Source organism: Candidatus Solirubrobacter pratensis (assembly GCF_000425945.1).
GTDB lineage: Bacteria > Actinomycetota > Thermoleophilia > Solirubrobacterales > Solirubrobacteraceae > Solirubrobacter > Solirubrobacter pratensis.
Genome location: NZ_AUEK01000006.1, coordinates 226660 through 283623 on the forward strand (window position 1 = coordinate 226660; position 56964 = coordinate 283623).

General features: G+C 73.7%; 54 protein-coding genes (2 of these 54 cut by a window edge). 27 read left to right on the forward strand and 27 right to left on the reverse strand.

Features of this window, described 5'->3' with window-relative positions:
- Positions 1-166, forward strand: the end of a protein-coding gene (locus tag H958_RS42770; protein ID WP_051323836.1) for an ImmA/IrrE family metallo-endopeptidase. 503 nt of this gene lie to the left of the window's left edge; the window shows 166 of its 669 coding nt (coding positions 504-669); its start codon lies beyond the left edge, outside the window; its stop codon occupies positions 164-166.
- A gap of 51 nt (positions 167-217) precedes the next feature.
- On the opposite strand, the gene H958_RS0104860 is transcribed toward H958_RS42770, so the two are convergent.
- The 4 genes from H958_RS0104860 to H958_RS42775 all read right to left on the reverse strand — a co-directional run bounded on the left by H958_RS0104860 (position 218) and on the right by H958_RS42775 (position 3207).
- Positions 218-802 (reverse strand): hypothetical protein, encoded by a 585-nt coding sequence (locus tag H958_RS0104860; protein WP_028057832.1) that lies wholly within the window; start codon positions 800-802, stop codon positions 218-220.
- Between the two features lie 42 nt (positions 803-844).
- Positions 845-1441: an RNA polymerase sigma factor gene (locus tag H958_RS0104865; protein ID WP_028057833.1), complete on the reverse strand. Its 597-nt coding sequence runs from the start codon at positions 1439-1441 to the stop codon at positions 845-847.
- Entirely contained in the window at positions 1398-1916 is a 519-nt protein-coding gene (locus H958_RS0104870; RefSeq protein ID WP_028057834.1) for a hypothetical protein, read from the reverse strand. Before H958_RS0104870 ends, H958_RS0104865 begins: the two co-directional genes overlap by 44 nt.
- A gap of 169 nt (positions 1917-2085) precedes the next feature.
- On the reverse strand, positions 2086-3207 hold the full coding sequence (locus H958_RS42775; RefSeq protein WP_051323837.1) for a coiled-coil domain-containing protein: 1122 nt from the start codon (positions 3205-3207) through the stop codon (positions 2086-2088).
- Positions 3208-3284: 77 nt separating this feature from the next.
- Between H958_RS42775 and H958_RS35090 the strand changes: the two genes are divergently transcribed.
- From H958_RS35090 to H958_RS0104910, 7 genes are all read left to right on the forward strand, one after another.
- The gene (locus H958_RS35090) at positions 3285-6008 is read left to right on the forward strand and encodes a BTAD domain-containing putative transcriptional regulator (protein WP_051323838.1); all 2724 of its coding nucleotides are present in this window, start codon (positions 3285-3287) and stop codon (positions 6006-6008) included.
- Positions 6009-6229: 221 nt separating this feature from the next.
- Positions 6230-8440, forward strand: a complete 2211-nt coding sequence (locus H958_RS42780; RefSeq protein WP_028057835.1) for an LVIVD repeat-containing protein — start codon at positions 6230-6232, stop codon at positions 8438-8440.
- A 4-nt stretch (positions 8441-8444) separates the two neighbouring features.
- A complete protein-coding gene (locus tag H958_RS0104890) occupies positions 8445-9590 on the forward strand; it encodes an ABC transporter substrate-binding protein (RefSeq protein ID WP_028057836.1) in 1146 nt (381 codons plus the stop codon).
- Complete coding sequence (locus tag H958_RS0104895) at positions 9590-10294, forward strand: putative periplasmic lipoprotein (RefSeq protein WP_028057837.1); 705 nt, start codon at positions 9590-9592, stop codon at positions 10292-10294. The genes H958_RS0104890 and H958_RS0104895 overlap by 1 nt, the downstream gene beginning before the upstream one ends.
- Positions 10291-11907 (forward strand): copper resistance CopC/CopD family protein, encoded by a 1617-nt coding sequence (locus tag H958_RS0104900; protein WP_028057838.1) that lies wholly within the window; start codon positions 10291-10293, stop codon positions 11905-11907. Before H958_RS0104895 ends, H958_RS0104900 begins: the two co-directional genes overlap by 4 nt.
- A complete protein-coding gene (locus H958_RS47350) occupies positions 11904-12464 on the forward strand; it encodes a DUF1775 domain-containing protein (RefSeq protein WP_051323839.1) in 561 nt (186 codons plus the stop codon). Before H958_RS0104900 ends, H958_RS47350 begins: the two co-directional genes overlap by 4 nt.
- 193 nt (positions 12465-12657) lie before the next feature.
- On the forward strand, positions 12658-14235 hold the full coding sequence (locus H958_RS0104910; protein WP_028057839.1) for an alkaline phosphatase D family protein: 1578 nt from the start codon (positions 12658-12660) through the stop codon (positions 14233-14235).
- A 55-nt stretch (positions 14236-14290) separates the two neighbouring features.
- Here the strand turns inward: H958_RS0104910 and H958_RS0104915 are convergent, their stop codons facing one another.
- Positions 14291-15397: a glycerophosphodiester phosphodiesterase gene (locus H958_RS0104915; RefSeq protein ID WP_028057840.1), complete on the reverse strand. Its 1107-nt coding sequence runs from the start codon at positions 15395-15397 to the stop codon at positions 14291-14293.
- A gap of 74 nt (positions 15398-15471) precedes the next feature.
- Positions 15472-15681, reverse strand: coding sequence for a TOBE domain-containing protein (locus H958_RS0104920; RefSeq protein ID WP_028057841.1), 210 nt, complete (start codon positions 15679-15681; stop codon positions 15472-15474).
- Positions 15682-15888: 207 nt separating this feature from the next.
- Between H958_RS0104920 and H958_RS0104925 the strand changes: the two genes are divergently transcribed.
- Positions 15889-17088: an FAD-dependent oxidoreductase gene (locus H958_RS0104925; RefSeq protein ID WP_028057842.1), complete on the forward strand. Its 1200-nt coding sequence runs from the start codon at positions 15889-15891 to the stop codon at positions 17086-17088.
- A 17-nt stretch (positions 17089-17105) separates the two neighbouring features.
- Here the strand turns inward: H958_RS0104925 and H958_RS0104930 are convergent, their stop codons facing one another.
- The 4 genes from H958_RS0104930 to H958_RS35105 form a co-directional block, all read right to left on the reverse strand.
- Complete coding sequence (locus H958_RS0104930) at positions 17106-17336, reverse strand: hypothetical protein (protein WP_028057843.1); 231 nt, start codon at positions 17334-17336, stop codon at positions 17106-17108.
- The gene (locus H958_RS0104935; RefSeq protein ID WP_156027691.1) at positions 17333-18064 is read right to left on the reverse strand and encodes a hypothetical protein; all 732 of its coding nucleotides are present in this window, start codon (positions 18062-18064) and stop codon (positions 17333-17335) included. The genes H958_RS0104930 and H958_RS0104935 overlap by 4 nt, the downstream gene beginning before the upstream one ends.
- A 182-nt stretch (positions 18065-18246) precedes the next feature.
- Complete coding sequence (locus H958_RS0104940; RefSeq protein WP_196807212.1) at positions 18247-19659, reverse strand: NAD-dependent succinate-semialdehyde dehydrogenase; 1413 nt, start codon at positions 19657-19659, stop codon at positions 18247-18249.
- Positions 19660-19841: 182 nt separating this feature from the next.
- Complete coding sequence (locus tag H958_RS35105) at positions 19842-22616, reverse strand: WD40/YVTN/BNR-like repeat-containing protein (protein WP_196807213.1); 2775 nt, start codon at positions 22614-22616, stop codon at positions 19842-19844.
- A gap of 205 nt (positions 22617-22821) precedes the next feature.
- Between H958_RS35105 and H958_RS0104950 the strand changes: the two genes are divergently transcribed.
- Positions 22822-23433: an HNH endonuclease family protein gene (locus H958_RS0104950; RefSeq protein WP_028057846.1), complete on the forward strand. Its 612-nt coding sequence runs from the start codon at positions 22822-22824 to the stop codon at positions 23431-23433.
- 46 nt (positions 23434-23479) lie between these two features.
- Here the strand turns inward: H958_RS0104950 and H958_RS0104955 are convergent, their stop codons facing one another.
- Both H958_RS0104955 and H958_RS0104960 read right to left on the reverse strand, forming a co-directional pair.
- Positions 23480-23782, reverse strand: coding sequence for a hypothetical protein (locus H958_RS0104955; protein ID WP_028057847.1), 303 nt, complete (start codon positions 23780-23782; stop codon positions 23480-23482).
- Between the two features lie 114 nt (positions 23783-23896).
- Positions 23897-24784 (reverse strand): AraC family transcriptional regulator, encoded by an 888-nt coding sequence (locus H958_RS0104960; protein WP_028057848.1) that lies wholly within the window; start codon positions 24782-24784, stop codon positions 23897-23899.
- Between the two features lie 112 nt (positions 24785-24896).
- Between H958_RS0104960 and H958_RS0104965 the strand changes: the two genes are divergently transcribed.
- From H958_RS0104965 to H958_RS0104975, 3 genes are all read left to right on the forward strand, one after another.
- Entirely contained in the window at positions 24897-25979 is a 1083-nt protein-coding gene (locus H958_RS0104965; protein WP_028057849.1) for an aldo/keto reductase, read from the forward strand.
- A gap of 77 nt (positions 25980-26056) precedes the next feature.
- Entirely contained in the window at positions 26057-26374 is a 318-nt protein-coding gene (locus H958_RS35110; RefSeq protein WP_051323842.1) for an STAS domain-containing protein, read from the forward strand.
- A 118-nt stretch (positions 26375-26492) separates the two neighbouring features.
- A complete protein-coding gene (locus H958_RS0104975; protein WP_028057850.1) occupies positions 26493-28325 on the forward strand; it encodes a glycoside hydrolase family 2 TIM barrel-domain containing protein in 1833 nt (610 codons plus the stop codon).
- On the opposite strand, the gene H958_RS0104980 is transcribed toward H958_RS0104975, so the two are convergent.
- From H958_RS0104980 to H958_RS0104995, 4 genes are read right to left on the reverse strand one after another with little or no spacing between them, the layout of a single operon-like run.
- Positions 28322-30376 carry a xanthine dehydrogenase family protein molybdopterin-binding subunit gene (locus H958_RS0104980; protein WP_028057851.1) on the reverse strand — a complete coding sequence of 685 codons (2055 nt, stop codon included), beginning with the start codon at positions 30374-30376 and terminating at the stop codon, positions 28322-28324. The two genes, H958_RS0104975 and H958_RS0104980, sit on opposite strands and share 4 nt — an antisense overlap.
- Complete coding sequence (locus H958_RS0104985) at positions 30373-31338, reverse strand: FAD binding domain-containing protein (RefSeq protein ID WP_028057852.1); 966 nt, start codon at positions 31336-31338, stop codon at positions 30373-30375. Before H958_RS0104985 ends, H958_RS0104980 begins: the two co-directional genes overlap by 4 nt.
- Complete coding sequence (locus H958_RS0104990) at positions 31335-31847, reverse strand: 2Fe-2S iron-sulfur cluster-binding protein (protein ID WP_028057853.1); 513 nt, start codon at positions 31845-31847, stop codon at positions 31335-31337. The genes H958_RS0104985 and H958_RS0104990 overlap by 4 nt, the downstream gene beginning before the upstream one ends.
- 17 nt (positions 31848-31864) lie before the next feature.
- Positions 31865-32380, reverse strand: coding sequence for a ferritin-like domain-containing protein (locus H958_RS0104995; RefSeq protein ID WP_081685611.1), 516 nt, complete (start codon positions 32378-32380; stop codon positions 31865-31867).
- Between the two features lie 125 nt (positions 32381-32505).
- On the opposite strand from H958_RS0104995, the gene H958_RS35115 reads away from it, so the two are divergent.
- Positions 32506-34098, forward strand: a complete 1593-nt coding sequence (locus H958_RS35115) for a PAS domain S-box protein (protein WP_051323843.1) — start codon at positions 32506-32508, stop codon at positions 34096-34098.
- 7 nt (positions 34099-34105) lie between these two features.
- On the opposite strand, the gene H958_RS0105005 is transcribed toward H958_RS35115, so the two are convergent.
- The 8 genes from H958_RS0105005 to H958_RS0105040 all read right to left on the reverse strand — a co-directional run bounded on the left by H958_RS0105005 (position 34106) and on the right by H958_RS0105040 (position 44424).
- Positions 34106-34696, reverse strand: coding sequence for a chemotaxis protein CheB (locus H958_RS0105005; protein ID WP_028057855.1), 591 nt, complete (start codon positions 34694-34696; stop codon positions 34106-34108).
- Between the two features lie 97 nt (positions 34697-34793).
- Positions 34794-35816 (reverse strand): DUF892 family protein, encoded by a 1023-nt coding sequence (locus H958_RS0105010; RefSeq protein ID WP_196807214.1) that lies wholly within the window; start codon positions 35814-35816, stop codon positions 34794-34796.
- A gap of 86 nt (positions 35817-35902) precedes the next feature.
- Positions 35903-36412: a hypothetical protein gene (locus H958_RS35120; protein WP_037409282.1), complete on the reverse strand. Its 510-nt coding sequence runs from the start codon at positions 36410-36412 to the stop codon at positions 35903-35905.
- Positions 36409-37410 (reverse strand): DUF4232 domain-containing protein, encoded by a 1002-nt coding sequence (locus tag H958_RS0105020; protein ID WP_028057857.1) that lies wholly within the window; start codon positions 37408-37410, stop codon positions 36409-36411. The genes H958_RS35120 and H958_RS0105020 overlap by 4 nt, the downstream gene beginning before the upstream one ends.
- A 113-nt stretch (positions 37411-37523) precedes the next feature.
- Positions 37524-40295 (reverse strand): PKD domain-containing protein, encoded by a 2772-nt coding sequence (locus H958_RS0105025; protein ID WP_028057858.1) that lies wholly within the window; start codon positions 40293-40295, stop codon positions 37524-37526.
- Positions 40292-42445, reverse strand: a complete 2154-nt coding sequence (locus H958_RS47355) for a PKD domain-containing protein (RefSeq protein ID WP_028057859.1) — start codon at positions 42443-42445, stop codon at positions 40292-40294. Before H958_RS47355 ends, H958_RS0105025 begins: the two co-directional genes overlap by 4 nt.
- Positions 42446-42529: 84 nt before the next feature.
- Complete coding sequence (locus tag H958_RS42785; RefSeq protein WP_028057860.1) at positions 42530-43771, reverse strand: HAMP domain-containing sensor histidine kinase; 1242 nt, start codon at positions 43769-43771, stop codon at positions 42530-42532.
- Complete coding sequence (locus H958_RS0105040) at positions 43771-44424, reverse strand: response regulator transcription factor (protein ID WP_028057861.1); 654 nt, start codon at positions 44422-44424, stop codon at positions 43771-43773. Before H958_RS0105040 ends, H958_RS42785 begins: the two co-directional genes overlap by 1 nt.
- Before the next feature lie 126 nt (positions 44425-44550).
- Between H958_RS0105040 and H958_RS0105045 the strand changes: the two genes are divergently transcribed.
- Complete coding sequence (locus H958_RS0105045; protein ID WP_028057862.1) at positions 44551-44871, forward strand: GYD domain-containing protein; 321 nt, start codon at positions 44551-44553, stop codon at positions 44869-44871.
- A gap of 129 nt (positions 44872-45000) precedes the next feature.
- Here the strand turns inward: H958_RS0105045 and H958_RS0105050 are convergent, their stop codons facing one another.
- The gene (locus tag H958_RS0105050; RefSeq protein WP_028057863.1) at positions 45001-45198 is read right to left on the reverse strand and encodes a hypothetical protein; all 198 of its coding nucleotides are present in this window, start codon (positions 45196-45198) and stop codon (positions 45001-45003) included.
- A gap of 158 nt (positions 45199-45356) precedes the next feature.
- Here H958_RS0105050 and H958_RS0105055 point away from each other — a divergent pair, with 158 nt between their 5' ends.
- The 7 genes from H958_RS0105055 to H958_RS0105085 are packed head-to-tail and all read left to right on the forward strand — an operon-like array spanning position 45357 to position 50138.
- Positions 45357-46343 (forward strand): Kelch repeat-containing protein, encoded by a 987-nt coding sequence (locus tag H958_RS0105055; protein ID WP_156027692.1) that lies wholly within the window; start codon positions 45357-45359, stop codon positions 46341-46343.
- On the forward strand, positions 46343-47503 hold the full coding sequence (locus H958_RS0105060; RefSeq protein ID WP_051323935.1) for a YncE family protein: 1161 nt from the start codon (positions 46343-46345) through the stop codon (positions 47501-47503). Before H958_RS0105055 ends, H958_RS0105060 begins: the two co-directional genes overlap by 1 nt.
- A gap of 43 nt (positions 47504-47546) precedes the next feature.
- Complete coding sequence (locus tag H958_RS35130) at positions 47547-48152, forward strand: DedA family protein (RefSeq protein ID WP_037409285.1); 606 nt, start codon at positions 47547-47549, stop codon at positions 48150-48152.
- Positions 48153-49022, forward strand: a complete 870-nt coding sequence (locus H958_RS0105070; protein ID WP_028057866.1) for an undecaprenyl-diphosphate phosphatase — start codon at positions 48153-48155, stop codon at positions 49020-49022.
- A complete protein-coding gene (locus tag H958_RS0105075; protein ID WP_028057867.1) occupies positions 49019-49252 on the forward strand; it encodes a hypothetical protein in 234 nt (77 codons plus the stop codon). The genes H958_RS0105070 and H958_RS0105075 overlap by 4 nt, the downstream gene beginning before the upstream one ends.
- Positions 49249-49968, forward strand: coding sequence for a hypothetical protein (locus H958_RS0105080; RefSeq protein ID WP_037409287.1), 720 nt, complete (start codon positions 49249-49251; stop codon positions 49966-49968). The genes H958_RS0105075 and H958_RS0105080 overlap by 4 nt, the downstream gene beginning before the upstream one ends.
- Positions 49956-50138, forward strand: a complete 183-nt coding sequence (locus H958_RS0105085; RefSeq protein ID WP_028057869.1) for a hypothetical protein — start codon at positions 49956-49958, stop codon at positions 50136-50138. Before H958_RS0105080 ends, H958_RS0105085 begins: the two co-directional genes overlap by 13 nt.
- A gap of 125 nt (positions 50139-50263) precedes the next feature.
- Here the strand turns inward: H958_RS0105085 and H958_RS0105090 are convergent, their stop codons facing one another.
- Positions 50264-51094, reverse strand: coding sequence for a COG4705 family protein (locus H958_RS0105090; RefSeq protein WP_028057870.1), 831 nt, complete (start codon positions 51092-51094; stop codon positions 50264-50266).
- A gap of 315 nt (positions 51095-51409) precedes the next feature.
- Positions 51410-52351, reverse strand: a complete 942-nt coding sequence (locus tag H958_RS0105095) for a lysylphosphatidylglycerol synthase domain-containing protein (protein ID WP_028057871.1) — start codon at positions 52349-52351, stop codon at positions 51410-51412.
- A gap of 217 nt (positions 52352-52568) precedes the next feature.
- Between H958_RS0105095 and H958_RS0105105 the strand changes: the two genes are divergently transcribed.
- The 5 genes from H958_RS0105105 to H958_RS47360 form a co-directional block, all read left to right on the forward strand.
- A complete protein-coding gene (locus tag H958_RS0105105; RefSeq protein WP_028057872.1) occupies positions 52569-53474 on the forward strand; it encodes an ATP-binding cassette domain-containing protein in 906 nt (301 codons plus the stop codon).
- On the forward strand, positions 53471-54247 hold the full coding sequence (locus tag H958_RS35135; RefSeq protein ID WP_037409289.1) for an ABC transporter permease subunit: 777 nt from the start codon (positions 53471-53473) through the stop codon (positions 54245-54247). The genes H958_RS0105105 and H958_RS35135 overlap by 4 nt, the downstream gene beginning before the upstream one ends.
- On the forward strand, positions 54244-55371 hold the full coding sequence (locus tag H958_RS35140) for a sensor histidine kinase (protein WP_051323844.1): 1128 nt from the start codon (positions 54244-54246) through the stop codon (positions 55369-55371). Before H958_RS35135 ends, H958_RS35140 begins: the two co-directional genes overlap by 4 nt.
- On the forward strand, positions 55368-56039 hold the full coding sequence (locus H958_RS0105120; protein ID WP_028057873.1) for a response regulator: 672 nt from the start codon (positions 55368-55370) through the stop codon (positions 56037-56039). The genes H958_RS35140 and H958_RS0105120 overlap by 4 nt, the downstream gene beginning before the upstream one ends.
- A gap of 162 nt (positions 56040-56201) precedes the next feature.
- Positions 56202-56964, forward strand: partial view of a COG4705 family protein gene (locus tag H958_RS47360; protein WP_196807217.1) — the 5' portion only. 479 nt of this gene lie beyond the right edge of the window; 763 of the gene's 1242 nt are visible here — the first part of the coding sequence; it begins with the start codon at positions 56202-56204; its stop codon lies beyond the right edge, outside the window.

A 56964-nucleotide genomic window follows, 5' to 3' on the forward strand; every position in this document is an offset into this window, starting at 1 on the left:
CGAGCGGCTGCGCGGCGAGCTCGAGGAAGGGCTCGCGGCCCTGTTCGAGCGCGAGCCGTACGCCGACACGCTCGCGGAGATCACCGCACTCCCACGGCTCTCGCCGGCACTCGAAGGGTCGCGGCTGGCCGCGATGCCGGAGGCGCTCCGCGCGCTCGGCCGGTGACACGCCCGCGCGCCCTGGCCGCGCGGCGCCGCGGCGGATCTCCGGGCGCGGCTATCCCTCCGGACCTCCGAGGAACAGCCGGTCGAGGGCGTCCATCGGGGGCGGCGCAGGCTCGAGGGCGGCGCGGGAGAGCGCTTCGAGCTCGGCCGCGAGGGCTTCCCCCTCGCCGCGGAAGAGCATCGCCGGCGCCGGTGGCGCCGGGCGCAGCTCCGCGCCGAGCGCGGTGGACAGGACGTCGAGGAGGCGGCGGGAGAGGCGCGACTCGTCGAGCTCGCCGTGCTCCAGGCGCTCGAGGTATGCAGCGGCGCGGGACTCCTCGCCGGCGAGCCCGAACGCGGCGACGACGCGGGCCGCGAGCTCCTCGAGCCGCAGCCCGGCGCGGCGGCGCAGCGCGAGCAGAGGCCCCGCCGGGGCGTGCGCGGCGGCGAGCGCGGCCCGCAGGCGCGGGTCCGCGCGGATGGCCCTGCGCGCCGGCTCGGGATAGGCGGGCGTGGGCGCGACGGTGAGCCACGCGTCCAGCCGCGCGGCGAGCTGCTCCCGCTCCGGCTCCGGCACGCGCTCCAGATACGCCTCGACCTCAGGCCTCCGGCCGGCGTTCCACGCGTCGACGTACTCGCTGAGAACGTGGTCGATCATCCGTCACGCAGCTCCTGCGGCCACCGGCGTCGTGCGCTTTCATCAGGCGTCATACAGCTCCTTCAGCTTGGCGAGGTCCTTGAGGCCGCGCGAGCGCAGCTGGTAGAGGTTCGGGAGGCTGACGGCGAGCTCGGCGGCGATCTCCTCCGCGGGCACGCCGTCCAGCGAGCGCTCGACGACGAGCCGCTGGCGCGCGTTGCGCATCTGCGGCAGGCTCCACTCGACGAACCCGCGCGCGTCGGCGCGCTCGGCTTCGCGACGGTGCTCTTGCCCCGCCACCGCGCTCCAGCGGTACTCCGCGGCCGCCTCCAGCGCGGTCTCGCGCTCCGAGCGGCGCGCCGCCTCCCGCTGGACGTCGGCGACCGCGAAGCCCGCACAGGTGCGGACGGCGTTGATCCACTCGCCCACGCTCGTGCCCGCGAACGTCGAGATCATGTTGCGCCACACGCGCACGATCGCCCGCTGGACCGCCTCGTCGCGCTCGTGAGCCGACAGCTTCCCGCGCGCCTGCAGGGCGACCAGCCCGGCGATCCGGTCGAAATCGGCCTCGATCAGCGCCTCCCATTCGCGCCGCGCGCCCGCGACGTCTCCCACGTCACGGCGCGCGACGAACCGCTTCAGCCTCTCCTCGTCGTCCACGATCACCGAGTCGTTCGGGGACGCCACGATCTGACATGGTGCTCCATTGCGGTAGGTCGCAGCCGCACAGCGGGCAGATCGCCGGGAAGCGGCCCGCGCGGCGGACGCCGAGCCAGAACCGCGGGTCGGCGTCGGTGAGCCGCGCGCGGCAGCCGGTGCACGCCGTGGTCGCGGCGCCGCCGGCGCACGGCTCCAGCTCCACGACCTCACCCGGGAGCCACGCGCGCCGGTAGCCGACCGTGGCCGCCCAGCGCACGAGCGCTTCCCGGTGCGCCGGCCGGTCGCCGGCGAGGAACTCGGCGATCAGCTCGTCGGCGAGGTCCTCTTCCCTGACGACCGTCAGGTCCACGAGGGCGATGCCCGCCCGGCCGCGGGCGTGCAGCAGCGTCTGCAGCGGGCCCGAGCGGGCGAGGTGCGGGCCCCAGTCGACGACGCGAACCTGAGCGGAGCGGATGGTGGCGCGGAAGTCGGGCACTCGCGGAGGAGGTCGCGCTGGCTCGGCGATATCTGACACCCTCCTCGAACACGACAGGAGTGAGCGATTGCGCGCGTCTGTGGAAGCAGCCTCAGGATCGATCCTCGCCACACCGGGCGACCGCGAGGTCCTGCCCTACGTACCCAAGCCGGCGTGAGACCGGGCGGCGCTAGAGGCCCGGGGGATGCCGGGCGACGAAGCCCGCGGTGCTTCGTGACGCGCTCGTCCACCGGGTCCCGCCGCCCGACAGCGCGCTCGTGTCGAAGCGGCGCCCGTCGACGAACATGAAGGCGTGGCCGGCGTTGGCGTAGACGGTGATCCGGCGGCCCGGCCCGGGGTCTCCCCAGCTCATGAACCCGGTCGAGTCGAGCGGAGAGGAGAGCAGGCCGCCCGCCGCGAGCGCGTAGGAGATCGAGCCCGAGCAGTCATAGCCGCCGGACGCGCCGCCATGCCCGCCGCCCCAGACATACGGCGTCGTGGCGATCTGGTTGGCGGCGGCGACCACGCGGCCGACGACGTCGCCCCCTCCGCCACCGCCGGACGACGGCCGCGGCGCCTGCGTCGTGACGCTCGCCGCGTTGCGCGCCGCCCGCGCCGCCGCGGCCTGCGCGCGCTCCAGCCGCGCGATCCGCCCGCGCACCGACACCAGCTTCGACGCGACGCCGTCGCGCGTGCGCAGCTGCGCCTCCTCGCGCCGCAGCAGCGCGCTCTTGACCACGTACGCGTCGTCGCGGTCGGCGATCGCCGCCTTGGCGAGCACCGAGTAGCGGTTGCGCAGCCCGCGCAGGTCCTTCGACTGCTTCTGCGTGGCCGCGCGCGCGTCGCGCGTGATGTCGAGGATGCTCGCGTTGCGCCGCGCCACGCGCTTGAGGAAGTCGAGCCGCTCGATCAGGTCCGAGAACCCGTTCGCGTTCATCACGACCGTCACGAAGCTCGGTTGCCCGCCCTTGTACGAGGAGAGCAGGTTCTCGGCGAGCAGCTTCTCGGCCCGCGCCTCCTTGCGCTCCAGCGTCGTGAGATGCACCCGCGCCTTGACGAGCCGCGTCTGCGTGTCGTCCAGCTGCGCCTGGCGCTTGGACGCCCGCGCCTGCAGCTCCGCCAGCCGCGCCTGCGCCTGCGCGATCCCGTCGCGCGTCGCGGCGATCTTGCGCTGCTGCGCGGCGACCGCCGCCCGCAGGCGTGCCGCCTCGGCGCGCTGCCCCGAGAGGGTCTGCGCGTGCGTGGGAGCCGCACCCGCCCCGCCGGCGAGCAGCGCGGCGAACGCGAGCGGAACGAGGCGACGGTGGACCACGACGGCGGCCGACCCTAGTAGCTTGGGCGCGGTTCCCCTCCCGCTGCAGAGAATCCTGCAAATCCGCGCATAGTGACGTGAGCGAGATCGAGTTCGGCATCCTCGGCCCGCTACGGGTGACCGGCCCCGGCGGGCCGGTCGCGGTGAAGGCGGCCAAGCCGCGGGCGCTGCTCGCGATGCTGCTGCTCTCGCACCGCGAGGACGCCGTCTCCGCCGGCCGGCTCGTGGACGTCCTGTGGGACCACGATCCGCCGGCGACGGCGACCAAGGTCATCCAGGTCTACGTGTCCCAGCTCCGGCGCACGCTCGGCGACCTCAGCCCGATCGTCACGCGCCCCGCCGGCTACGCCGTCAGCTTCGAGCCCGGGCAGCTGGACCTCGACCGCTTCGAGACGCTGGTCGCGCGTGCGCGCGAAAGCGAGAGCCCGGAGGAGTCCGTCGAGCTGCTGCAGCGCGCGCTCGCGCTCTTCCGCGGCGCGCCGCTCGCGGACGCGCCGCTGCACGGCCCGGCCGCCGTCGAGGCCGCCCGGCTCACGAGCCTGAGGCTGACGGCGCTCGAGGAGCGGATCGCGATCGAGCTCTCGCTCGGCCGCCACGCGGGGGCGATCTCCGAGCTCGAGGCGCTCGCCCAGGACCATCCCTACCGCGAGCGCCTGCACGGCCAGCTGATGCTCGCGCTCTACCGCGCAGGCCGGCAGGCCGACGCGCTCGCGGCCTACCGGCGCGTCCGCGGCGCGCTCGTCGAGGACCTGGGGCTCGATCCGGGACGCGAGCTGCGCGGCCTCGAGGCGGCGATCCTCGCGCACGACCCGCGGCTCGAGCTCGCGCCCGCGGCACAAAGGCCCCGCAGGCGCGTGCTGCCCGTCCCCGCGACGCCCCTGCTCGGTCGCGAGGACGACCTCGCGACGGCCGAGGCGCTGCTCGCCCAACCGCACGTCCGCCTGCTGACGCTGACCGGCCCGGGCGGGATCGGCAAGTCGCGCCTCGCGCTCGAGCTCGCGCACCGCCACCCCGGCGCGCGCTTCGCCGCACTCGCCGCCGTCCGCGATCCGGCCGGCGTGATCCCGGCCCTGGCGCAGGAGCTCGGCGCGCTGGAGACCGAGGACGAGCCGCCGTTCGACGCCGTCGCCTCCCTGCTCGCCCGCGATCCCTCGCTGCTGGTCGTCGACAACTTCGAGCAGGTGCTCGACGCCGCGCCGGAGATCTCGCGCCTGCTCGCCGCGGCGCCGCGCCTGCAGCTCGTCGTCACCAGCCGGGCGCCGCTGCGCGTCACCCGCGAGCACGAGCTCGCGATCGCGCCGCTCGAGCCGCGCGACGCCGTCGAGTTGTTCGTCCGCCGCGCGCGAGCGCTCGGTCGGCGCGCGACGTTGGAGGACCGCGACGCCGTCGAGCGCATCTGCGAGCGGCTCGACCGCCTCCCGCTCGCGATCGAGCTCGCCGCCGCGCGCTCCAAGGTGCTCACGCCGGCGCAGATCCTCGAGCGGCTCGGCCACCGGCTCGAGCTCCTCACCAGCGCCCCACGCGACGCGCCCGAGCGCCAGCGCACCCTGCGCGCCGCGATCGGCTGGAGCTACGACCTGCTCGACGACGCCGCGAAGGACCTGTTCCCGCACCTGGGCGTGTTCGCCGGCGGCTGGACGCTCGAAGCCGCCGAGGCCGCCTGCGGCCCGCGCGCGCTCGACGGCCTCGCCGCGCTCGCCGACCAGAGCCTGCTGACCCGTGACGGCGACCGCTTCGGCATGCTCGAGACCGTGCGCGAGTACGCGCTCGAGCGCCTACAGGAGCACGGCGGGCTCGACGACGCGCGCCGCCGTCACGCCCGGGCCTACGCCGGCCTCGTGGCCGGCGCCACGCTCGGCCTCCACGGCCCGGACTCGCACGCCTGGCTCCTCCGCCTCGACGCCGAGCGCGACAACGTCCGCGCGGCGATCGAATTCGCCGTCGGCGACCGCGACGCGACGACCGCGCTCACGCTCGTCGCCTCCGTCTGGCGCCACTGGCTCGAGCGCGGGAACCTGACCGGCGGCCGCCGGCTCGCGGCCGCCGCGCTCGCGCTCGACGGCGGCCCGCGCGACGCGCGCCTCCAGGCGCTCAACGGCGCCGGCGTCCTCGCGGGCGAGCAGGGCGACTTCGAGGCGGCCCGCGGCCTGCTCGAGCAGGCCATCGCGCTCGGCACGCCGGCCGAGGCGGCACGTGCGCGCGGGAACCTCGGCGTGCTCGCGCTGTTCGCCGGCGACCACGCCGCCGCGGTCGCCCATTACGAGCAGGCGCTCGAGGCGATGCGCCGGCAGGGAGACGACTGGGGGCTGGCCCTGATGCTCGAGAACCTCGCGATCGCGCACAACGCGCTCGGCGAGCGCGACCGGGCGCTCGCGCTGCTGCGGGAAGGCCTGCCGATCGTCCGCAGGCTCGAGGACCGGCTGCACCTCGCCTCGACGCTGCGCACCCTCGCGCGCATGCTGCTCGACGCGGCCGACGACGGCGAGGCGCGCGAGCTGCTGCGCGAGAGCCTGGCGATCGTCCGCGACATGGACAACCGGCGCGGGATCGCCGAGAACCTGGAGACGCTCGCGGGCGTCGCCGAGCCGCGCGTCGGCGCGCAGCTGCTGGGCGCCGCGGAGGCCGCCCGCGCGCCGATCGGCGCGATCCGCCATCCCGATGAGGAGGGCTGGGTCGAGCGCACGAGCGCACGGCTGCGCGCCGCCCTCGGCGACGCCGCGTTCGAGTCCGCGCGCGCACACGGCCGCGAGCGCGACCTCGCGGAGGCGGTCGCCGCCGCGATTGACGCGACAGCTCGCTGACGCCTGGCCGAAGGTAGTTGACGTGCGCGGCCGGTTCTGGCATGTTCACCAGCCGGAGCGCTCCCTGAGCAGCTCCTGGGTCGGGCTGGTGTCGAGGGGTCCAAGGAGGGGAAGGGAACATGCGAGTTCGCTCTCGCGTGGCGGTCGTCGCTGCCGCCGCGATATTCGGGGTTCCGTTGTGCGCAACAGGAGCCACCTTCGCTGCGCTGCCGAGCGGCCCGGTGACCGCGCAGACGGTCGCCGCCGCCCAAGCCGACGCCACGGCCGCCGCGACCGCGTCCACCAACGCCGCGCGCGACGCCGCGACGGCGCAGGTCGCGCTCGACACCGCCAAGCAGAAGGCGACCGACACGGCCAACGCGGCCACCGCCGCGGCCACGGCATACCAGGCGAATCCGACGCCGGAGAACCAGGCGGCGCTGACCGCCGCGCAGGCCGCCGCCGCGCAGGCCGCCGCCGACCAGGCGACGGCCCAGACGGCGTTCAACGACAAGTCCGCCGCCGCCGCGACCGCCGCGGCCGCCGCCACCGCCGCGGCCGACAACGCGGACAAGGAGTCCAAGTCGTTCGCGAGCCTGAACAAGGGCACGTCGACCGAGGGGACGACGTCGATCCCCGACACGGATCCCTTCCCCGACAACGCGCTTCACAGCGACAACGTCCAGGTCGTCGGCCACGTGCGCGGCGGCTTCGGCGCCACCGCGAACGCCAAGACCTGCCCGGCGTTCAACCCGACCAAGTGCCCGGGCTTCTCGTCGCTGAACTTCGTCCACTTCGAGAACCTCGGCTACGACGTGCTGGTCGCCAACGGCACCGCGGGCCTCTCGATCTGGTCGCTCAAGGATCCCGCCCATCCGAAGTGGATCTCCCAGGTCTCCGCGACCGATCTCGCCACGGCCTCCGGCCAGTCGCTGATCCGCTTCTGGGAAGGCGAGAACATGACGACCGACAGCCGTCGCAAGCTGGTGTTCATGTCTCGCGACGAGGGCAACAAGGGCCAGTTCATCATCGACATCAAGGACCCCTGGAACCCGAAGGTCCTCAACTACTCGCTGAACCGCCAGGGCCACACCTCGACGTGCATCAGCGACTGCCGCTTCCTGTGGTCGGTCGGCGGCGTCCAGGCGAGCTCCGGGCCGACCGCCCCGCCCTCGCCCGTGTCGATCACGGACATCCGTGACCCGTTGCACCCGTTCGTGTACCCGCTGTTCGGCGCCGACCTGCGCCGCACCGGCACCACCAGCGGCTCGACCCACTCCGTCGACGTCGACTTCGACGGCGTCGTCTGGGTCTCCGGCACCGGCGGCGTCCGCGGCTTCTACACCGAAGGCGTGCACAAGGACCCGGCGACCGGCCAGGACCGGGTCGCGACGCCGTACGCGCCGATCCCCTACGCGGGCGGCTCGATCACCGGCAACGACGCCACCACGCGGCCCGACTCCGCGTATGCGTTCATGCACAACGCCTACCGCTTCCCGAACCCGATCGGCGGCAAGCCGGGCGGCGACGTGATGCTGGTCACGAACGAGTCCAACGACACCAACTGCGCCACCGCGGGCCAGTTCCTGATCGCCTCGCTCACGGGCAGCCATGACGCGACCGACAACGTGAGCTCGTCCACCCGGCTGGAGCGCCTGGCCGCCTACCGCACGGCCGGCAAGCCGGGCGAGTTCCACGGGACCGTCCCCGGCGTCGACAAGGATGGCAAGCCGATCGACGTCACCGTCGGCGACTGCTCGGCACACTGGTTCACCGTCAAGGGCGACCTCGTCGCGCTCGGCAACTACGAGCAGGGCACGCGCATCCTGGACATCTCCGACCCGCGCAACCCGCAGCAGGTCGGCTGGTACCGCGTCCCGGCCCGCACCGCCGACCCGAGCGGCAAGCCGGACATGACCTCCAGCGACACGGCGGGCGCGTACTGGCACGACAGCCTGCTCTACGTCGCCGACTACCAGCGCGGGATCGACATCCTGAAGTACACCGGCGCCCCGAAGGGCGAGCCGACGTCGAAGACCTGCTGGAACTCGTGCGCCGACAACCAGACGATCGAGACCTGGAAGACGAGCGCGAACGGCAGCGCCGGCGGCTCGGTGCCGGCGACGCTGTCGCTGACGCTGGGCGGCACCGCGACGTTCGGCAACTTCACGCCGGGCGTCGGCAAGGACTACTCCGCGACGACGAGCGCGAACGTGATCAGCACGGCCGGCGACGCCGCGCTGAGCTACTCCGACCCGGGTCACCTGACCAACGGCGCGTTCGCGCTGCCGTCGCCCCTGACCGTGTCGCTGTCCAAGTCCGCGTGGACCGCGCCGGTCTCCAACGACGCGGTCGGCGTCACGTTCAACCAGCACATCGACGCCAACGATGCGCTGCGCACCGGGTCTTACAACAAGACCCTGACGTTCACGCTGTCCACCACCAACCCGTAGGCCATTGCAGGGCAGGACGACGAGACTGCTGCTGGGCGCGCTCGTCGTCCTGCTCGCCGGCTGCGGCGGTGAGAAGAAGCCGGCGGCGCCGGCGAACCCGTGGACTCGCGGAGACATCTCCTTCGGCGTTCTCGCCCCGCTGCAGGACGCGCGCGGGAAGGACCTCGTGGACGGGGCGACGCTCGCCGCCGAGGACCTCAACATCCGCGGCGGCGTGCTCGGCAAGCGCGTCAGAGTGCGGAGTCTGGACGACGGCTGCAATGCCGCGTCAAGCCGCGCGAGCGCGGAGCAACTTGCGAATCAGCCGCTCGGCGGCGTGCTCGGCGGGATCTGCGCGAGCGCGGCGAGCGCGGCGGCGCGAGCCCTGAGCCTCCCCTTTCTCGTGACCTCGGCGAACTCGCCGCGGATCGTCAGCGCCAAGCGCACGCCGACCGCCTACCTGACCAACGGCACGCCGTACCAGGCGGCGCTCGCCGCGGTGCACTTCCTCGTCCTGCAGCAGGCGCGGACGCTCGCGACGGTCAGCGCGAGCGACAAGGCGTCCAAGACGCTCGCCGGCCAAGTGCTCGGCCTCGCCTCGCCGGCGCCCAAGGCGGTGAGCGAGCAGACGCTCGATCCGGCCTCCGCCGACTACGCGCAGATCGCCCGCACGGCGGTCGCGGCGAAGCCCGACACCGTCTACTTCGCAGGCCCGGCGGAGGCGTCCGGCAAGCTTGCCGCCGCCCTGCACGAGGCCGGCTTCGACGGCGACTTCGTCGCGTCGGCCGAGTCCGAGAGCCCGGGCTTCCTGGCCGCCGCGGGCGAGGCCGCCGAGGGCGCGTTCGTGATCGCGCCCGCCAGCCCGCAGAACCTGCCGGAGGCGGCCGCCTGGACGAAGCGCTTCACCACGCGCTTCAAGCAGCCGCCCGGCCGCGACGCGATGCTCGCCTATGACGCGCTGCGGGCGCTCGCCCAGGCGGTGACGCAGACGGGCAAGGTCGACCCGAAGCTCAACAGCGCGCAGCTGCCGAAGCTCGCGGAGTCCTACGGCGGCTTCCTCGGCGGGCTGCAGTTCGCGGCCGACCACACGGTCCTGTACGACAGCAACATCGCGCTGAAGGTCAGCGGCGGCTCGTTCAAGCTCGCCAACGCGCTGCGCTCGGCGGGCTGATGCGGAGGCTGGTCGTCGCGCTGGGCTGTCTCGCCGTGCTCGCCGGCTGCGGCTCCTCCGGCAACGACACCTACAGCGTCGCCGACGTCAAGGCCGCCTACTACAAGGGTCCCGACGGCGGCCCCGGGCTGACCGGCGCCTGGGTCGACCCGGACGACCACTCGCACACGAACTACGTCCCGGACGACAGCCTCGAGGTATGCCCGCTGGCGCAGCGCGCGAACTACGACTCGGCGCGCGTCGACCACGTGATCGAGCCGAAGGCCGCGCAGCCGGTGCCGCAGTTCACGGTCGGGCCGACCTCGCCTGAGGACACGCGCACGCCGAGCGTCACGCAGGGCGCCCTCGTGTTCGGCACCGGCGACATCGCGGCCAGCGGCATGGACCGCGTCACCGCCGCGATGGCCAAGTGCCCCGCGAGCTACGAGGTGCGCGGCGGGCCGTCGCCGATCCTCGGCACCTACCGCGTGACCATCCGGGCGATCGAGTCGTCGGGCTGGAAGGGCGTCTCGCAGCAGATCGCGCACACCTATCCGCCCGGACAGGACGACGTCTACTACGAGGACCTCACGCACGTCGTCGTCCAGCGCGCCAACGTCATCCTCTCCCTCGACGTGACGCACCGGAAGATCATCGGCGAGCGCGCCGACTCCGCGGCCAAGGCCGACGCGGTTCTCGCGACGGTGCTCAAGCGCCTCGGATGACGAGCCGGATCGCGCGCTGGACGCTGGCGGCGCTGGTCGCCGCGGCGATCTTGCCGGCGGCCGCCGCCGCGCACGCGACGATCGTCGCGTCGACGCCGGGCGACACCGCGGTGGTGAAGGCGGCGCCGCCGCAGGTGACGCTGAAGTGGAGCGAGTCGGTCGACCTCGGCGCCCACGCGGTGCGGCTGCTCGACGGTTCGGGCAAGGAGCTCCCCACGCCCGCGCCCCGGCACGGGCCGGGCGGCCCGGCGACCGCCGTGCTGACACTCCCGCGCGGGCTGGGCAACGGGACCTACGTCGTGGCGTGGCGGGTCGTGTCCGCCGACTCGCACCCGGTGTCCGGCGCGGTCTCGTTCAGCATCGGCGCTCCGAGCGCGGTGCTCTTCTCCGCCGGCGGCACCTCCAGCGCGGCGGTCAGGGGCATCGACGCGGTCGGGCGCGGCGCCGCGTTCGTCGGGCTCGCGATCACGATCGGAGGCTCTCTCGTGCTGCTGGTGCTGTGGCCGGAGGGCCCGGCGAGCCGGCGCGCGCGGCGGCTGCTGTGGGGCGGGATCGGCGCGCTGCTGGCCGGGAGCGTCGCCGTGCTGCTGCTGCAGGGGCCGTACGCGTCCGGCGGCGCGCTGTCGGGCGCCTTCAGCCCGTCGCTGATCTCGTTCAGCCTCTCGACCCGGTTCGGGCACGCGCTCGTGATCCGCATCCTGCTCGCGCTCGTGTTCGCCGGCCTCGTCGCGCGGGCGCTCCAGCGCGGCGGCGCCCGCGAGCCCGCGATCGCCGTGCCGGCCGCCGCGTGCGGGCTCGGGCTGATCGCCACCTGGACGCTGACCGACCACTCGCGCACCGGCGTGCAGACCTGGCTCGGCGTGCCGGTCGCCAGCGCGCACCTGCTGGCGATGGCGCTCTGGTTCGGCGGGCTCGTGCTGCTGCTGGGCTGCGTGCTCGGCCGGCCGCACGCCACGCTCGCGCCGGTCGTCCCGCGCTTCTCGCGGCTGGCGCTCGCCTGCTTCGCCGTGCTCGGCGCCAGCGGGCTCTACCTGTCGTGGCGGCAGGTCGGCGCGTTGGGTGCGCTGCCCTCGACGGACTTCGGCAAGCTGCTGCTGCTCAAGGCGGGGATCGTGCTCGCGATCGTCGGGCTCGCGGCGCTGTCGCGGCGCGCGCTGCGCCGGGGCGGCGACGACCTGGCACGGCTGCTGCGCCGCTCGGTGGCCGGCGAGGCGTTCCTCGGCGTGGCGGTGCTCGGGGTGACGGCGACGCTGGTGAACACCGCGCCGGCGCGCGTGAGCTATGTCGACCCGGTCGACACGACCGTCGCCGGCCCCGCGGGCGCGCGCCTGCAGGTGAAGCTCTCGCCGGCCAAGGCGGGCCGCAACGTGCTGGACGTCTACCTCCTGCAGCGCGACGGCTCGCTCATGGTCGTGCCCGAGCTCACCGCGCGCCTTCTTCCGCCGGACGCCGGCACCGGCCCGCTGAACGCCGGGCTCGCCGCCGCCGAGCCGGGCCACTACGTCGCCGACGACCTCAGCGTGCCGTTCGCGGGCCGCTGGACGCTGCGGCTGCAGATCCGCACGTCGGAGATCGACGAGGACGACGTCGACGTGCCGGTGCGGATCCGGTGAAGCGCGCGCTCGCCACCCTCGCGGCGTTCGCGCTGCTCGCGGCGCCGGCGTCCGCCCACGTCACGGTGCTGCCGGCGACGGCGCGTCCCGGCGAGTCGCGCACGCTGACGTTCCGCGTCCTCAACGAGCGCGACGGCGCGACGACGGTCGCGGTCGACCTCTTCCTCCCGCGCGGCGTCACCGGCAAGCCGGCCGACCGTCCCGGATGGACGATGCTCGACGGCGGCGCCGAGGTCCACTGGTCCGCGAAGGACGCGAGCGCCGCGATCGGCGGCGAGAGCTCGAAGGACTTCGAGCTCGCCGTCGGCCCGCTGCCGAAGGCCCAGCGCGTCGTGTTCAAGGTGCTCCAGCACTACTCCGACGGCGAGGTCGTGCGCTGGATCCAGGACCCGCAGCCGGGCGCGGAACGGCCCGCGCCGGTGCTCCAGCTCACCGCGACGGGCCGCCCCGCGGCGGCGGGCGGCTCCTCCTCGGCCGCGGGCTTCGCGATCCTCGCCGCGGTCGTGGTCGCGGCGGCCGGAGGAGCGCTGGGGCTGCTCCGGCGGCGCCGGCGCTGAGCAGCTATCGATCCCCTGTCGAAATCGTCCGCTCCGGGGCATCGCGACGCTGTGGGAGGACTCGATCGCCGAGCACGCTTGCACCGCGCCGGTGGCTCGTTGTCGTACTGACCCTTCACGGCTCCGCAACCCCGCGCCCCCGCGCCCCCGCTTGGCTTCGGGCCCTTGTGTCGAAGCGGGATGGAGGTAACGCGTGGGGGTCACCGGGAACTGGGATCGCCGGATCAGCCGGCGGACGTTGCTGCGCACGGGCGGATCGCTGGCGGCGGGAGCCGCGTTCAGCGGGCCGCTGGTGTCGCGGGCGCTGGCGGCGCCGCCGTTCGCAGGGGATCCGTTCTCGCTCGGCATCGCGTCGGGCGATCCGCTCCCGGACGGGATCGTGCTGTGGACGCGGCTGGCACCCGACCCGACGCGCGGCGACGGCGGCATGAAGTCCGAGGCGTATGGGGTGCGGTTCGAGCTCGCGCGCGACGAGGGCTTCAACCGCATCGTGCGCCGCGGCGCCGTCGAGGCGGTGCCGGAGGAGGCGCACAGCGTGCACGTCGAGCTCGACCGGTTGGAGCCGTCGACGGAGTACTTCTACCGCTTCAAGTGGGGTACCGCGATCAGTCCGGTGGGCCGTACGCGGAGCGCGCCGCCGGAGGGCGCCGGGGTCGACGCGCTGCGCTTCGCGTTCGTGTCGTGCCAGAACTATCCAGCGGGCTACTTCACGCCATATGCCGACATCGCGACCCAGGACCTCGACCTGGTCGTGCACCTCGGCGACTACATCTACGAGGGCCCGGCCTCGGACCTGCGCGCGCATGCGCCGCTGCGCGAGATCTTCTCGCTCGACGACTACCGAGTCCGCCACGCGCAGTACAAGACCGACCTCGACCTCCAGGCCGCGCACGCCGCGCTGCCGTGGATGCTGACCTGGGACGACCACGAGGTCGCCAACAACTACGCGAGCTTCGAGTCCGATCCGGACTCCCCGCTGCCCGACTTCACCGCGCGCCGCGCCGCCGCCTACCAGGCCTACTGGGAGCACATGCCACTCAGCCGCGCGCACAAGCCGAAGGGGCCGTACGTCGACCTCTATCGCCGCATGGCCTGGGGCAGCCTCGCGACGTTCAACATGCTCGACGGGCGCCAGTATCGCTCCGACCAGCCCGCGGCGTCGTCCCCGAAGGACGCGAGCGGCTACACCGTGAGCGCGCTGGACCCGAGCCGGACGATGCTCGGCGCCACCCAGCTCGCATGGCTCGAGCAGCAGCTGCGCACGACCAGCGCGGGCTGGAACGTGCTCGCCAACCAGGTCGCCTTCGCGCCCTACGACCGCGATCCGAGCCTGGCCAAACGCGACTTCGGCGCCGGCGACAATTGGGACGGCTACGTCGCCGACCGCCAGCGGATCCTCGACACCATCGTCGACGCGCGCACCCGCAACGCGATCGTCATCACCGGCGACTCGCACGCCAACTGGGTCCGCGACATCCCGCCGAACTCCACCGACTTCGACGCGGCGCCGGTCGGCACGGAGTTCATGGGAACCTCGATCAGCACCGGCGGTGACCCGGCCAAGCCCGCGACCACCTACAACGACGACCCGAACAACCCGCAGCTGCTGTTCCACAACAACAACCGCGGCTACGTCCGCTGCACCGTGACGCCGCAGCAGTGGACGAGCGACTACCGCATCGTGCCGAGCGTCCGGCGGCGCGGCGTCGCCGCCTCCACGCTCGCCAGCTTCGTCGTCCAGGACGGCGTGGCCGGCGCCCAGCGCGCATAGCGCCGAGCGGGGCGCCCGGGATCGCCCGGGCGCCCCTACGAGCGGCGGCGCAGCCCTACTCGTCGTCGCGCACGGCCTTCGCGATGTCGGCGTTGTCGGTGAAGACGCCGTCGATGCCGAGATCGAAGAACTGCTTGATCTCGGCGAACAGGTTGCCGGCGTCGGCGGGGTTGGCCGAGGAGCGCAGCTCGAGCGGGAGGAAGCTGTTCTCGACGCGGAACGTGTACGCGACCACGTCGAGCCCGGCGCGATGCGCGTCGCCGATGAACGACGTCGGCGCCAGCGACGCGCCGGCGGCGTCGCGCGGGACGATGTAGTCCTTCGACGGGCTGGCGATGTCCGCGTACTTCGCGATCTCACGCAGGCCGGCGGGCGTCGCCATCTGGCCGTAGGTCAACGAGCCGCCGGAGGCCAGCACGTCGCCGGGCTTGAGCGTCTTGGCGTCGAGCAGCTGGACGAGCGGGTTCGGGATCTGCTTGTCCAGCCACTTGAGGTTCGAGACCTCGAACGACTGCACCGTGACCTTGGCGCTGCGGTCGTCGAGCCGGTTGCGGCGCAGCTGCTGGACGAACAGCTCCTCGAGCGGGAGGCCGATCGACCGGTGGTAGGTCGAGTGCTTGAGCTCGGGGATGATGCCGATCTTGCGCCCCAGCTCGCGCGAGAGCTGGTCGCGCAGGTCGATCACCTCCTGGAAGGTCGGGACCGTGTAGCGGCCGTTGTAGATCGTGTTGCGCCGGCGCAGGTCGGGCAGGCGCTCGACCGCGCGCAGGGTCTTGAGCTCGGCCAGCGTGAAGTCCTCGACGAACCAGTCGTCGGCGAACGTGACGCCGTCGATCACCTTCGTCTTGCGGCGCGAGGCGAACTCCGGGTGCTTGGCGACGTCGGTGGTGCCGCCGATCGCCGGCTCGTGACGGACGACGAGGACGTGGTCCTTCGTCATGACCAGGTCCGGCTCGATGTAGTCCGCGCCCATGCGCGCGGCGAGGCGGTAGGAGGCGAGCGTGTGCTCGGGCCGGTAGCCCGACGCTCCGCGGTGGCCGTAGATGGTCGGCTTCGCGGTCTCGCCGTGGCGGTGGCGCGCGGCGCTCGCCGCGGCGGGCAGGGAGACCAGCAGGGCGAGCGCGGCCACGAGGGCCGCGCCGCCTCGGACAGGGGTGCTCATGGGTCTACCCAACCGCGCCGGGCGCCCGCGAGCGTGAGCAGGCGGTGAACGTGGCGCGAGCGCGCTGTGTGCTTCTAGTCGGCCACTCCCAGGATCACGTCGGACGCCTTTACGATCGCCGTCACCTCGCGGCCCTCGGCGATGCCGAGCTCGCGGGCCGCCTCCACCGTGATCGACGCGACGAGGCGCAGGCCGTTGCAGTCGAGCTCGACGACGGCGGTGGCCGGGCCTTCGGTGACGGCGGTGACCTTCGCGGGAAGCTGGTTGCGCGCGCTGATCTTCATACGGCGCAGCCTACGGCGCGCCGCGATCTCCGCGCCCGCGGCGTCTCGGGGCCGGTGTGCGGAGATGGCGGCGGAGCGACGGCCCGGATCGACCGCGCTCGCCCCAGCGCCGCAAGGGACAGGCTCGCGCCTGTCCCCTGCGCCTGAAAGCTCTACGCCGCCCAGGGGTCCTTGACCGGCGCCCCCAGCGGCGCCACGGTGGAATGGATGGAGCGAACGCAATGCATTGTCGTGGGCGGCGGACCGGCCGGGATGATGCTCGGCCTCGTGCTCGCACGCGCCGGCGTCGAGGTGACGGTGCTCGAGAAGCACGACGACTTCCTGCGCGACTTCCGCGGCGACACGGTGCACGCGTCGACGCTGACGCTGCTCGACGAGCTCGGCCTCGGCGACCGCTTCGCGGCGGTACCGCACCAGCGGCTCGAGCGCCTACGGCTGCCGCTGCGCCGGAACGCCCCGCTCGACGTCGACCTGCGCCTGCTGCGCGGGCCGCACAAGCACATCGCCATGGTGCCGCAGTGGGACCTGCTGGACATGCTTGCGGACGTCGCGCTGGAGGAGCCGAGCTTCTCGCTGCGGATGGGTGCCGAGGTCTTCGCCCTGCTGCGCGAGGGCGGCCGCGTCGCCGGCGTGCGCTACGGCGACGACGGCGGCGACCACGAGCTGCGTGCCCCGCTGACCGTCGCCTGCGACGGCCGCGGCTCCCACGTGCGAGCCGCGAGCGGGCTGCGCGTGCGCGAGTTCGGCGTTCCGCTGGACGTGTGGTGGTTCCGGCTCCCGCGCCGCGAGGGCGACCCCGACGGCGTCAGCGGCCGCGTGGGCGGCGGGGCGACGTTGATCATGATCGACCGCGGCAGCTACTTCCAGCTCGGCTACCAGATCCGCAAGGGCGCCGACGCCGAGCTGCGCGCCGCCGGCATCGAGACGCTGCGCGAGCGCGTCGCCGCCCTCGCGCCCGAGCTCGCCGACCGCGTGGGCGAGCTGGGCGGCTGGGAGGACGTCAGCCTGCTCACCGTGCGGCTGAACCGCATGCCGCGCTGGTTCAGCGGCGGCCTGCTGTGCATCGGCGACGCGGCGCACGCGATGTCGCCGGTCGGCGGCGTCGGCATCAACCTCGCGGTTCAGGACGCCGTCGCCGCGGGGCGGGTGCTCGCCACGCCGCTGCGCCGCGGCGACGTGCGTGCGCGCGACCTCGCGCGGGTTCAGGCGCGCCGCTGGGCGCCGACCGCGTTCACCCAGTCGCTGCAGCGCTTGATCCATCGTGCCGTCATCCGCCCCGGTCTCGAGCAGCGGCCCACCCACGACGTGCGCCTCCCGCGCCGCGCCGTCGCGCGCCTGTTCGCGCTCGGGCTGCTGCCCGAGCACGCGCCGCGGTTCGCGCGCCGCGCCCACGGCTCAGGGGCGTGAGGCGAGGCGCCGGCCGCTTAGGCGAAGGGGCGGTCCTTGCGTGCGTGGCGCTCGACGCCCGCGCTGAGCATCATCACGATGCCGACGACGACCGGGATCGCGCCGAGCACCGCGATCGCGACGCCGATGCCGAGCGCGGTGCCGCTCAACAGCAGCGCGAGGACGATGCCGATCACCACCAGCGGCGCGCCGATCGCGATCCACCGCGCGCCGCCGCCTGCGAGCTTTCGTTCTTGCCGCGGAGTCATACAGGGGGCATTCCCACGCCGGGCCCTGCGCTCACGGCCGCGCCGGCTGCGCGCGCGATGGCGAACCGGACGTCGGTCGTGATCAGGGCGATCCGCACGCCCGAGCCCGCCGCCGGCGTGAGCAGCCGGCCGGGCGGCAGCAGGCCCGCGCGCAGCGCGTAGGGGATCACGAGCGCCTCGCCGAGCGCGTCATGCGGCTGCGCCCTGCCGCCGAGCAGCTCGACGAACCCCGCCAGCGCCGCCGCGCGCTCGACGACCGCGCCGGACGCCAAGAACGGCGACTCCTCGGCGAGCCGGTGCTCGCCGTCCTGCTCGTACACGCACACGATCACGCTCCCGGTCTCATGCTGCGGGACGTGCTCGGCCCATGCGTCGCTCGGGTCATACGGCGCGAAGCCGACCTCGCTGAGCCCGAGCCGGAGCCCTTCCGTGCGCACCAGCCGCGACAGCTCGGCAGGCGCGAGCGTATGGACGGCCGCGTTCCGGCGCGCGCCCGCGTGCGAGCACCCGCGCGTCTGTCCCGGCGCGGTCGGCAGGTGATATGGCCAGCCGCGGTGCCACACGTCGGCCTCACCGTGGACCTCGTAGGCGGCGTACAGCGGCAGTCGCTCGGCCGAAGGGAGGTCCTGTGGCGTCCCGGCGCCCTGATCCCGTCGCGACACGGGATCGCGCACCGTCCAGCCGAGCCGGCCGGCGCCCCGCAGCCCGCCGAGGAGCGGCTGCGTCACCTTCCGGGCCGTCGCATGGAGTCCGTGGGGCACCATGGAGTGATGATGCGCCGGGGCGCAACCGCTGTCGTCGCCCATAGGGCGGCTCTTGCGGCTACTGCGGGAGGCGTATGGCGGGGTGAGTGAGCGCCGGGCCGGCGCAGCGCTGCAGGACCTGGCCCGCGGCTCGTGGCGGACGGTGCCTAGGACCCGACCCAGTAGGTCCGCAGGTTCGTGAACTCGCGGATGCCCTCCTCGGACAGCTCGCGCCCGTAGCCGCTGCGGCGGGTGCCGCCGAACGGCAGTCGCGGATCGGACGCCACGACGCCGTTGACGAACAGCGCGCCGGAGCGCAGCCGCCGCCCGGCCTCCAGGCCGCGCCGCGGGTCGCCCGTCCAGACGCTCGCCGCGAGTCCGTACGGCGTGTCGTTGGCGAGCTCGATCGCCTCGTCCTCGTCGGCCGCGCGCACGAGCGCGGCGACGGGGCCGAACGTCTCCTCGGCGAACGCCGTCATCCCGGGACGCACGTCGCCGAGCACGGTCGGCGCGAAGTAGTGCCCCGGCCGGTCGAGCCGCCGCCCGCCGGTCAGCAGGCGCGCGCCCTCGCCGACGGTCGCCTCGATCTGGCGCTCGAGGTTCTCGAGCAGGTCCTCGCGCGCGAGCGGCCCGACCTGCGTGGCGGCGTCGAGCGGGTCGCCGACCGTCAGCGCCTCCACGGCCTCGACGACCAGCCGCTCGAGCTCGTCGTACACGGCCGCCGGGGCGATCACGCGCTTCGGCGCGATGCAGACCTGACCGGCGTTCATGTAGCGCGACTTCGCGATCGCCGCCGCGACGGTCGGGAGGTCCGCGTCCTCGAGTACGACGAGCGGGTCCGAGCCGCCCAGCTCGAGCACCGACTTCTTCAGCGCCCGGCCCGCGGCCGCGGCGACCGCCATTCCGGCGCGCTCGCTGCCGGTGAGCGTGACCGCGGCGATCCGCGGGTCCGCGATCAGCCGCTCCGTGACCTCCCCCACGCGCGCGGGCGCGACCAGGATGCTGCGGAAGAGCCCCTCGGGGAACCCGGCCTGCGCGAACAGCGCCTCGACCGCGAGCGCGCAGCCGGAGACGTTCGGCGCGTGCTTGAGCAGCGCGCCGTTGCCTGCCGCGAGCGCAGGCGCGGCGAACCGCAGCGCCTGCCAGAACGGGAAGTTCCACGGCATGATCGCGAGCACGACGCCGAGCGGCTCGTACGCGGCCCAGCTGCGCTGCGCGGTGCTCTCGATCACCCGCTCGGCGAGGAACCGGACCGCGTTCTCCGCGTAGTAGCCGCAGCCGGTCGCGCACTTCTCGATCTCCGCGCGCGCCTCGCCGATCGGCTTGCCCATCTCGCGCACCATCAGCTCGGCGTACTCGTCGCGTCGCTCGCGCAGGATCCGGGCCGCCTCGCGCAGCGGCGCGCTGCGCGTCTCGACGGGCAGCTCGCTCCAGCGCCGCTGCGCCGCGTGCGCCTGCTCGAGCGCCAGCTCGATCTGCTCGTCGGTGTGCGGCTCGTAGCGCGCGATCTCCTCGAGCCGCGCCGGGTCGATGACGCGGATCTCGCCCGCCGCCGTGGGAACGTCCTGAATGCCGGTCACCGCGTCGAGGATAACGTTTGCCACGCGCCCTCAGCGGGCGGCGATCAGGCGCAGGGAGCCGACGCGCGACCAGGGCCATCGGCGCGTCGAAGGCGGCGATGCACCCGCGGGCGGGAGAGCCCCCGGCCATCCATGGCCAGGGGCTTCCCAGGGGTCTACGTGGGGTTGGGTCCCCGTCGCCGTTACGGCGTCGTTGTGCTCAGCGTGAAGGTGAGCGTCCTGCTGTAGCTGCCGGTCCGCAGCGCGTCGTTGGCGCCGATGTGCTGGTGGAACGTGATCGCGGCCGTCGCGTTGGACACCGGCCCGCTCCAGCTCGCCGGGGCGAGGTCGACCTGCAGCGGGTCGGGCAGCGCGAACGCCCCGTTGGCCAGGTGGCCCGGATCGGAGACGCTCAGCGTCGCGTCCGCCGCGGTGCTGATCACGTTCGCGCTCGTCGACGCGGTGTACTGCCGGTCGACGCCGGGCGTGAACGCGCCGAACGAGGCCGGCGCGCCGAGCGTGAGCGAGAGCGTCGCCGGCACGCTGCCGCCCACGCCGCCGCCGCCGGCGCCGGTGTCGACGCTGGTGGAGAGCGGCAGGCGCAGGATGCTGCGGCCGAACGTCGCGGCGTAGAGCCACTTGTGGTCGCCGGACAGCTGGACGTCGAGCACCGGGGTGTTCGGCAGGCCGCCGTCGAGGCTGTACCAGTTCGCGGCGCCGTCCTTGCGCTCGAACACGCCGTAGTCGGTCGCCGCGTAGAGGTTCCCGCTCGGCTGGTCGTAGGTGATCATCTCCACCGGCGCGTTCGGCAGGTTCGAGCTGACGTTCTTCCACGTCACGCCGCCGTCGCTGGTCTCATAGACGCTGGCGGAGTCGTCGCCCTCGCGGTAGCCGGAGAAGGCGGCGAAGACGTGGTTGGCGTTCGTCGGGTCGACCGTGACGAAGTTCACCCAGCGCGTCGGGAGGCCCTGCAGCTGCGTCCAGTGCGCGCCGAGGTCGGTCGTCTTCCACAGCTTGCCGGTGTCGGTGCCCGCGTAGATCGTGTTCGGGTCGGTCTTGGCCGGCCCGATCGTCGTCACGGTCGCGTACTGGTTGGAGTACTCGCCGCCGAGGTCGTTCTCGTCCGGCGGCACCGGGCCCGGGAGGCTGTTGGCGTCGTCGGCCGGGCTGATCGTGGTCCACGTGCGGCCCTGATCGGTCGAGCGCAGGACCGAGGTGCCGCCGACATACATCGTCTTGGTGTTGCTCGGATCGAACACGATCTGCGCGTCGGTCGTGAAGCGCATGCCGGCCGGCTTCTTGCCGAAGTTCCACTTCGTGACCGTGCCGTCGGGGTTGTCGGTGTTGCCCGAGCAGCTCGCGTTCTGCGAGCAGGAGTAGTACGTGTTGGAGTCGGTCGGGTCGATCAGGACCCAGTGACCGTCGCCGCCGCCGTAGGAGTTGAACTGCGACAGGTCGGTCGGCTTCGGGTTCGCCGAGGTCCAGTCGCGCACCGAGCCGTTGTCCTGCAGGCCCGTGACGATCCGGTTCGGGTTGTCCTGCGCGACGGCCATGTGGTAGCTCTGGTTCCACGGCTCATACTTCGCGTGGTTCCACGTGCCGGACGCGCCGTTGGCGTCGGAGCGGTAGATGCCGCCGTCGTCGCCGTTGTAGACGCGGTTCGGGACGCGCAGGTCCCAGCCCATCGCGTGATGGTCGGAGTGCGGTCCCGACGAGTTGTGCCACGTCGCGCCGCCGTCGTTGGACTCGCGCAGGCTGACGTCGGCGTTGAAGAGGTGGTTCTCGTCCTTCGGATCGACGTAGATCCGACCGAACCACCACTGGTAGCCGCCGTTGGCGTAGGCGCGGCCCATCGTCTGGAAGCTGTCGCCGTAGTCGTTGGAGACGTAGGAGCCCTTGTCCGGGCCGTACGGCGCGCCGGTCACGACGTAGACGCGCTTCGGGTCGTTCGGGGCGATCGCGATGCCGATGCGGCCGAGGCTCGCGTCGGCCTTCAGGCCGGTCTGGGCGGTGTCGTAGGTGGGGAGCGGCGTCGTGATGTTCTCGAGCCGCTTCCACGTCGCGCCGCCGTCGTCGGAGCGGAACAGGCCCGAGCCGATGCCGCCGTAGACGCGCGCGCCGTTGTTGCGCTTGTGATCCCACAGGGCGGCGTAGACGCGCTGCGGGTTCGACGGGTCGATCGCGACGTCCACCGCGCCGGTCGTGGCGTTCGGCGGGGCGAGGACCTGGGTCCACGTCTTGCCGCCGTCGCTGGTCTTGTACAGGCCGCGCTGGCCGGCGCTGCGCGAGACGGCGCCCGTCGCGGCCGCGTAGACCACGTCGGGGTTGGTCGGGTCGACGACGATGCGGCCGATCGAGGCGCTCTGCTCGAGGCCGATGTGGCTCCAGTGGGCGCCGCCGTCGGTCGACTTGTACATGCCGTCGCCGAAGTAGGTGAGGCCGCCGCCGGGCGGGTTCGCCTCGCCGGTGCCGGTGTACAGCGTGCCGTCGGACGCCTGCGCGATCGCGCCGATCGTCTGGACGGTCGTCGCCGGCCACACCGACGTGTACGTCATGCCGGCGTCGGTGCTCTTCCACACGCCGCCGCCCGAGGCGGCGACGTACAGGCTGTCCGGCGCCTGGTTGTCGACGACGAGGTCGGTGACGCGGCCGCCGACGTTCGTCGGGCCGGTCAGCTGCCACGGGCTCGCGCCCGGCGCCGACGGGACGGCGTCGGCCTGCGCCTGCGCCCGCGCGAGCTGCGCGGTGCTGACGTCCTGGCCGGAGCTGTCCTTGAAGTCCTGGTACTGATCCGGCGCGTCCGGCGTCTTGCCGGCCTCGTTCTCGATCGCCGGCGGCGTCCCCGTCACCGCGCTCGCCGTGAGCGTCTGCGACGTGCCTGACGTCGAGCGCGCCGTCGCGATCACGAGCGCCAGCGCCGCCAGCGCGACCACCGCGCCGGCGAGCCGCGCCCGCCCCATCCACTGCCACTTAGGCATCCGAGCCATCCCTCCTTCGTGCCGCGGCGGTGCCGCGGCTTCCGACAGGCGGCGACCGAACTCGTCCGTGAACCGCTCGTAGCGGTCCTCCTCGCTCATGCCCTCGTCGCCTCCTGAACCTCGCATTTGCGAGCCTCAGTTCCGCGGGCGCCGCGGATGTGACATGAGAGGAACCGGCGCCTCGAGGCCGAAGAGGGTCCCGCCCGTGCGCCGCCTCGCCGCCGTCATCCTGCTGCTGCCGGCGCTCGCCGGCTCGTCAGCGTGGGCGGCGCCGCCGGCGCCGCCGAGCGCCGGGCGCTCCGTCGTGGCGCTGGCGCGTCTGAGGGTCGCGGCCCCCGGCCCGCGTAGCGGCTACACGCGGGCGAAGTTCGGGGGCTGGGACAGCGTGGGCGACCGCTGCGACACGCGCGAGGAGGTCCTGCGCCGCGACGGCAGCCACGTCATGACCGACGCCCAGTGCCATCCGATCGCCGGCCGCTGGCGCAGCTACTACGACGGCACGATCATCCGCAGCTCGAGCAAGCTCGACATCGATCACGTCGTCCCGCTCGCCAACGCCTGGATCTCAGGCGCGCGCACGTGGACCGCCGCGCGCCGCGACGCGTTCGCGAACGACCTCGACGATCCGCAGCTGATCGCCGTCAGCGCGAGCTCGAACCGCTCCAAGGGCGACCGCAGCCCGGACGAGTGGCGGCCGCCGCTGAGGTCCTCCTGGTGCTCCTACGCGCGCTGGTGGGTCGACGTCAAGTCCACCTGGAAGCTCACCATCACCGCGCCCGAGCACGACGCGCTCGCGGCGATGCTCGGCACCTGCTAGCCGCGCGCCGGCGGCGCCGGCGCCGGCGCGGGCGCCGGTACTGCGATCAGCCGTTGCCGATGGCCGTTCCGCTGGCCTGGCCGCCCGACCACGCGCCGCCGGCCGTGACCTGGTTGCTCGTGTTGATGAACGTCGCCGGGGCGGTGGTGATGATCGACGGGCCGATGACGGCCGCGGTCTGCCCGACCAACGGGCCGCCGGTCCCGACCAGCAGCCCGGGAGTGCCGCCCCAGCCGGCGGCCGCGATGCCATCGGCGCGTGCGGCGCCCGCGCCCGCCAGCGGTGCGGCGATGGCGAGCGTGCCCAGCGCGGCGGCCAGCGCCGCGCGACGTCTCCGGATCGGGTTCATGGTCCGTCACTCCTTTGCCCAGGTGAGCGGCTCACCTGGGGATCGCCTATCTCTAAGGACCGTACGCCCGGAGGGATGGCGGATCGCTGGCCCGCGGAACCGTTGCGTCTGGCCTCACGGATTCGCGAGACCAGACGTGCTCGCCTGCCGCAGGAGCTCGGCGTCGCGGCTCGGCGGGACGCCGAAGCGGCGCCGGTACTCGCGGCTGAACTGCGACGCGCTCTCGTAGCCGACGGCGAACCCGACGCCGGCGACGTCGCCCGGCTGCGCGATCAGGCGGGCGCGCGCCTCCTGCAGGCGGACCTGCTTCTGATACTGGATCGGCGTCATCGCCGTCACCGCGCGGAAGTGGCGGTGGAAGGACGACACGCTCATGCCAACCAGGCGCGCGAGGTCGTCGACGCGGATGGTCTCGTCGTAGTGGTGCCGGATCCAGCCCACCGCGCGGCCGATCAGCGACAGCCGGCTGTCGGCGAGTCCGATCTGCCGGACCATCGCGCCCTGCTCACCGGTGATCAGCCGCCAGAGGATCTCGCGCTCGAACACCGGCGCGAGCGCGCGGGCGTCGGCGGGACGGTCGAGCAGGCGCAGCAGGCGCGCGGTCGCATCCAGCAGGTCGGCGTCCGCCGCGCTGACGGCGATCCCGGCCGTGCCGCCGCCGCCCGGGCCGCCCGGCGGCGCGTCGAGCAGCAGCTCGGCGATCGCCGCGGGCCGCAGGACGAGGCCGAAGGCCACGAACGGGGCCCGGATGATGTGGGCGGTGACGGGAAGGTCGACCGACACGATCAGGTACTCGCCCGCGCCGTACTCGAACACGGTGTCGCCGAGCACCGTCCGCTTCGTGCCACTGACCACGACGGCGAGCGCGGGCTCGGCCACGCTGCCGATCGGCGCGGTCGTCGCGCCGGACGCCATCAGGCTCACGCCCGCCAGCGGCGCCCGCGTGACGCCCTCGCCGGCGTGACGGGCGATCAGGGCGCCGAGCTCGCCGAGGCGGTCCATGCCCTCAACTGTGGCACGCGATCGCGCCGGAGTCGCACGGATGGCAGGATCGGGCAAGGACGCGGCAGGATCGATCTACCGCTCCGGACGCCGCCGGTGGTCTCCTTGAGTCATGCCACTCGACTCCTACATCACCCTCGGCCGCTCAGGCCTGCGGGTCAGCCCGTTCTGCCTTGGCACGATGACGTTCGGCGAAGACCACGGCTGGGGCGCGAGCGTCGCCGAGTCCGAGGCCATGCTCGACGAGTACCTCGACCGCGGAGGCAACTTCATCGACACGGCCAACGTCTACACCAACGGCCACGCCGAGGCGATCGTCGGCGACTACTTCGCCGGGCGCTCGGCGCGGCGCGACGGCGTCGTGATCGGGACCAAGTTCTTCTGCAACCTGTATCCCGGCGACCCCAACGGCGGCGGCGCGGGCCGCAAGGCGATCGTGCAGCAGTGCGAGCAATCGCTGCGGCGGCTGCGGACCGACTACGTCGACATCTACTGGCTGCACAACTGGGACCGCCGCACGCCGGTGGAGGAGACGCTGCGCGCGCTCGACGACCTCGTGCGCGCCGGCAAGGTCCGCTACGTCGGCTTCTCCGACATCCCCGCGTGGAAGGCGGCCGAGGCGCAGACGATCGCCCACTTCCGCGGGCTGGCCCCGATCATCGCGCTCCAGCTCGAGTACTCGCTGCTCGAGCGCACGGCCGAGGGCGAGCTGATCCCGATGGCGCAGGAGCTCGGCCTGGGCGTGATGCCGTGGGGCCCGCTCAAGAGCGGCTTCCTCTCCGGCAAGTACTCGCGCGCCCGCACGGACGCCGTCGACGCGCGCCGCAACGCGGTCGTCGGAGAGCCCTCGGAACGCGACCACGGCGTGATCGACCGGCTCGACGCGGTGGCCGCGGAGGCCGGCGCGAGTCCCGCCGCGGTGGCGCTCGCGTGGGTGCAGAGCCGGCCCGGCGTGGCCGCGACGCTGATCGGCGCCCGGCGGCTCGACCAGCTGCGCACGAACCTCGACGCGATCGACGTCGCGCTCAGCGAGGCCCAGATCGCCGCGCTCGACGAGGTCTCCACGCCCGCGCTGAACTTCCCGGCCGAGAACAACCGCGTGCTGGCGCCGATGCTCCAGTTCGCCGGCCTGACGGTCGACGGGCAGGCGACGCAGGCGGTGCCGTGGATGAGCGAGAGCGCCGTGCGCTATTGAGGCAGGATGGTGCGGCTCCCCGTAAGGGCGGTGACGGCCACGAGTGACGCGCCGGCGCACCGGGAATCCCCACCCATGTGGGCGGTCGCGATTTCAGCCTCACGTCCGGCGTCCGGGAAGGCGCGGTCGACGTGGTGATCGCCGGGGACCTCGACATGGCGGCGGCGTTCAGGCTCGAGCCCGAGATCGACCGGCTCATCGCGCTCCCGGGCATCGACGCGCTCGTGCTCGACGTGGGCGGGATCGAGTTCGTCGACTCGACGGGGCTCAGCGCGCTGCTGGCGATCCGCGAGCGGGCCACGCAGCTCGGGATCGAGTTCACGCTCGCCCGCCCGTCGGAGGCCGTCCGGCGCATCCTCGCGCTGACGGGCACCCGCAGCGCGCTGGGCGGCTGATCAGTCCGCCTCGCCGGCGATCGGCCGTCGCCGCCGATCAGCTCGTCGATCGGCAAGAGCGAGGCGAACATGGGCAGTGGCCCGCACGGCGGCGACGCCGCTAGCTTGGGAGCCGGCCATGCGAATCGCGGCGCGCGACAGCCTGCGCCGCGCGGTGGCGGCGGCGCTCCTCGGACTCCTCGCCGCCGGTTGCGCCGGCGCTTCGGCGAGCGCGCCGGGCGCCGCGCCGGTGGGCTGGGGCGGCCCGGCGGGACGGCAGTCGCTGGACCGCGGCTGGACGGTCCGGCCGGATCCCCACGACCGCGGCATCGCGCGCGGCTACTCGGCCGGGCGCTTCGGCGGCCGCGCGATCGACGTCCCCTACTCGCCGAACTCCGGCCGGATCGCCACGCTGGCGAGCTACCGCGGCTCGGTCGCGTGGTTCCGCCGGACGATCGCGGTCGGCGGCGGCGACTATGCGCTGCGCTTCGAGTCCGTCAACCACCGCGCCCGGATCTGGATCGACGGGCGCCCCGCGGGCGGGCACACCGGCGCCTACCTGCCGTTCGAGGTGCGCCGGCGGCTGTCGCCCGGCCGGCACCGCCTGGTGCTGCGGGTGGACTGGCGCTCGCCCGAGCGCATGCGCGCCGACGGCTGGTTCCGCAGCTGGTTCAACTTCGGCGGGATCAACCGGGAGGTCACGATCCGCCGGCTCGGGCCGAGCGAGCTCGACGCCCCGGGCATCGTCACGCGGCTGCGCGGTGGCGCGGCCGACGTCGCGGTCACCGTGCGCGTCCGCAACCGCGGCCGCCCGCGCACGGTCCGCGTCACCGGGACGCTCGGCACGCGGCCGTTCGCGTTCGCGCCCGTGCGCCTCCGAGCGGGGCGCGCGGCATGGGTTCAGACCACCGTCCGGATCCCGCGCCCGCAGCTCTGGGCGCCCGGCCATCCCGCCTTGACGGCGCTCCGGCTCGCGGTCGGAGGCGAGACGGGATACCGCGCGCGCGTGGGCCTGCGCGAGCTGCGCTGGACAGGTGGCCGGCTGCTCCTCAACGGCCGCCGGCTGCGGCTGCGCGGCGCCGCGCTGCAGGAGGACGCGCGCGGCCGCGGCGACGCGCTCACCCCCACGGAGATGGACGCGATCGTCGCCCGCCTGAAGGCGATCGGCGCGAACGCGACGCGCGCGCAGCACGGGCTCAGCCAGCCGCTGCTCGAGCGGCTCGACCGCGCCGGCATCCTCGTCTGGCAGGGCGTCGGGCCGTTCGACGTCCCCGGCCGCTGGGCCGCGCGCAGCAAGGCGGCGCAGGCGCTGGCGATCCGGCGCGCGCGGCTGGACATCCTCGGCGCCCGCGCGCATCCCAGCGTGCTGACGTGGAACCTGATCAACGAGGTCGCGTCCAACGGCGACCCGCACGGGCAGCGGGCCTACGTCCGGCGCGCGGCGCGGCTGGCGCGGCGGCTGGACCCGGGCCGCCCGGTCGCGATCGACGTCTGGGGCACCCACCTGCCGGCGCGCGCGGGGAGCATCTACCGCGCCGTCGACGCGGTCGGCGCCACGAACTACGAGGGCTGGTACGACGACGTCTGGGCGCCGGCAGGGACGATCGACGCCCGCATCCGCGGCTGGACCGCTCGCCTGCAGGCGCTGTTCGCCGGCAAGGTGCTCGTCGTCACCGAGTTCGGCGCCGAGAGCAACGCCGGCAACCCGCCCGACGCACCGGGCGGCCTGCGCTTCCAGGCCCGCCTGCTCGCGCGCCACATCCGCGCCTACCAGGCCGATCCCCACCTGAGCGGGATGCTCGCCTGGACGCTGCAGGACTTCGCGCTGCGGCCGAACTTCCTCGGCGGCTCCGTGCGCGGGCACGCGCCGGGGATCCGGCTGCGGCGCGGCATCAATGCGAAGGGGCTGTACACGTACGGCGGGCGCCCGAAGCCCGCCGTCGCGACGGTCAGCCGGCTGTTCGCGCGCTAAGCGCGCTCGAGCGCGTCGAGCACGCGATCGGGCCGCAGCGGCAGCGAGCGGAATCGGATCCCGGTCGCGTCGTGCACCGCGTTGGCGACCGCGGCGGCCGCGCCTACAATGCCGATCTCGCCGATCCCCTTGGAACCCATGGGGTTCAGGTGCGGGTCCTCCTCCTCGAGCCAGACGGCGTCGACGTCGCGGATGTCGGCGTGCACCGGCACGTGGTACTGCGAGAGGTCGTGGTTGAGATAGTCGCCGAACTCGAGGTCGAGCACGCTCTCCTCGAACAGCGCCATGCCGACGCCCATCGTCATCGCGCCGACGAACTGCGAGTGGGCGGTGCGCGGGTTGAGGATGTGCCCGGCGGCGAACGCGCCGAGCATGCGCTCCACCCGGACCTCGCCGGTGTAGGTGTCGACGCGCGCCTCGACGAACTGCGCGCCGAACGCGTGGCGGGCGTACTTCTCCTCCGCCTCGATCTCGGCGGCCGTGTCGTGCACCGCCTCGCCGCCGCGCTGCTCACGCAGGACGCGGCACGCGCCGGCGACGGCCGAACCCCATGACGCGGTGCCGGCTGAGCCGCCGGCGACCGGCGCCGGCCCGAATGCGCTGTCGCCGATCTGCATCGTCACCGCGCCCGCGTCGACGCCGAGCGCATCGGCGGCGATCTGCGTCAGCACCGTGCGCGCCCCCGTGCCGATGTCAGCGGCGGCGACCCGCACCTCGTAGCGGCCGTCGCCCAGCTCGCGCGCCGTCGCCCGCGCGGGACGGCGCATCGCCGGGTAGGTGGACGCCGCGACGCCGCTGCCGTACAGGTACGGCCCCCGCCGCCGTCGCGCGCGCGAGGCCCAGCCGAAGCGCGCCGCGCCCTCGCGCAGGCATGCGACGAGGTGGCGCGAGCTGAACGGCACGTCCTCCTCCGGCGCGCGCTCCGGCTCGTTGCGGATGCGCAGCTCGACCGGATCGATCCCGCAGGCGGCGGCGAGTTCGTCGATCGCCGACTCGAGCGCGAACATGCCGGGGCATTCGCCGGGCGCACGCATCCACGAGGGCGTCGGGACGTCGAGGCGGACGAGCCGGTGCGCGGTGCGGCGGTTGGCGCCCGCGTACATCATCCGCGTGGCGACGGCGGTCTGCTCGGCGAACTCGCGCAGCGTCGAGGACTGCTCGGCGACCTCGTGCGCGATCGCCTTCAGGCGCCCGTCGGCACTCGCGCCGAGCCGCAGTCGCTGGATCGTCGGGGTGCGATAGCCGGTCAGCTTGAACATCTGCTGGCGGGTCACGGCGAGCTTCACCGGCCGGCCGGTGGCCTTGGCCGCAAGCGCGGCGAGCACGGCGTTCGGCCGCGGCGTGCCCTTGGAGCCGAAGCCGCCGCCGACGTGGGGAGCGATCACGCGCACCTGCTCCGGCTCCAGCCCGAGCACGTCCGCGAGCGGCCCGCGCGCCGCGGCGGCGCCCTGCGTCGCGTCGTAGAGCGTGACGCCGCCGCCGTCCCACATCGCGGTCGTGGCGTGCGGCTCGATCGGGTTGTTGTGCAGCGCCGGCGTCTCGTAGGTCGCGTCGACGCGCACGTCCGCCGCCGCGAACGCCGCGTCGAAGTCGCCGTGCTCGGTGTCGGTCGGGTAGGCCGGGTTGACCTTGTCGGGCTTGTAGAGCTTCGGGTGGTCGGGCCGCAGCAGCACGTCGTGGGGTTCGGCGTCGTACTCCACCCGCACCAGCCGGGCCGCCTCGCGCGCCTCCTCGAGGCTTTCGGCGACGACCAGCGCGACGACCTGGCCCCGGTAGGCCACGGCGGGGGACTGCAGGACCAGCAGCTCGGGGTCGCCGCCGGGCCGCAGGACGGGCGCGTTGGAGTGGCTGAGCACCGCGATCAGGCCGGGCGAGGACGGGGCATGGACGGCGCGGACGCTGCCGCGCGCGACCGTCGCGCCGACGATCCACGCGTAGGCGAGGTCGTCGCCGCCGTACTCGTAGGCGTAGCGCGCCTCGCCCGCCACCTTCTCGCGGCTCTCGACGCGCTCGAGCGGCGCGCCGAGCGCGGGCGCGGGGGTGACGGTCATGCCGCCAGCTCCAGCAGCGTCCGCACGATCGCGTTGCGCGCGAGCGGAACCTTGAAGGCGTTGTCGCGCAGCGGCTCGGCCGCGCTCAGCTCCGCGCCGGCGGCCTCGCGGAACGCGGTCTCGGTCGCGGGCGCGCCGCGCAGTACCGCCTCCGCCCGCTCCGCCCGCCACGGCACGTGGGCGACCCCGCCCAGCGCGATCCGGCAGTCGCGCACCGTCCCGTCGCCGACGTCGAGCACCGCCGCCACCGAAACGAGCGCGAATGCGAACGACGCCCGCTCGCGCACCTTGCGATACGCCCCGCGGCCCGCCACGGGCCCGAGCGTGACCGCCGTGATCAGCTCGCCCGGCTCGAGCACCGTGTCGCGGTCGGGACGGTCGCCGGGGAGGCGGTGCAGCCCCGGGATCGGGATCGTCCGCTCCCCGTCGCGCCCGTGCACGTGCACCTGGGCGCCGAGCGCGGCGAGCGCCACCGCCATGTCCGACGGGTGCGTGGCGACGCACGCATCGGAGTGGCCGAGGATGGCGAGGTTGCGGTGCGCGCCTTCGCGTGCCGGGCAGCCCGACCCCGGCCGGCGCTTGTTGCACGGCTTCGTGACGTCCTGGAAGTACGGGCAGCGCGTGCGCTGAAGCAGGTTGCCGCCGATCGTCGCGAGGTTGCGCAGCTGGCCCGACGCGCCCGACAGCAGCGCCTGCGAGAGCACGGGATAGCGCTCGCGCACGAGCGAGTGGGCCGCCACGTCGCTGTTGCGCGCGGTCGCGCCGATCCGCAGGCCGTCGGGAGTCTCCTCGACGGCCGCGTACGGGAGCCGCGTGACGTCGACGAGGTGGCGCGGGCGCGCGACGCCGAGGCGCATGAGGTCGACGAGGTTGGTGCCGCCGCCGAGGAACATCGTCTCGCCGTCGATCGCGGCGACCGCGCCCGCGGCGTCCCTCGCCCGCTCGTACGTGAACGGCCTCATCGCCCGGCCTCCAGGATCGCCGCGACGATGCCGGGGTAGGCGCCGCAGCGGCAGATGTTGCCGCTCATGCGCTCGCGAACCTCGTCCGCCCCGAGCTCGTCGCCGCCGGCGAAGCTGGGCCAGCCGCGGGCCAGCTCGTCGAGCATCCCGACCGCCGAGCAGATCTGCCCGGGCGTGCAGTACCCGCACTGGAACCCGTCGTGCTCGACGAACGCGGCCTGGACGGGATGCAGGTCCTCGCCCGCGAGCCCTTCGATCGTCCTCACCTCCGCGCCGTCATGCGCGACCGCGAACGCCAGGCACGCGTTGGCCCGGCGCCCGTCAAGCAGCACCGTGCAGGCGCCGCACTGGCCGTGGTCGCAGCCCTTCTTGGCGCCCGTCAGGCCGAGCTGCTCGCGCAGCACGTCCAGCAGCGAGGCGCGCGTGTCGACGTCGATGCGGTGGTCTTCGCCGTTCACCCGCAGGCCGACGACGGCCCGCTGCGACGGCTCAGGGTGCTCGCCGGGCATATGCTCGGGCCTGCGGATCAGGCGCGCCCTTCGGCCTCGTACTCGCGCAGGAAGCCCTCGAACAGCCGCCGGTGGCCCTCCTCGTCGCGGAGGATGGCGATCACCATGTCGTTCGTGACCGGGTCGACGCCCTCGGTGTACTGGATGATCCGGTTGTAGTGCTCGATCGCGCCGGTCTCGGCCTCGATCACGCCCTTGATCACATGCACGATGTCGGTCTGGTGCTCGGGCGGCGCCAGGTAGACCTGCTCGGGCGTGAAGTCGACCGAGGACGGGACGACGCCGTAGAGCTCCTTGATCCGGGTCGCGAACTGCTGCGCGTGCCCGAGCTCCTCCTGGATGTCCTCCTGGAGCGACTCGATGATCTCCTGCGCGCGCACGCCGTCCGGATTGGTCGAGTTCGTGACGTAGTTGATGACGGTCTCGAGCTCCATCCAGTACGCCCTGGTGAGCATCGCGACGATCTCCTCGCGCTGCCGGCTGCGATCGTCGGAGAGGATGCCCTGGGAGCTGTTGCGGGTCTGGGTGGCCATGGTCCCAGGCCTACCCGAACCGCGGGTCGTGCTTGCGCGCGATCCGAGCGGTCAGAATCCAGAGCGGTACGGGCAGTAGTCCAACGATGGAGCGAGAGGTGGGTTCGCGACCTCGATCCCCAGCATTGCCCCGCATCGCGCCGTTCGCGGCGGCGGGCGTGGTCGTCCTGGTGGCGCGCGCGCTCGCCATGCGCCGGCGGGCGCAGCACGAACTCGAGCGCATCTTCGAGCTCTCGCTCGACCCGCTCGTCGTCGTCGGGTTCGACGGCTACTGCAAGCGCGTCAACCCGGCGTTCGAGCGGACGCTCGGCTACTCGAACGAGGAGTTGCTGTCGCGGCCGTACGAGGAGCTCGTCCACCCGGACGACCTGGAGGCGGCCCGGGAGATGTTCACCGAGCTGGCGGACGGGCGCGACGTCGTCCAGTTCGAGAGCCGCTTCATCTGCGCCGACGGCTCCGAGCGCTGGCTCCAATGGAGCGCCCGGGCCGTGCCGCAGCAGAACGTGATCTACGGCATCGCGCGCGACGTGAGCGATCGCCGGCGCGTCGACGCCGAGCTGCTCGAGGCCCGGCGGACCGCCGAGGCGCGCGGCGCCGAGCTGCGCGTGCGCGTCGACGAGCAGGCGGCGCTGCGGCGCGTGGCGACGCTGGTCGCGAGCGGCGTGGCGGCGGCCGAGATCTTCTCGGCGGTCGCGGAGGAGATCGCCGTGATCGCCCCGACGGACGCCGTCCACATCTTCCGCTACGAGCCCGACGGCACCGCGGTCGCGGTGGCGACGTGGAGCAAGCTGCCCGAACGGCTCGAGGTCGGCACGCGGTCCCCGCCGGGCGGACACAACATCCCGACGATCGTGCTGCGGACCGGCAGGGCGGCGCGCATCGACGATGCCACGCGGACCACCGGCGGCCCCATCGCGTACGTCCGCCGCCTCGGCCTGCGGTCCGGGGTCGGCAGCCCGATCGTCGTCGAGGACCGGCTCTGGGGCGTGGTGATCGCCGCGACGGCGCAGCCGCAGCCGATCCCGCCCGACACCGAGCAGCGCATCGCGGGGTTCACCGAGCTCGTCGCCACCGCGATCGCCAACGCCGACAGCCGCGCCCAGCTCGCCGCCTCGCGCAACCGCGTCGTCGCCGCCGCCACCGACGAGCGGCGCCGGATCGTGCGCGACCTGCACGACGGCGCGCAGCAGCGCCTCGTGAACGCCGTGATCACGCTCAAGCTCGCGCTGCGCGAGCTCGGGCCGGGCAACGCCACGTTGGAGCCGCTGTTGCGCGAGGCGCTCGACCAGGCGAGCGACGCGAACGCCGAGCTGCGCAAGCTTGTGCACGGGATCCTCCCCGGCGTCCTCACCAGCGGGGGCCTGCGCTCCGGCGTCGACGCGCTCGTGTCGCGCAACTCGCTCCCGGTCACCGCGGAGGTGACCCCGGAGCGGTTCCCGCCGGCGGTCGAGGCGACCGCCTACTTCGTCATCAGCGAGGCGCTGACGAACGCCGTCAAGCACGCGGGTGCGCGGCAAGCCGAGGTGAAGGCCGCGGTCGAGGACGGCGTGCTGCGGCTCGAGGTCCGCGACGACGGCGCGGGCGGCGCCGATCCCGGCCTCGGCTCCGGGCTCACCGGCCTGCGGGATCGCGTCGAGGCGCTCAACGGGACGATCGAGATCGCGAGCGCCCCCGGCGCCGGCACCTCGCTGGTCGCGCGGATCCCGATCGACGGCTGAGCCGCGATCACCGGTGCGGCGCCGGCGACACCAGCCGCATCAGGGCGGGACCGATCTCGTCCAGCGGCAGCACATGGTCGACGTCGCCGGTGTCGATCGCCGCCTCGGGCATCCCGAACTCGCGCGAGCTGGCCCGATCCGACGCAATCAACGTGCCGCCGAAGCGCTTGACCGCGGTGACGCCGGCGGCGCCGTCGCTGCCGAACCCGGTGAGCACCACCGCGATCGCGTCCGTGCCCACCGAGATCGCGAGCGACGTCAGCAGCAGGTCTCCCGACGGCCGCAGCGGAGGCCGCGGGCCGGAGCGGACGAGCGCGAGCGTGCGGTCGCGCCCGATCAGCGTGTGGAAGCCGCTCGGGGCGACGAACACGCGCCCCGGCTCCAGCCGGTCGCCGTCGCGGGCGTCGGCGACCGGCAGCGGCGCCACGCGTTCGAGCAGCCCGGCCAGCCGGCTCACCTGATCGGGATTGTGGTGCTGCAGGACCACCACCGCCGCGGGAAGTGCGGCCGGCAGGCACGCGAGCACGCGCGTGAGCGCATCGAGCCCGCCCGCGGAGGAGATGAGCACGATGATGGGGCCGCGCGGGATGCCGGACACGAACCAAGCGTCGCACGCCTGGTCGCCGTGCGCGCGTACGGGCCGGCGGTAGACCTCGGACGGCGCGGGGCCCGGCGGGCGCCGGGCCCCGGGTGAGTCACGCGGTCGCGCGCTCGCGCTCGGCGGCCTGGAGGACGCCGGCGCGGTTCTTGTGGGCGCGCTCGTAGGCGCGGACCCTCTGAGCGCGATCGTCGCCGCCCGCGCCGATGGCCGCCTCGATCTCCCCGACGGTGAGCTCGTCGTAGCCGGGCCATGGCTCATCGCCGCGCAGCGTGCTGATGCGGCTGAGTATCGTCGCGCGGTTCTCGTGGCGCCGCTCATAGGCGTCGACCTTGGCCAGGTCGATCTGCGAGAGCTCGCGCAGCCGGCCTGCGACCTCGTCGGCGGTCAGCTCGTCGTAGCGTGGGATCGCGAGGTCGCCGGAGGACGCCACGGCGCCCTTCGCCCGGCCCTCGACCTGCGCGACGCCGGGCGCCTTGCGCGCCTGCCGCGCGGTCCGCTTCGCGCGCGACGTCGTCCGCCGGGCGGCGCCCTTGGCGGTCCTGCCCGCCGCGCGCGTGGCGTCGGCGGCGCCCGTCTTGGTCACGTCATAGGACGGGCTGCCCTCGACCTCCGCGCGCGCGACCGCGTCGGTCAGCTTGGGGATCTCACGCATGACGCGGGCGAGCATCTTCTCCTCGTCGCCGCGGATCGACACCGCCAGCCGCGCGGTCTCCGTGTCGCCGACGTCCTGGGCCAGACGCTCGATCGCCGTGTACGTCGCGATCTCCAGCGCCTCGGTGGCGGCCGCGTCCTTGGCGTTCTTGAGCACCTTCTCCTCGCCGCCCGACCCGCGCAGCAGATCCAGCGGCGTCTTGCCGACCGCGAGCACCTGGCCGACGACGCTCTCGACCGCGCCGACGGCGGTCCCGAGCGCGCTGCCGGCGCCGCCGAGCTCGCTGATGCGGTCATCCACGCGCGTCGCGTGATCGCGGGTCTGGCGCAGATGCTGCTCGAGCGCCGTCCGGTAGGTACCGCGAGGCGTCATCGCGATCTGCGACTGCAGCACGCGGATGAGCGCCTGCTCACTGGCCCGGGCCTCGCCCAGGTACTGCACGACCTTCTGCTGAGAAGCTTGCATACACCGTCCAATCGCTAGGGGGCCCATAGGGGCTACCCGGGCGCAGGCCCCGGCGAGCGTTATTGGCGCCTCACCGCGCGCGAGCGCTACCCGCCGCCGCAGGCGTCCTCGATCGCCTTCGCGGCCGCGAGCATGCGATCGACGGTGGGCTTGTCGGTCATGGCCTGGACGGCGGCCTGGAAGTCGCCGCGCTTGGCGGGCGCCTTGGCGCGGCCGAAGTCGCGCGCGTACGTGCGCAGCGCCGCGACCAGCCGGCGGTTGGCGCCGGTCAGCGGCGCGGGGACGACGGCCGCATCCATCAGCTGCGCGGAGCGCTGGAGCTGCTGCTGCTCGGTCGCGATCCGGCCGCTCAGATCGCCTTGGTTCTCGGACTGCGCGATCAGCTCCGAGCTGCTGCTCAGCGCGACGGTGACGCGCTGCAGCCGCGCGAACAGGGCCGTGCACGCCGGCTGGTCCGCCGGCGCGATCGCGGCCCCGGCGGGCGTCGCGGTCGCCGTCGCGGTCGCGGTCGCGGTCGCCGACGGCGTCTCACCCGGCGCCTTCGCGCCGCCGCAGGCCGCGAGCGCGAGCGCGACCAGCGCGATCGCCCGCCTCACGGCGCCACCACGACCCGCGCCACGACCTGGGGCGCGAACTCGCCCTCCGGGTCGAGCCGCCAGAAGAGCCCGTTGGCGCCCAGCGGCGCCTTCGCCGGCACGCGCACCCGCATCTCGAACCAGCGGGCCTGCTTCGGCTTGATCGGAGCGGCCGCCGCGCAGTTGAGCTGATGCGCCTCCGTCGCCCCCACCGGCGCGAACTTCTCCGCCACCAGCGGGCAGCGGCCGAAGGAGACGGTCTCGGTCCTGGAGGCGTTGCGCAGCTCGACGGCGAACCGCAGGACCTGCCCGCGGCGCCCGCGCAGCGCGCCCTTCCCGCCGCCCAGGGGATGCACCGACGCGGTCATCGGCGCCGTCGTGAAGCCGCTGCTCTCGGCGAGCGGCTCAGGCGCGAACGGCCGCACGCCGATCACCGACGGGCGATCCTGGTGGTCGCAGGAGACGACCGCGTTGTACTTCACGTCGACGCTGCCCCGGCCCCCGGGGAGCGTGACGCGCAAGGCCTTCGGGGGCTGCAGGTTCGCGCGCTCGCGCGACTGCGGGCACCAGTTCTCCCAGTCGATGGTCAGCGCGGCGGACTGGCCCGGCTGGAGCGCCAGCAGCGACGCGGCCGGCGGCGCGACCTTCGGGAACGCGGGCGCGTCCGGCGCGAGCGCCCGCTGGCGCTGGCGCGGAGGCGCCGTGCCGCCGACGAAGCGGACCTCCGGCCGGCCGGTGAGCCGGCACGGCCGCGTGCCGCCGTTGCGCACGACGACGCTTCCGATCCCGCCCTGCTGGGTGCCCGGGACGAATTGCACGCCGTTGCCGGCGACCTTCAACTGCGAAGCGCGGCAGGCCGGCGCCGGCGCCGGCGGGCGCCGGGTCAGCGCGGCGGGCAGCGCGTCCTCGAACGGGACCAGCTCGGGGCTGCCCTTCACGGCCGGAGCGGGGCCACCGCCGCCACCGCCGCCGCATCCGGCGAGCACCAGCGCCGCCGCCGCCACGATCCGTCTCGTCATCCGTTGTTCCCTCCTCGTCCGGCGTGTGCCCCGGGCCGGAGCCCGGGGCACTGTAACGTCGCCGAAGGCGAGCGACGGCGAACCGTCGCTCGCCTGGCAGGCGAAGCCCTGCTCTATGGCGTGGTCGTGGACAGCGTGAACGTCAGCGTCCGCGAGTAGCTCCCCGTCCGGAGCGCATCGGCGGCGCCGATGTGCTGGCTGAACCCGATCGCGACCCCGCCATTGGAGACGGGTGCCGACCACGAGGACGGGTTCACCGTCACCTGCAGCGGGTCGGGCAGTGAGAACGCCCCGTTCGCGAGGTGACCGGGGTCGCTCACGCTCAGCGTCGCGTCACCCGCGGTCGAGATCACGTTCGCGGTCGTCGACGCGCTGTAGGTCTTGTCGACGCCCGGCGTGAACGCGCCGAACGACGCCGGCGCACCCAGCGTCAGCGACAGCGTCGCGGGCACCGTGCCCCCGACATCGCCGCTGGTGTAGGTGCCGTCGACCTCCGACGCGCCGCCGCCGAGCTGCCCGAACCCGATCTTCGCCAGGCCGGCGATCGAGGACTGCTCGGTCGCCGTCAGGCTCCCGCACGGATCCGTCGCCGGCGGGGTCGGCTCGCTCGCCGGCGGGGTCGCCGGGGAGAGCGTCGGCTGGAACTCGACCGGCAGCGCCTGCCGGTAGTAGCCCTCGTGGCCGCCGCCGTCGAGCGTGTAGAGCTTGACGTCGTAGTAGTGCGGCGCCGTGCTCGCGTACGTGTGGGTCACCTTCTGGTTGGCGGTGGCGGCCGTGTGGCCGTCGCCGAAGTCCCAGAAGTACTTCAGCCCGCTCGTCGAGCCGTCCGGCGTGCGGCTGAACGATGCGTCGAACGTGACGGTGTTCGTCGTCGTCGGCTTGGCCGGGTCGGTCTCGAAGTACGAGACGTTGCCGTTGCCCTTCGGCACCGCTCCCGCGTACTGGTCGCGCTGGATCAGGTAGTCCGTCCAGGTCGCCGGCAGCTCGAGCGCTCGCTTGAGGCCCTCCGACGGCGTCTGGACGCCCCCCGGTCCGTGCGTGGTGCCGGACGCGAAGTAGTTCAGGTGCTGGATGTAGTCGTCGATGGTGTCCTGGCCCGCGAACGCGCTCAGGCCTGGCTTGCTGGTGTAGGACGCCGGATACGGGTTCTCGTTGCCGCCGACCGCCTGGCTGCTGCTCGAGTCGTAGGCGCCGACGATGCCGTAGCCGGGGATGCCCCGGTTGATGAACGACACCTGGTCGGTGCGGCCGAGGCCGTCGTCGAGGACCGGCGAGTACTTCTGCTGGTCCTCCGGCGAGTATGCCGGGACGGTCTGGGTCGTCGGGTCGACCGGCGTCGAGCCGACCTGGTCCAGCCGCAGCGGGTTCTCCAGCGGCATGCTGAAGTTGTACTTCTGGCCCAGGACCTGGAAGGCCTGGGAGACGGAGTCGGCAATGGCGCCGCGGAACGCGACCTCCGCCGGCATGTTGGCCTGGATCCGCGCCCACGCGGCCGACGTGGCCGGGTAGATGTTGTTCGCGGCGAGCGGGCTCGCGTTGATGTTCGTGTACCACGGCCCGACGCCGCCGCCCACGATGTTGTTGAGGTAGTGCTGGGTGCCCCAGTGGTAGGCGGGGTACTCCATGCCGTTCTGGTCCATGTTGGCGACCATCACGTACTGGCCCTGCGGACCGTCGGGGATCAGGCCGAGCGCCGTGCGCGTCACGGTGGTGCCGGACGGGTAGGCCTTGGCGAGCGGGCTCGTCAGCGTCAGACCGCTGCCGAGGTCCTGCGCGGCGACGCCGCTCGCGTGCGCGCCGGTCAGCGCGCCGGCGAGCGTCACGCCGGTGCCGGTGGCGCCGGACGTGCCGACCGTCTTGATCGTGCCCAGCTCCTGGTTGGCGCCGGTGTCGACGCTGATCCGCTCGCCGGCGACCATGTTGCTGACGCTGGCGACCTTGATGTTCGTGTCGCCGGCCGCCGCGGCCGCCGACAGGGTGGTCGCCGTGCGCACGGCCGTGCCGGCCGTCTTGATCGTCTTGACCTCGTGGTTGCCGGCCTGGTCGACGACGATGTCCGAGCCGGCCCCGATGCCGTTGGCGGACGCGACGTTGATCGTCGTCGCGCCCGCCGGGACCGGCACGGCGAGCGTCGTCGGCGTGTCGGTCTGCGAGTACTCGCCCGAGCCGACCAGTCCGGTCTCCTCGGCGTCGAACAGGCCGGTCTTGATCGTGCGCTTCGGATACGTGCCGTTCAACTGGTACCAGCGCATGAGCCCTTGCAACTCGGCCATGCCCATGGTTATCCCGGTGTCGGCGTCATATGGGGAGCCGTTGCCCCAGTTGCCTCCTCTGATTCCGCTCATCGGCGTGGCGGTGCCGGTCTGCGCTCCGTTGGCCACGCTCGTCGACGTCGGCGTCGAGTCGTTGTGGCCGGCGATCAGGACGACCTGGCCCGGACACGACTGGCCGGGGATCGTGACGGTCGCGTTGTCGAGCTGGTACGGGTACGTCTGGTTGCCGCTCGAGCTGCAGCACGCGCTGAAGTGGTCCTTGGCCGTGAGGAACTTGCCCATCGGGCCCATGTGCGAGTCGTCGGTGTTCGTCGACTCGCTCTTCCACCAGCCGTAGAACTCGTTCGCGCCGTTGTAGTTCGGCGGCAGGTTGTTGCTGTTGGCGGGATCGACCGGCGAGCCGTCGGCGCCGGCGACGCGGGACACGAACTGCGACTGCGAGAACCATTCCTCGTGGTAGAGGAAGTCGTTGTCGATCACCGGGTGCTCGGCGGTGGCCAGCAGCGCCTTGGCGTGCGGGGCGCCATGGCCGTCCGGAGCGCCGCTCGCGGTCGAGACCGCGACCGGGATCGCCGCCGCGATGACGGCGAGCACCAGCACCAGCCGCCTCATCGCGACACCTCCTCTGCCTTGGCGGCGGGGCCGCCGTTCTGCGCGGCCTGGATCAGCGCGGCCGACTCGCCGGGCGTGAACGTGCCGCAGGGGTTGGTGGCCGGCGCGGGTCCGGCCGGGCTGTCGACCGGCAGTGCCTGCCGGTACAGGCCCCACGAGCCGCCCTTGCCGACCGCCAGCTTGACGTCGGCGTAGACCGGGCCGGAGAACGTGTGCGACACGGTCTTGCCGGTCGCGTGCGTCCCGTCGCCGAAGTCCCAGTAGTAGGTCAGCCCGTCGCTGCTGCCGTCCGCGGCACGGGCGAAGCCCGCGTCGAAGGTGACGGTGAGCGTCGACGCCGGCTTGGCCGGGGTGGTCTCGAAGTACGCGACCGGGGTGGTCGGCTTCGCCGTCGAGCCGGCGTAGTCGTCGCCGGCGAGCAGCATGCTCGTCCACTGGGCCGGCAGCTCGAGCGCCCGCTTGAGCTCCTCGGTCGGCTGGCTTGCGCCGTCGGGGCCGTGCGGCGCCCCACCGGCGAAGTAGTTCAGGTGGTCGATCGTGTCGCCGGTGAAGCCGATCGGCTGGACCTGGTTGACGTTGAACGGCACGCCGCTCGCGTGCGCGGCCTTCAGCGGGGTGGCGAGCGTCACGCCGGTGCCCGTGGCGCCCGCGGTCCCGATCGCCGTGATCTGGTCGTACTCGATGTCGGAGCCGCGGTCGATGAAGATCGCGTTGCCGACGGCGAGGTTGACCACCGCGGCGACCTTCACGTTCGTGTCGCCCGCGGCCACCGGGGCGGCCGTCGTCGTCATGCCCGCGACGGGCGTGCCGCCGCCGAGCTGGAACGTGGTCTGGTTGCCGGCGTAGCCGATGACCGGGGTCGCCTTGACGGCGTCGCTGACCGACGCGGCGTAGGGGTTCTCGTCGACGTTGGTGTTCTTGACGCCCGAGACGGTGAATCCCGGGATGCCCTTGGCGAAGAACGCCTGCTCGTCCTCGAGCGCGTCCGTGTCGTCGCGGACCGGCGAGAACTTCGCCTGGTCGGCCGCCGAGTAGGCCGGCAGGACCGGGGCGGAGCCGCTGTACGGGTTCGGCGCCTGGCCGGTCTGGTTGTACTTGAGCGGGTTCTCCGCCGGAGAGGAGAACGCGTACTTGGCGCCCTGCTCGGCGAAGCCGGCGGAGACGGCGCTCTGGAGGTTCGTATGCAGCTGCGAGATCGCCGCCGCGTTGCCGGTGATCGCGCCGCTCGCGTCGTGGTACGCCGAGTTCGGCGCAGACGGGGTCGCCTTGATGAAGGTGAACCACGGCGGCACGCCGCCGCCCGTGATGTTGTTCCAGTAGTACTGGGTGCCGAGGTGATACGCCGGGTAGTCGAGCCCGAGCGAGTCCATGTTCGCGAACAGGACGTACTGGCCCTGGGGACCGGCGGGCAGCAGGTTGTCGGCGTAGTACTTCGAGCCCTCACGGCTGAACAGCCCGTCCGGCGTCTTGCCGCGCGACGCGTCGAGCAGCGCGACCTTCAGCGTGCGCTTCGGGTAGGTGCCGTTCTCGTCGTACCAGCGCAGCAGCGCCTGGTACTCGGCCTCGGTGACCGCGACGCCCGAGAGGCCGTCGTAGGCGCCCTCGTTGCCGAGGTTGGAGTCGGTGATCTCGCGCCGCGCCGCGCCGAAGCCCGTCACGCCGTTCGTCGAGCCGGTGTTGATCTCATCGACGACGTCCGGGTTCACCGGCGCCTCGTCGGGATGCGCGGCGAGCAGCACGCGCTGGCCCGGGCACGTCGCGCCGGGGATCGTGACCTCGGCGTCGTCGGAGTCGAAGCGGTAGCCGCCCGTGCGGCGGAAGTAGTGATCGGAGGCGGTGGCGAACGACGCCAGCGGCCCGTTGACGGTGGTGCTCGTCAGCTGGCCCTTCCAGTGCGCGAAGAGCTCCTGCCACCCGTTCACCGTCGGCGCGACGTTGAACGGGTTCGACGGATCGTCCGGCGGCCCGTCGGCGCCGGAGATGCGGTAGCTGTAGCTGGAGGACATCCCGTACAGCTCCTGATAAAGGTGGTCGACGTCGACCACCGGCGTCTCGTGCGCGCTCGGGCTCGCCGACGCGCGTGACGCGACGGTCGACGTGAGCGCGACCGCGACAGCCGCGGTGCTGAGCGCCGCTGTCAACAGCAGCAACGCGGAGCGACGCCGTAACCGGCGTGGTTCATCCATATCCATCCCCTCCTACGACCTGGACTCAAACTGCACCCTCGATGCCGGTCACAGCTCACCCTCTGACCCGTGAGCTCGTGGACGCGGGATCAAGATCTCGAAGCGGGCCGGGCGCGGGGAGGCGAGCACGAGGCGCCCGCCCTCGGCCTCGACCAGCGCACGCGCGAGGGGGAGCCCGAGCCCGGTCGACCCGGCGGTCGAGACCGCGCGGTCGAAGATCTCGAGCTCCATCCCCTTCGGCACGCCTGGCCCGTCGTCCTCGACGGCGAGCACGCTGCGGCCGTCGGCCTCGGACGCGGTCAGGCGCGTCGTGCCGCCGCCGTGCGCGATCGCGTTCTCGAGCAGGACGTCGAGCGCCTGCGCCACGCCGCCGGGGCTCACCCGCGCCGGCAGCGGCGTCTCCGCGCTCGTCTGCAGCCGCCGTCCGACGCGCGCGTACAGCGGCGCCCAGCCGGCGGCGTGCTCGCGCGCGAGGTCGGCCAGATCGACGTCGCGCGGCTGCCCGATGTCGCCGGCGCGCGCGAGCGCCAGCAGGTCCGCGACGGTGCGCTCGAGCCGGTCGGCGACGCGCTGCGTCGACGTGATCACGTCGCGTGCGGCGACCGGATCGTCGAGCGTCGCCAGCTCGTCGAGCCAGAGCCGCATCGCCGTCAGCGGCGTCCGCAGCTGGTGCGAGACGTTCGCCGCGAACTCCCGCTGGCGGCCGACGAGCTGGGCGATCTGGACCGCCGCGCCGTCCAGCGCAACGGCGACGCGGTCGAGCTCGGGCTGCTCGATCCGGCCGGCGCGGGCCGAGAAGTCGCCCGCCCCCAGGCGGTCCGACGTGGCGACGAGCCGCTCGAGCGGCCGGATCAGGCGCCGGGCCTGCAAGATCGCGAGCCCGGCCGCCGCCGCCGTGCCGGCGATCGCCAGCACGGCGATGAGCAGCCACACGTTGCGGCGGCCGGCGGCCGCCTCGGCGGCCGGCGCGAAGATCGTGACGTGCACGCCCTGCGCCGCTCCGGAGCGGGTCGACAGCAGCTCGCCTGCCGGCATCCGCCCGATCCGGAACGTCTGGCCGCCGTCGGCGACGAGCGCGGCGTGCCCGTGGTGCAGCCACGCCGCCAGCTGATCCGGGTGCGCCTTCGTCGTGACGTCGACGGCGGCCGCGATCGTGTCCGCCTCGCGCTCCAGGTGCTCGATCGCGTCGTTGCGCGCGCGTGTGCTCTCGACCGTTCCCAGCGGGATGCCGAGCACCAAGATCGCCGCGAGCGCGATCAGCGCCGTCGTCGCGATCAGCTGCCGTCGCATCAGGTCTCTAACCGGAAGCCGACGCGCCGCACGGTCGCGATCAGCGGCGGCTCGCCGAGCTTGCGTCGCAGCCACGACATATGCATGTCGAGCGTCTTGGTGGACCCGAACCAGGTCGCGTCCCAGACCTCCTGCATGATGTGGTCGCGGGCGACCGCCCGGCCGGCCTCGCGCACCAGCAGCGCGAGCAGGTCGAACTCCTTCGGCGACAGCTCCAGCTCGCGGTCGCCGCGCCAGGCGCGGCGCGCCCTCCCGTCGACGCGGACGTCGCCGGCCACGAGCGCGGCGGGCGGGGTCCGCCGGAGCATCGCCCGCACGCGCGCGAGCAGGACCGAGACGCGGAACGGCTTGGTCACGTAGTCGTCGGCCCCGGCGTCCAGCCCCGCGATCGTATCCTGCTCGCCGTCGCGGGCGGTCAGGACGAGGATCGGCAGCTGCGGCCGGGCCTCGCGGACGTGCCGGCAGACGTCGAGCCCGCTCATCCCCGGAAGGCCGATGTCGAGGATGATCAGGTCCGGCGGGGCGCCGAGGACGGCGTCGAGCGCGACCATCCCGTCGCCGGCCTCCGATACGTCGTACCCCTCGCGCGCGAGGGCGCGGACGAGCGGCTCCGCGATGTCGCGGTCATCCTCCACGAGCAGGACCCGAGCCACGGGCGTGATCCTAAGTCGCCGCCTGCCGATCTTTACCAAAGCTTTGCCTGCGCGCGGCGATCAACCCGCCTTGCACCGACTTTTGGGTAGTGAGAAGCTCGCGATCAAACGAGCCCAGGAGGCGACATGCCTAAGTACCTCATCGAGGCGGCGTACACGCTCGAGGGCGTCAAAGGTGTCCGCAGTGCCGGCGGCAGCGCGAGACGCGACGCCGTGGCGAAGGTCGCCGAGAGCGCCGGCGGCCGTCTCGAGACCTTCTACTTCGCGTTCGGCGACCGTGACGTGCACACGATCGTCGATCTCCCCGACAACGAGAGCGCCGCCGCGGTCGCGCTCACGGTCAACGCGTCGGGCGCTGTCAAGGTGTCGACGACCGTCCTGCTGACGCCGGAGGAGGTCGACGCGGCCGCGGAGCGCTCGGTCGACTACCAGCCGCCCGGCGGCTGACCGGTCGCATCAGCCCTGTGTCATGCGCTCGCGCTCCGGCGGGTAGCCGTAGGCGGCCTCGGCGGCGAACTGCTCGCGGGTAACGGAGGCGGGTCAGATCGGCGCGCGATCCGCGACCCGCGCGGGGTCTCAGCGCCCCCGGTCTCCGCGCGCCCGCGTCGTCGCGCCGGCGCACCGAAGCCGCCCCCGGAGACTGCCGTCGGGGCCGCGCTGCTCGCCGAGCTCGCCGGTCGGGACCTCCCAGGCGACCTCGTGCGAGACCCGCTCGGCCGGGAGGTCGCGGGCCGGCTCGCGGGCCAGCTCCTCGGCCACGCCCGTGGCGGTCAACAGGCCCGGCGCCGGCCCCGCAACCGCGCGGGCGTCGCGGTCTCGTGGATGGGCGTCTCCCCCGGCCGTGGCACTGGGTCTGCCAGTTGCACGCGCGCGCGTGCCTGCGTCGGGACGGGATCAGGTCGCGTTCACGCGCCGTGCGCCATCCTGGTTCGGTGCCCCGACGGCAGCTCATCACCGGCGCACTCTTCGCCGCACTGGCGTGCGGCTGCGGCTCCGGCCACGCCGCGGCGCCCCGCTCCTCGCCGGCGCCGGCGTCGCCTGCCCGGGCGGCCTCGCCGGCCCGAGCCGCCGCACCGCCGACCGCACTGCGGGTGGTCGCGTCGCGGCGCCTGCCGGCCGGCGTGCAGCTGCCCGCGCTCGCGCTGCGGGGCCGCGAGGTGCTCGCGCTCGGCGGCCTGGACGCCGCCGACGCCTCGGTCGCCGGCGTCGTGCGCGTCGCGCCCGGAAGCGCTCGCTCCCTCGCCACGCTGCCCCAGGCGGTCCACGACGCCGGCGCCGCCGCGCTCGGCGGCCGCGTCTACCTCTTCGGCGGCGGCACGGCGGCCGGACCGACGGGTGACATCGTCGAGCTCGGCCACGGCGCCATCGGGCATCTGCCGGAGCCCTCCTCGGACCTCGAGGCCGTGCGCGTCGGCTCCAGGATCCTCGTGATCGGGGGGTACACGGGCGTCCAGCCGCTCGCGTCGGTGCTGGCCTTCACGCCCGGCCGTCCGCTCCGGCGCGTGGCGACGCTCCCCTATGGCGTGCGCTACGCGGCCGCGGCCGCGGCGGGGAAGGCGGTGCTCGTCGCCGGCGGGACGGACGGCGCCCACGCGCGCGACGAGATCGTCCGCGTCGACCCGGCCGCGCATCGGGCGCGGCGGATCGGCCGGCTCCCGGCGCCGCTGTCGCACCTGACCGGCGCCGTGCTCGGCGGCACGCTGTTCCTCTTCGGCGGCCGTGGCGACCAGGGCGCGCAGGCGCGCCGCGGGATCTGGGCCGTCGACGTGCGGACCGGCCGCGTGCGGCCGGCGGGCCGGCTGCCGGTCGCGCTGTCGGACGCGTCCGCGATCGCGGCCGGCGGGCGGATCGTGCTTGTCGGCGGGCGCACGGCCTCCGGCCGCGTCTCCGATCGCGTGTGGGAGCTGGCGGCGCGCTGATGGCACGGCGCGCGCGATGGCTGCTGCTCGGACCGGCGCTGCTCGCCGCGGCGTGCGGGGGCGGCGGCGCGCATTCTCGCCCGGATCCGCGCCCGGCCGCACCGTCGCCCACGCCGAGCGCGCGACCGGCCGCGCGACCGGCCGCGCGAGCCGCGCCACGGCACCTGGACGTCTACGCGGCCGGCCGGCCCGGGCGGCTCTCCCCGGTCGTCGCGCACGACCCGGCCCGCGTCTACGTGCCGAACTCGGAGTCGAACACGATCGACGTGCTCTCGCAGCGCTCCGGCCGCGTGCTCGCGCACTACGCGACCGGCACCCTGCCGCAGCACGTCACCCCGTCGTGGGACCTGCGCACGCTGTGGGTGAGCAACGACGAGGCGAACGAGCTGACGCCGATCGATCCGCGCACGGGCCGGCCGGGGGAGCCGGTGCCGGTCGCAGACCCGTACAACCTGTACTTCACGGCGGACGGCCGCCGCGCGATCGTCGTCGCGGAGGCGCTGCGGCGGCTCGACTTCCGCGACCCGCACACGATGCGCCTGCGCCACTCGCTGCGCGTGCCGCAGTGCGCCGGCGTCGACCACATGGACTACACGGCCGACGGGCGGCTCGCGCTCGTCTCGTGCGAGTTCGGCGGGAACATGATCGTCGTCGACCTCCGGCGCGAGCGCGTGCAGCGGAGCATTCCCCTGCGAAGCGGGGCGATGCCGCAAGACGTCAAGCTCTCCCCCGACGGCCGCACGTTCTACGTCGCCGACATGGCCGCCGGCGGCGTGTGGCTGATCGACGCGCGCAGCTGGCGCCGGATCCGCCTGCAGCCGACGGGTCAGGGCGCCCATGGGCTCTATCCGAGCCGCGACTCGCGGCGGCTGTTCGTCTCCAACCGCGACGAGGGGACGATCAGCGTGCTCTCGCTGCGAACGCGACGGCCGATCGCCAAGTGGCGGATCCCCGGGCCCGCCTCGCCCGACATGGGCGGCGTCTCGGCCAGCGGCCGCGTATTGTGGCTGAGCGGCCGCTACAACGGCGAGGTCTACGCGCTGAGCACGCGCTCGGGCCGCCTCCTGCACCGCACACGCGTCGGCGCCGGCCCGCACGGGATGTGCGTCTGGCCGCAGCCCGGGCGCTACTCGATCGGTCACACCGGGATCCTGCGCTGATGTTCAGGTCGCGTTCAGGTTGCCGCTGCCACGCTTTCGGCGGATGACGGCGCACCTCACCAGCTGGATCGCCGACCACGGATTGGTGGCGGTCTTCGTGCTGATGGCCGTGGACGCCGTCCTGCCGGCGGGCGGCGAGCTGGTGATGCTGTTCGCCGGCGCGCTCGCGGCCGGGGCCATCGCCGGCCACACGGGTCCGACCCTGCCCTCCGCGGTACTCGCGGGGACGCTCGGCTACCTGGCCGGCTCGCTTGCGGGCTGGGGCATCGGACGGGCCGGCGGCCGCGCGTTCGTGGAGCGCCGCGGGCGTTGGCTGCACATCGGTCCCGAGCGCTTCGAGCGCGCCGAGCGCTGGTTCGGCGCGTACGGGTCCGCGTTCGTGCTCGTCGGGCGGCTGACGCCGCTGGTGCGCTCGTTCGTCTCGATCCCCGCCGGCGTGCTCGAGTACCCGCTGGGCCGCTACATCGTCCTGTCGGCGATCGCCTCGCTGGTCTGGTGCGTCGCGTTCGGCGTGGCCGGCCACGCGCTCGGCTCCAACTGGGACCAGGTCCACCACGCCTTCCGCTACGCCGACTACGCCGCGATCGTCGCGGTCGTCGCGCTGGCCGCCGCACTCTTGGTCCGCCGTCGACGCGCGAGCGGTGCGTAGGTGCATCCGATCTCCTATGCGCAGGCGATCGTGCTCGGCCTGCTCCAGGGTGCGGCCGAGCTGTTTCCGATCTCGAGCCTCGGCCACAGCGTGATCGCGCCGCGCCTGCTCGGCTGGGACATCCACCAGTCCGACGACTACTTCCTCACATTCCTGGTCGCGACCCACCTGGCGACCGCCCTCGTGCTGCTCGGGTTCTTCTGGCGCGACTGGGTCAGGATCGTGCGCGGGCTCGGGCGGTCGCTGCGCGATCGCGAGATCGCCGACGGCGACACGGACGCCTACCTCGGCTGGCTGCTCGTCATCGGCACGATCCCGGCCGGCCTGCTGGGGCTCGCGCTCGAGCACCCGCTGCGCAGCGTCTTCGCCTCGCCCACAGCGGCGGCGGTGTTCCTGCTCTGCAACGGGCTGATGCTGTTCGGCGCCGAGCGCCTGCGCCGCCACGCCCCGGTGCGCCAGGACGCGCAATTCAGCGACGAGCGGATGGCTCGTGAGCTCAACGTCCGCAAGGCGATCGGGATCGGCGCCGCACAGGCGCTCGCCCTGCTGCCGGGGTTCTCCCGCTCGGGCGCGACGATGGCGGGCGGCCTGCTCGCGGGACTCTCCAACGAGGACTCCGCGCGCTTCGCGTTCCTGCTCGCCACGCCCGTGATCGGCGCCGCCGCCCTGCTCAAGCTTCCCGACCTCTTCGGCCCGCAAGGCGACGGCGTACGCGGTCCCGCGCTCGCCGGCGCCCTGTGCGCCGCGCTCACCGCCTATCTGTCCGTGCGCTTCCTCGTCCGCTTCTTCGAGACCAACCGCCTCACCCCGTTCGCGATCTACTGCACCGTCGCGGGCGCCCTCTGCCTCCTCGTCTTCGCCATCACATGACCAAGCGCCGCAATCTCATCCTTCCCGCCGTGCTCCTCGGCGTCGTGCTGCTCGCACTTGCCATCCTCTACATCGTGGACTCGGCGAGCGCGCTTCCCTCGTTCGTGCCCGGCCATCAAGCGGGCTCCGGGCACCATCACGTCAAGCACGGAATCGCCGCGTTCCTGCTCGGCCTCGCGTGCTTGGTCTTCGCCTGGTTCCAGACCGGGCCCGCCGCCGCCAGGCGATGACGTTCCTGCTGGTGGCGCTCGGCGCCGCCGTCGCGGTCGCCGTCGAGCTGCTGGAGGCGCTGGCGATCGTGCTCGCCGTCGGCGTCAGCCGGCGCTGGTCGGACGCGGCGCTCGGCGCGGCCGCGGCCGTGGTCGCCTGCGCGCTGCTTGCCGGGCTGCTGGGGCCGGTGCTGCTCGCCTCGGTCCCGATCGACACGCTGCGGGTGGTGATCGGGGTGCTGTTGCTCCTGTACGGCCTCGAGTGGCTGCGCAAGGGCACCTTGCGGCGCGCCGGGCGCCGGGCGCGCGCGTCCTCGGTCGCGGAGTACGACGAGACCGTGCACGAGCTCGAGGAAGAGCCGGTCCCTGAGGGGCGGCCGGACTGGCCGGCGCGGCTGGTCGCGTTCAAGGGCGTCCTGCTCGAGGGCGTCGAGGTCGTGCTGATCGTCAGCGCGCTCGCCACCCGCCCGGGCGGCGCGGCGCCGGCGCTCGTCGGCGCGGGCTTCGCCGCCGTCGCGGTGCTCGCGGCCGGCGCGTGGCTGCGCAAGCCGCTCGCCCGGCTGCCCGAGACCGAGCTCAAATGGGGCGTGGGCGCGCTGCTCAGCGCGTTCGGCGTCTTCTTCCTCGCGGAAGGCATGCACGTCCAGTGGCCCGGCGGCGATCTCGCGATCCTCTACGTGCTCGCGGCGCTCGCCGGCGCGAGCCAGCTCCAGGTGCAGCGGCTGTGCAGGCGCTGAAGAAGCTGCTGCTCGGCGAGACGTGGGTGCTGCCGCTCGGGCTCGCCGCGCTGGTGCTGCTCGCGTTCGTCCTGCGGGACGTGCTGGGCGACGCGTGGCGGCACGCCGGCGGCTTCATCCTGCTCGCCGGCGTGGTCGGGCTGCTGCTCGCCGGCGTCGCCCGCTCCTAGGCCTGAGCCTCGAACGACGACGGCGGCAATGCCGATGATCGCGATCGACAGCGCGAACGCGAGGGATCGCCGGCCAGTAGAACGCCTCCCGTCGCGTGGCGATCACATGCCGGCCGGCCGCATACTCAGCTCTCGGCCGGCTGGGCCTCCACGCCGAGCTTGCGGCCCATGTGCGGCGCCGGGCGGCGGTCCTGGATGTCGCGCTTGGTCACCGCGGCGTACGCCACGAGCGCGATGAACGCCACGAGCGCGATCGCGCTGACGGTGCCGTCGCCCAGCCCGAGGCCGGTCTGCGGATGCGGCTTGCCGAACCAGTCGGCGAACGACGCGCCGAGCGGGCGGGTGATCACATACGCGGCCCAGAACGCGACGATCGGGTTCAGCCTCCCGCGCCACCAGGCCAGCGCCGGGATCGCGATCAGCGCGCCGAACAGCACGGCCGAGCCGAAGAAGCCGAGGTTGAGCGTCATCGCCGTCATGTCGCCGGCCGCCGTCCCGAGCGCGAACGTCGCAAGCACGGCACACCAGTAGTAGGTCTCCCGCCGGCGGGTCGTGATGCTGTGGATCGACAGCGTGCCCTCGCTGCGATGCCACCGCCAGAAGATCACCGCGACGACCGCCGCGAAGAACGGCGTCGTGACGGCGTAGGACAGGCCGGCGCCGTCCTTGACGCCGTCGGCGGCCATCGTGCCGAAGACCGCGACCATCATCACCGCGAACCAGTAGACCGGTGCGCGGTACTCGGTCGCCCGCAGCTGCAGCCGCAGCGCGTACCAGATCCCCACCACGCCGATCAGGCCGGCGATCGGGACGCTCTTCTGGCCCAGGAAGTCCGACATGGCCTCGCCCATGCCGGTGGTCAGCACCTTGATCACCCAGAACAGCAGCGTGATCTCGGGTACCTTCGCCGCCAGGGGCTCTCGGGGCCCGCGGGACCGGGCGGTTGACCGCACCATGGCGAATCCTTTCGTCTCAACGGCGCGCGCCGTCAGTTGCCGGTTCGTCACGGCGAGGGTCCCCCCGCCGCAGCCGAAGACGGTGGCCGCCGGGTCTGAGTCCGGCATTAGATCGGGGGCCTTTGGCGAGAGCTGTTCAGGGTCCCGTCAGGTTCTCGATGCACGCGTCACGAGGCCACCCGCTGAAACGGCGCGGTAATGGAAGCGAGGCGCCGAAACGACCGCGGCGCGCGGGGGTGCGCGACGTTCCTTCGAGCTACCGCGCAGTTGACGTCCGCCGCGAGAGCGAGGGGCCGCCGTAGGGACCCTCGGCCCTCAGCAGCCGGCGCGCCGGAGACCGAGCTCAGCGGCGACCGCCGGGAGCCCGAGCACGATCGCGGTCGCCAGCTCGGCCGCCTGCAGCAGCAGCCCGTAGGACAGCCCGAGCCCGGAGCCGACGCCCGCGACGGCGAGCACGCCGATGCACGCGGCCTGGAAGATGCCGATGTTCGACGGGGTCAGCGGGACGGCGGCGGTGACGTTGACCGCCACCAGGATCGCCGCGGCGGTCGCGAGCGGCGCCGGGACGTGCACGTCGAGCGCGCGCAGCAGCGCGTACGCGGCGAGCGCCTGCAGGCCCCAGGCGGTCAGCTGGAGCGTCGTGATCGCCACCCCGCGTCGCAGCGGGCGGAACACCGAGAGGCCCTTGCGCACGGAGGCGAGCTGCCGCGCGACGAAGCCCCGGGGCGCAAGCCGCGCGCCGGCGAGGACGGCGACCACCGCCGCCGCCGGCCAGCCCACGGCGAGCAGCGTGGCGGTCCGCCCGCCGATCGCGAACCCGCCCGGGAGCGCCACGAGCGCGAGCATGACCAGCGCGACGAGATTCAGGATCGTCTGCGTGACGAGCGTGCCGACGACGGTCGCGAGCCGCTCGCGCCGCGCGAGGCCGCGCGCGATCACCCACGCCCGCAGCGGCTCGCCGACGCGGCCGGGAGCCACGGCCGAGCCGAGCACACCGATCATCGTCGCGCGGACCACGCGGCCCGCGCCGATCCGCTCGGCCGGAAGCGCCGCGTGCAGCATGCCCGTCCAGGCGAGCGCCCGCATCAGCATCGCCGCGGAGTTGAGCGCGAGCGCGGCGAGGACCCACCCGGGCGTCGCGGCGGCGAGCGCGCTGAGATCGAGCCGCCGGCACGCCACCACCGTCGCCGCGAGCGCGGCGGTCGTCGCGAGGGCGTATCCGACCCGCCGGCCGGTCAGCGTGAACGTGCGCGCCACCAGAACTCGATCAGGATCACCACCACGAGGGCGAACAGCACGGCGCCCGGGTCGATGGGCATATGAACGTTGTACGCCTGCGCGCCTGACGACATCCTGAACGAGAGCCCGGGCTGATCTGCTCCCGCGTACGACTCGAGTCGTACGCGCCGGCGCGCCGAAGATCAGCCTCGCGGGCGTTGCCCGCGACGGCACCCGGCGCCTAGCTTGCCTGGCGATGATCCAAGCCAGCGAACTGACGAAGCGCTACGGCGCGAAGACGGCCGTGGACGAGCTGTCGTTCACGGTGCAGCCGGGCGTCGTGACGGGCTTCCTCGGCCCCAACGGGGCCGGGAAGTCGACCACGATGCGCATGATCCTCGGGCTGGACGCTCCGTCCGCAGGCGAGGTCACCGTCAACGGCCGCCGCTATCGCGACCTGCCCGCGCCGTTGCATCAGGTCGGCGCGCTGCTCGAGGCACGCTCGATCCACACGGGCCGCTCGGCGGCCAACCACCTCCTGGCGCTCGCCCAGACGCACGGGATCCCGCGCCGGCGGGTCGAGGAGGTGATCGACCTCGTCGGGCTGCGGTCGGTCGCGCGCAAGCGGGCGGGCACGTTCTCGCTCGGGATGGGCCAGCGGCTCGGGATCGCGTCGGCGCTGCTCGGCGACCCCGCCACCGTCGTGCTCGACGAGCCGGTCAACGGGCTCGATCCGGAGGGCATCCACTGGATCCGCAACCTGCTGCGCGGACTGGCGGCCGAGGGGCGCACCGTCTTCGTCTCGTCGCACCTGATGAGCGAGATGGCGCTGACCGCGGACCACCTGATCGTCGTCGGGCGGGGCCGCCTGCTCGCCGACATGACGACCGGCGAGTTCATCGCCCAGGCCTCGCCCGCGCTGGTCCGCGTCCGCTCCCCCCATGCGACGCGGCTGCGCGAGCTGCTGCTCGGCGACGGCGTGACGGTCCGCAGCGACGGGCCCGGCATCCTCGAGGTGGGAGGGCTGGCGATCGAGGAGATCGGCGACCGCGCCGCCACCGAAGGCCTGACGCTGCATGAGCTCTCGGCCCACCAGGCGTCACTGGAGGCCGCGTTCATGGAGATGACACGCGACGCCGTCGAGTACGAGGCCGCGGCATGAGCGCGGTCACGCAACCTCGGGTCGTGCTCTCGGAGTGGACCAAGCTGCGCTCGCTGCGCTCCAGCCGCCTCTCGCTGATCGTCGCGGTCGGCCTCGTCATCGGCCTCGGCCTGCTGATCCCGTTCGTGAGCGTGAGCAACTGGGCCGCCGGCACTCCGACCGCGGGCTACAACGCCGTCGAGCGCAGCCTCGGCGGCATCTACCTCGCCCAGCTCGCCTTCGGCGTGCTCGGCGTGATGCTCGTCACCGGCGAGTACTCGACCGGCATGATCCGCGCGACGTTCACGGCCGTCCCGCGCCGCCTGCCGGTGCTGTGGGCCAAGCTCGCGGTGTTCCTGGCGGTGACGCTCGCGCTCGGCACGATCTCCTGCGTCGTCGCGTTCCTCGGCGGCCAGGCGATCTTCGCGAGCAAGCACGTCGACGCCTCCTTCGGCGATCCGCACGTCGCCCGCGCGGTGCTCGGCGCCGGGCTGTTCCTCGCGGCGATCGGCGCGCTCGGCGTCGCCATCGGCGCGCTGCTGCGCAACACGGCGGCGGCGATCGCCACGCTGACCGGGCTGCTGTTCGTGCTGCCGGTGATCGTCCAGGTGCTCCCCCGCTCCTGGTCGGACGCGATCGGCCCGTACCTCCCCGGCGACGCCGGCACGGCGATCATCGCGATGCACCCGGACCCGCACCAGCTCGCGCCGTGGACCGGGCTCGGCGTGCTGTGCGTCTACGCTGCCGTCGCGACGATGCTCGCCACCGTCATGCTGGTCCGACGCGACGTGTGAACGCTCCCGACCGACAGCTCCAGCGCCACCCGCTCGCGACCGACGTACTGCTCGCGCTGATCGTGCTCGCGATCAGCGCGACGGGCGCGGTGGCTCGCGAGCGGCCGGAGTCGCTGCTCTTCACGGTCGCGCTGGTCGCGCCGCTCGTGTGGCGCCGACGCGCCCCGCTGCCCGTGTTCCTCACCATCGCGGGCGTCGCGCTCGCGCAGTGGCTGGCGGACATCCGCCTGCTCGCCGACATCGCGCTGCTGGTCGCGATCTACACCGTGGCGGTGCACGAATCGCGCCCGCGCCTCGCACTCGCGGCCGCCGTCCTCGAGACCGGCATCGTCCTCGCCACGCTGCGGTGGACGCTCGGCTCCGGCGCGCCGGTCTTCGTCTTCCTCACCGGGATGGCGACGGCCGCCGCGGTCCTCGGCGTGAACGTGCGCACGCGGCGCGCCTACCTGGCTTCGCTCGAGGAGCGCGCCGCGCAGCTCGAGCGCGAGCGCGACCAGCAGGGCCGGCTGGCCGCGGCGGCCGAGCGGGCGCGGATCGCGCGCGAGATGCACGACGTCGTCGCGCACAACCTGTCGGTCATGGTCGCGCTCGCCGACGGCGCCGGCTTCATGGCCGGCAGCGATCCGGCCCGCTCCGCCGATGCGATCGAGCAGGTGTCCCGGACCGGCCGCCACGCGCTGCGCGAGATGCGGCTGTTGCTCGGCGTGCTGCGCGACGACGAGGCCGCCGCGCTCGCGCCCCAGCCCGGCCTCGCCGACCTCGACGCGCTGCTCGAGCAGGTCCGGGCGGCCGGGCTGCGCGTGACGCTCGAGACGTCAGGGACGCCGGTGGCGCTCGGCTCGGGCGCCGAGCTGACCGTCTACCGGCTTGTGCAGGAGGCGCTGACCAACACGCTCAAGCACGCCGGCGCGAACGCGCAGGCGACGGTCCGGCTGCGCTACGACGGCGACGGGATCGACGTCGAGGTCGCCGACGACGGCCGCGGGGGCTCGCGCGTCGCGGCCGGCGGTCAGGGCCTCAGCGGGATGCGCGAGCGCGCGGCGGTCTACGGCGGCGACATCGAGGTGGGGCCCGCACCGGCCGGCGGCTGGCGCGTCCACACACGGCTCGGGAGCGCGGCATGAGCATCGCCGTGCTGCTCGCCGACGACCAGCCGCTGCTGCGGATGGGCTTCCGCATGATCCTCGACGCCCAGCCCGACATGACCGTCGCCGGCGAGGCGGCGGACGGAGACGAGGCGGTCGAGCGCGCCGCCGCGCTGGCGCCCGACGTCGTGCTGATGGACGTTCGCATGCCGGGCACCGACGGGATCGAGGCAACGCGCAGGATCGTCGCGTCCGGGAGCCGCACGCGGGTGCTGATCCTGACCACGTTCGACCTCGACGAGTACGCGTTCGCGGGGCTGCGCGCCGGCGCCGGCGGCTTCCTGCTCAAGGACGCCCCGCCGGACGACCTGCTGTCCGGGATCCGCGCCGTCGCCGCCGGCGACGCCGTCGTCGCGCCGAGCGTCACCCGCCGGTTGCTCGACGCCTACGCGCACCGGCTGCCCGACGGGCACGCGCCGGCGACGCGCGCGGCGCGGCTGGACCCGCTGACCGAGCGCGAGCGCGAGGTCCTGCTCGCCGTGGCGGGCGGCCTCTCCAACGCGGAGATCGCCGCCCGCCTCGTGGTCTCCGAGGCCACCGTGAAGACGCACGTCGGCCGGATCCTCACCAAGCTCGGTCTGCGCGACCGCGTCCAGGCGGTGATCCTCGCCTACGAGACCGGGCTCGTGCAGGCCTCGCAGCGCTAGTCGCGAGGACGACGCGTTCTCGGAGAAGACGCCGCGCGTGCTCGGGCCGACGCCGGTCTCGGCGAGCGTCTTGGGATCGTTGCGTTCCGGGTGGGCCGTTCAGGAATCGATCAGGCGCTCTGCACGACGCTGCTGTGGCCAGTCGTCCACCCAGGATTGCCAATGACCGATCCCATCAGCGTTCTCGTCGTCACCGACCGGATCGCCGTCTCACCTGAGCTGCTCGGCGCGATCCGGGAGCGCGCGGCCCGCGCCCCGATCCAGGTGCGCCTGCTCGTGCCGAACCCCGCACCGGCCGAGTGGCACCCGACGCACCCCGAGCGCCACATGAAGGCGGAGGCCGCTCGCGGCGTGCTCGGGAAGACCCTGCCGGCGCTGCAGGAGGCCGCCGGCGTGCCGGTCGAAGGGTTCGTCTCGACGCGGCACGACCCGATCGACGCGATCGAGGAGATCCTCCATGACGAGCAGATCGACGAGCTGATCGTCGCGACGACGCCCCATCACATCGAGGGGTGGCTGCACGTCGACGTGCCCCATCGCGCCGCTCATCTCGGACTTCCCGTGACGGCGATCGCCGGGACACACGCGCTGGAGATCGTCGACCCGCGTGCGCGCCCGCGGATCGGTCCGACGCTCGGCCGCCGGATGCTGAACAAGGTGCCGGAGGTGACCCTCTACTTCTGGGTGATCAAGATCATGTGCACGACCGTCGGGGAGACCGCGGCGGACTACCTGAACATGAACCTCGGGTTCGGGCTGACCAACACGACCTACGTCGCCGGTGCGCTGCTGATCGCCCTGCTGGCCGCGCAGTTGCGCGCCGACCGCTACATCCCCGGCCTGTACTGGTCGGTCGTCGTGGTGATCTCGGTGTTCGGCACGCTGATCACCGACAACATGACCGACGGTTACAACGTGCCGCTCA

Bases quoted from the DNA above. Each gene is read 5' to 3' on its own strand.
- H958_RS0104930 (WP_028057843.1), bottom strand. From the start codon at position 17,336: ATGACTCCGCGGCAAGAACGAAAGCTCGCAGGCGGCGGCGCGCGGTGG.
- H958_RS0104955 (WP_028057847.1), bottom strand. From the start codon at position 23,782: ATGAACCCGATCCGGAGACGTCGCGCGGCGCTGGCCGCCGCGCTGGGC.
- H958_RS0104915 (WP_028057840.1), bottom strand. From the start codon at position 15,397: ATGAGCACCCCTGTCCGAGGCGGCGCGGCCCTCGTGGCCGCGCTCGCC.
- H958_RS35130 (WP_037409285.1), top strand. From the start codon at position 47,547: ATGACGGCGCACCTCACCAGCTGGATCGCCGACCACGGATTGGTGGCG.
- H958_RS0105020 (WP_028057857.1), bottom strand. From the start codon at position 37,410: ATGACGAGACGGATCGTGGCGGCGGCGGCGCTGGTGCTCGCCGGATGC.
- H958_RS0104925 (WP_028057842.1), top strand. From the start codon at position 15,889: ATGGAGCGAACGCAATGCATTGTCGTGGGCGGCGGACCGGCCGGGATG.
- H958_RS0104900 (WP_028057838.1), top strand. From the start codon at position 10,291: ATGACGAGCCGGATCGCGCGCTGGACGCTGGCGGCGCTGGTCGCCGCG.
- H958_RS0104920 (WP_028057841.1), bottom strand. From the start codon at position 15,681: ATGAAGATCAGCGCGCGCAACCAGCTTCCCGCGAAGGTCACCGCCGTC.
- H958_RS0105010 (WP_196807214.1), bottom strand. From the start codon at position 35,816: ATGCAAGCTTCTCAGCAGAAGGTCGTGCAGTACCTGGGCGAGGCCCGG.
- H958_RS0105080 (WP_037409287.1), top strand. From the start codon at position 49,249: ATGACGTTCCTGCTGGTGGCGCTCGGCGCCGCCGTCGCGGTCGCCGTC.
- H958_RS0105105 (WP_028057872.1), top strand. From the start codon at position 52,569: ATGATCCAAGCCAGCGAACTGACGAAGCGCTACGGCGCGAAGACGGCC.
- H958_RS0105045 (WP_028057862.1), top strand. From the start codon at position 44,551: ATGCCTAAGTACCTCATCGAGGCGGCGTACACGCTCGAGGGCGTCAAA.
- H958_RS35135 (WP_037409289.1), top strand. From the start codon at position 53,471: ATGAGCGCGGTCACGCAACCTCGGGTCGTGCTCTCGGAGTGGACCAAG.
- H958_RS0105120 (WP_028057873.1), top strand. From the start codon at position 55,368: ATGAGCATCGCCGTGCTGCTCGCCGACGACCAGCCGCTGCTGCGGATG.
- H958_RS0104960 (WP_028057848.1), bottom strand. From the start codon at position 24,784: ATGGACCGCCTCGGCGAGCTCGGCGCCCTGATCGCCCGTCACGCCGGC.
- H958_RS0104995 (WP_081685611.1), bottom strand. From the start codon at position 32,380: ATGGCCACCCAGACCCGCAACAGCTCCCAGGGCATCCTCTCCGACGAT.
- H958_RS0104895 (WP_028057837.1), top strand. From the start codon at position 9,590: ATGCGGAGGCTGGTCGTCGCGCTGGGCTGTCTCGCCGTGCTCGCCGGC.
- H958_RS42785 (WP_028057860.1), bottom strand. From the start codon at position 43,771: ATGCGACGGCAGCTGATCGCGACGACGGCGCTGATCGCGCTCGCGGCG.
- H958_RS0104990 (WP_028057853.1), bottom strand. From the start codon at position 31,847: ATGCCCGGCGAGCACCCTGAGCCGTCGCAGCGGGCCGTCGTCGGCCTG.
- H958_RS0105060 (WP_051323935.1), top strand. From the start codon at position 46,343: ATGGCACGGCGCGCGCGATGGCTGCTGCTCGGACCGGCGCTGCTCGCC.
- H958_RS0105025 (WP_028057858.1), bottom strand. From the start codon at position 40,295: ATGAGGCGGCTGGTGCTGGTGCTCGCCGTCATCGCGGCGGCGATCCCG.
- H958_RS0104980 (WP_028057851.1), bottom strand. From the start codon at position 30,376: ATGACCGTCACCCCCGCGCCCGCGCTCGGCGCGCCGCTCGAGCGCGTC.
- H958_RS35105 (WP_196807213.1), bottom strand. From the start codon at position 22,616: ATGCCTAAGTGGCAGTGGATGGGGCGGGCGCGGCTCGCCGGCGCGGTG.
- H958_RS0104985 (WP_028057852.1), bottom strand. From the start codon at position 31,338: ATGAGGCCGTTCACGTACGAGCGGGCGAGGGACGCCGCGGGCGCGGTC.
- H958_RS0105090 (WP_028057870.1), bottom strand. From the start codon at position 51,094: ATGGTGCGGTCAACCGCCCGGTCCCGCGGGCCCCGAGAGCCCCTGGCG.
- H958_RS0104860 (WP_028057832.1), bottom strand. From the start codon at position 802: ATGATCGACCACGTTCTCAGCGAGTACGTCGACGCGTGGAACGCCGGC.
- H958_RS0104975 (WP_028057850.1), top strand. From the start codon at position 26,493: ATGCGAATCGCGGCGCGCGACAGCCTGCGCCGCGCGGTGGCGGCGGCG.
- H958_RS0105075 (WP_028057867.1), top strand. From the start codon at position 49,019: ATGACCAAGCGCCGCAATCTCATCCTTCCCGCCGTGCTCCTCGGCGTC.
- H958_RS0104965 (WP_028057849.1), top strand. From the start codon at position 24,897: ATGCCACTCGACTCCTACATCACCCTCGGCCGCTCAGGCCTGCGGGTC.